The organism is Rhizobium sp. BK661 (genome assembly GCF_024808825.1).
Lineage (GTDB): Bacteria > Pseudomonadota > Alphaproteobacteria > Rhizobiales > Rhizobiaceae > Rhizobium.
On the sequence record NZ_JANTYT010000015.1, the window covers coordinates 57,672 to 113,744 of the forward strand.

Annotated in this window: 55 protein-coding genes, 4 pseudogenes and 1 riboswitch (1 of these 60 cut by a window edge); of the genes and pseudogenes, 40 read left to right on the top strand and 19 right to left on the bottom strand. The window is 60.9% G+C overall.

The features are described from left to right. Both FHX16_RS23725 and FHX16_RS23730 read right to left on the bottom strand, forming a co-directional pair. Positions 1 to 692, bottom strand: the 5' portion of a protein-coding gene (locus FHX16_RS23725) for a DUF3422 family protein (protein WP_183864514.1). 586 nt of this gene lie to the left of the window's left edge; the window shows 692 of its 1,278 coding nt (coding positions 1-692); its start codon is at positions 690 to 692; its stop codon lies beyond the left edge, outside the window. Positions 693 to 822: 130 nt separating this feature from the next. Then, positions 823 to 2,046 (bottom strand): NAD(P)/FAD-dependent oxidoreductase, encoded by a 1,224-nt coding sequence (locus tag FHX16_RS23730; RefSeq protein WP_183864513.1) that lies wholly within the window; start codon positions 2,044 to 2,046, stop codon positions 823 to 825. Positions 2,047 to 2,153: 107 nt separating this feature from the next. Here FHX16_RS23730 and FHX16_RS23735 point away from each other — a divergent pair, with 107 nt between their 5' ends. Next, a complete protein-coding gene (locus tag FHX16_RS23735) occupies positions 2,154 to 3,692 on the top strand; it encodes a sodium:proton antiporter (protein WP_183756447.1) in 1,539 nt (512 codons plus the stop codon). A 231-nt stretch (positions 3,693 to 3,923) separates the two neighbouring features. Beyond that, positions 3,924 to 4,562, top strand: a complete 639-nt coding sequence (locus FHX16_RS23740; protein ID WP_183756448.1) for a hypothetical protein — start codon at positions 3,924 to 3,926, stop codon at positions 4,560 to 4,562. Between the two features lie 77 nt (positions 4,563 to 4,639). Here the strand turns inward: FHX16_RS23740 and FHX16_RS23745 are convergent, their stop codons facing one another. The 7 genes from FHX16_RS23745 to FHX16_RS23775 form a co-directional block, all read right to left on the bottom strand. Further along, positions 4,640 to 5,077 (bottom strand): hypothetical protein, encoded by a 438-nt coding sequence (locus FHX16_RS23745; RefSeq protein WP_183756449.1) that lies wholly within the window; start codon positions 5,075 to 5,077, stop codon positions 4,640 to 4,642. 346 nt (positions 5,078 to 5,423) lie between these two features. Beyond that, entirely contained in the window at positions 5,424 to 5,789 is a 366-nt protein-coding gene (gene mnhG / locus FHX16_RS23750) for a monovalent cation/H(+) antiporter subunit G (protein WP_183756450.1), read from the bottom strand. After that, positions 5,786 to 6,067, bottom strand: coding sequence for a K+/H+ antiporter subunit F (locus FHX16_RS23755; protein ID WP_183756451.1), 282 nt, complete (start codon positions 6,065 to 6,067; stop codon positions 5,786 to 5,788). Before FHX16_RS23755 ends, mnhG begins: the two co-directional genes overlap by 4 nt. Beyond that, complete coding sequence (locus tag FHX16_RS23760; RefSeq protein ID WP_183756452.1) at positions 6,064 to 6,537, bottom strand: Na+/H+ antiporter subunit E; 474 nt, start codon at positions 6,535 to 6,537, stop codon at positions 6,064 to 6,066. Before FHX16_RS23760 ends, FHX16_RS23755 begins: the two co-directional genes overlap by 4 nt. Then, positions 6,537 to 8,171, bottom strand: a complete 1,635-nt coding sequence (locus FHX16_RS23765) for a monovalent cation/H+ antiporter subunit D (protein ID WP_259130684.1) — start codon at positions 8,169 to 8,171, stop codon at positions 6,537 to 6,539. The genes FHX16_RS23760 and FHX16_RS23765 overlap by 1 nt, the downstream gene beginning before the upstream one ends. After that, complete coding sequence (locus FHX16_RS23770; RefSeq protein ID WP_183756454.1) at positions 8,168 to 8,506, bottom strand: Na+/H+ antiporter subunit C; 339 nt, start codon at positions 8,504 to 8,506, stop codon at positions 8,168 to 8,170. Before FHX16_RS23770 ends, FHX16_RS23765 begins: the two co-directional genes overlap by 4 nt. After that, positions 8,506 to 11,427 (bottom strand): monovalent cation/H+ antiporter subunit A, encoded by a 2,922-nt coding sequence (locus FHX16_RS23775; protein ID WP_259130738.1) that lies wholly within the window; start codon positions 11,425 to 11,427, stop codon positions 8,506 to 8,508. Before FHX16_RS23775 ends, FHX16_RS23770 begins: the two co-directional genes overlap by 1 nt. Before the next feature lie 78 nt (positions 11,428 to 11,505). On the opposite strand from FHX16_RS23775, the gene FHX16_RS23780 reads away from it, so the two are divergent. Then, entirely contained in the window at positions 11,506 to 11,799 is a 294-nt protein-coding gene (locus tag FHX16_RS23780) for a helix-turn-helix transcriptional regulator (protein ID WP_183756566.1), read from the top strand. A gap of 736 nt (positions 11,800 to 12,535) precedes the next feature. On the opposite strand, the gene FHX16_RS23785 is transcribed toward FHX16_RS23780, so the two are convergent. Continuing rightward, positions 12,536 to 13,084 (bottom strand): RT0821/Lpp0805 family surface protein, encoded by a 549-nt coding sequence (locus FHX16_RS23785; protein ID WP_259130686.1) that lies wholly within the window; start codon positions 13,082 to 13,084, stop codon positions 12,536 to 12,538. Positions 13,085 to 13,166: 82 nt separating this feature from the next. Between FHX16_RS23785 and FHX16_RS23790 the strand changes: the two genes are divergently transcribed. Then, positions 13,167 to 13,403 (top strand): hypothetical protein, encoded by a 237-nt coding sequence (locus FHX16_RS23790; RefSeq protein WP_183756455.1) that lies wholly within the window; start codon positions 13,167 to 13,169, stop codon positions 13,401 to 13,403. Positions 13,404 to 13,439: 36 nt separating this feature from the next. On the opposite strand, the gene FHX16_RS23795 is transcribed toward FHX16_RS23790, so the two are convergent. Next, positions 13,440 to 14,303 (bottom strand): DMT family transporter, encoded by an 864-nt coding sequence (locus FHX16_RS23795; RefSeq protein WP_183756456.1) that lies wholly within the window; start codon positions 14,301 to 14,303, stop codon positions 13,440 to 13,442. Between the two features lie 86 nt (positions 14,304 to 14,389). On the opposite strand from FHX16_RS23795, the gene FHX16_RS23800 reads away from it, so the two are divergent. Next, positions 14,390 to 15,811: a PLP-dependent aminotransferase family protein gene (locus FHX16_RS23800; protein ID WP_183756457.1), complete on the top strand. Its 1,422-nt coding sequence runs from the start codon at positions 14,390 to 14,392 to the stop codon at positions 15,809 to 15,811. 22 nt (positions 15,812 to 15,833) lie between these two features. Here FHX16_RS23800 and FHX16_RS23805 read toward each other — a convergent pair whose 3' ends face one another. Continuing rightward, the gene (locus FHX16_RS23805) at positions 15,834 to 16,610 is read right to left on the bottom strand and encodes a DUF1194 domain-containing protein (RefSeq protein WP_183756458.1); all 777 of its coding nucleotides are present in this window, start codon (positions 16,608 to 16,610) and stop codon (positions 15,834 to 15,836) included. A 255-nt stretch (positions 16,611 to 16,865) separates the two neighbouring features. On the opposite strand from FHX16_RS23805, the gene FHX16_RS23810 reads away from it, so the two are divergent. After that, a complete protein-coding gene (locus tag FHX16_RS23810) occupies positions 16,866 to 17,822 on the top strand; it encodes a S1C family serine protease (protein ID WP_183756459.1) in 957 nt (318 codons plus the stop codon). Between the two features lie 115 nt (positions 17,823 to 17,937). Here the strand turns inward: FHX16_RS23810 and FHX16_RS23815 are convergent, their stop codons facing one another. Next, positions 17,938 to 19,146 carry an amidohydrolase family protein gene (locus FHX16_RS23815; RefSeq protein WP_183756460.1) on the bottom strand — a complete coding sequence of 403 codons (1,209 nt, stop codon included), beginning with the start codon at positions 19,144 to 19,146 and terminating at the stop codon, positions 17,938 to 17,940. 325 nt (positions 19,147 to 19,471) lie between these two features. Between FHX16_RS23815 and FHX16_RS23820 the strand changes: the two genes are divergently transcribed. Then, positions 19,472 to 19,681: a hypothetical protein gene (locus tag FHX16_RS23820; protein WP_183756461.1), complete on the top strand. Its 210-nt coding sequence runs from the start codon at positions 19,472 to 19,474 to the stop codon at positions 19,679 to 19,681. A 125-nt stretch (positions 19,682 to 19,806) separates the two neighbouring features. Here the strand turns inward: FHX16_RS23820 and FHX16_RS23825 are convergent. Continuing rightward, a pseudogene (locus FHX16_RS23825) lies at positions 19,807 to 20,197 on the bottom strand (GntR family transcriptional regulator); the annotation flags it as partial. Here FHX16_RS23825 and FHX16_RS23830 point away from each other — a divergent pair. Then, positions 20,190 to 20,351: pseudogene (locus FHX16_RS23830) on the top strand (DAK2 domain-containing protein); the annotation flags it as partial. The pseudogenes FHX16_RS23825 and FHX16_RS23830 sit on opposite strands and share 8 nt — an antisense overlap. A 101-nt stretch (positions 20,352 to 20,452) precedes the next feature. On the opposite strand, the gene FHX16_RS23835 reads toward FHX16_RS23830, so the two are convergent. Beyond that, positions 20,453 to 22,453 (bottom strand): ABC transporter ATP-binding protein/permease, encoded by a 2,001-nt coding sequence (locus tag FHX16_RS23835; RefSeq protein WP_259130691.1) that lies wholly within the window; start codon positions 22,451 to 22,453, stop codon positions 20,453 to 20,455. 729 nt (positions 22,454 to 23,182) lie between these two features. On the opposite strand from FHX16_RS23835, the gene FHX16_RS23840 reads away from it, so the two are divergent. Both FHX16_RS23840 and FHX16_RS23845 read left to right on the top strand, forming a co-directional pair. Then, positions 23,183 to 23,578 (top strand): DUF1236 domain-containing protein, encoded by a 396-nt coding sequence (locus FHX16_RS23840; RefSeq protein WP_259130692.1) that lies wholly within the window; start codon positions 23,183 to 23,185, stop codon positions 23,576 to 23,578. Positions 23,579 to 23,680: 102 nt separating this feature from the next. After that, positions 23,681 to 24,577, top strand: a complete 897-nt coding sequence (locus tag FHX16_RS23845) for a DUF1236 domain-containing protein (protein WP_259130695.1) — start codon at positions 23,681 to 23,683, stop codon at positions 24,575 to 24,577. A gap of 289 nt (positions 24,578 to 24,866) precedes the next feature. On the opposite strand, the gene FHX16_RS23850 is transcribed toward FHX16_RS23845, so the two are convergent. After that, positions 24,867 to 25,247: a hypothetical protein gene (locus FHX16_RS23850; RefSeq protein ID WP_259130696.1), complete on the bottom strand. Its 381-nt coding sequence runs from the start codon at positions 25,245 to 25,247 to the stop codon at positions 24,867 to 24,869. Here FHX16_RS23850 and FHX16_RS23855 point away from each other — a divergent pair. The 13 genes from FHX16_RS23855 (at position 25,156) to FHX16_RS23915 (ending at position 36,953) form a co-directional block, all read left to right on the top strand. After that, positions 25,156 to 25,683 (top strand): dihydroxyacetone kinase subunit L, encoded by a 528-nt coding sequence (locus FHX16_RS23855; RefSeq protein ID WP_259130741.1) that lies wholly within the window; start codon positions 25,156 to 25,158, stop codon positions 25,681 to 25,683. The two genes, FHX16_RS23850 and FHX16_RS23855, sit on opposite strands and share 92 nt — an antisense overlap. Before the next feature lie 6 nt (positions 25,684 to 25,689). Then, positions 25,690 to 25,836: riboswitch (FMN riboswitch) on the top strand. A gap of 116 nt (positions 25,837 to 25,952) precedes the next feature. Then, on the top strand, positions 25,953 to 26,429 hold the full coding sequence (locus tag FHX16_RS23860; protein WP_259130698.1) for a 6,7-dimethyl-8-ribityllumazine synthase: 477 nt from the start codon (positions 25,953 to 25,955) through the stop codon (positions 26,427 to 26,429). Positions 26,430 to 26,563: 134 nt separating this feature from the next. Beyond that, the gene (locus FHX16_RS23865; RefSeq protein ID WP_183756467.1) at positions 26,564 to 26,833 is read left to right on the top strand and encodes an acylphosphatase; all 270 of its coding nucleotides are present in this window, start codon (positions 26,564 to 26,566) and stop codon (positions 26,831 to 26,833) included. Positions 26,834 to 26,992: 159 nt separating this feature from the next. Further along, positions 26,993 to 27,640, top strand: a complete 648-nt coding sequence (locus tag FHX16_RS23870; protein WP_183756468.1) for a Rieske 2Fe-2S domain-containing protein — start codon at positions 26,993 to 26,995, stop codon at positions 27,638 to 27,640. Beyond that, entirely contained in the window at positions 27,640 to 28,485 is an 846-nt protein-coding gene (locus tag FHX16_RS23875) for an aromatic ring-hydroxylating dioxygenase subunit alpha (protein WP_183756469.1), read from the top strand. The genes FHX16_RS23870 and FHX16_RS23875 overlap by 1 nt, the downstream gene beginning before the upstream one ends. After that, positions 28,482 to 29,141 carry a glutathione S-transferase family protein gene (locus FHX16_RS23880; RefSeq protein ID WP_183756470.1) on the top strand — a complete coding sequence of 220 codons (660 nt, stop codon included), beginning with the start codon at positions 28,482 to 28,484 and terminating at the stop codon, positions 29,139 to 29,141. Before FHX16_RS23875 ends, FHX16_RS23880 begins: the two co-directional genes overlap by 4 nt. 1 nt (position 29,142) lies before the next feature. Continuing rightward, positions 29,143 to 30,522 (top strand): amidohydrolase, encoded by a 1,380-nt coding sequence (locus FHX16_RS23885; RefSeq protein WP_259130701.1) that lies wholly within the window; start codon positions 29,143 to 29,145, stop codon positions 30,520 to 30,522. Between the two features lie 23 nt (positions 30,523 to 30,545). Continuing rightward, positions 30,546 to 31,643, top strand: coding sequence for a BMP family ABC transporter substrate-binding protein (locus FHX16_RS23890; RefSeq protein ID WP_183756472.1), 1,098 nt, complete (start codon positions 30,546 to 30,548; stop codon positions 31,641 to 31,643). 3 nt (positions 31,644 to 31,646) lie between these two features. Further along, positions 31,647 to 33,167 carry an ABC transporter ATP-binding protein gene (locus FHX16_RS23895; protein ID WP_259130704.1) on the top strand — a complete coding sequence of 507 codons (1,521 nt, stop codon included), beginning with the start codon at positions 31,647 to 31,649 and terminating at the stop codon, positions 33,165 to 33,167. Next, positions 33,164 to 34,267 (top strand): ABC transporter permease, encoded by a 1,104-nt coding sequence (locus tag FHX16_RS23900; protein ID WP_183756474.1) that lies wholly within the window; start codon positions 33,164 to 33,166, stop codon positions 34,265 to 34,267. Before FHX16_RS23895 ends, FHX16_RS23900 begins: the two co-directional genes overlap by 4 nt. Continuing rightward, a complete protein-coding gene (locus FHX16_RS23905; RefSeq protein WP_183864503.1) occupies positions 34,264 to 35,175 on the top strand; it encodes an ABC transporter permease in 912 nt (303 codons plus the stop codon). The genes FHX16_RS23900 and FHX16_RS23905 overlap by 4 nt, the downstream gene beginning before the upstream one ends. A 785-nt stretch (positions 35,176 to 35,960) precedes the next feature. After that, positions 35,961 to 36,272 carry a helix-turn-helix transcriptional regulator gene (locus tag FHX16_RS23910; RefSeq protein WP_183756476.1) on the top strand — a complete coding sequence of 104 codons (312 nt, stop codon included), beginning with the start codon at positions 35,961 to 35,963 and terminating at the stop codon, positions 36,270 to 36,272. 318 nt (positions 36,273 to 36,590) lie between these two features. Beyond that, positions 36,591 to 36,953 (top strand): HNH endonuclease, encoded by a 363-nt coding sequence (locus FHX16_RS23915; protein ID WP_259130742.1) that lies wholly within the window; start codon positions 36,591 to 36,593, stop codon positions 36,951 to 36,953. Between the two features lie 68 nt (positions 36,954 to 37,021). Here the strand turns inward: FHX16_RS23915 and FHX16_RS23920 are convergent. Next, positions 37,022 to 37,351: pseudogene (locus FHX16_RS23920) on the bottom strand (sugar ABC transporter ATP-binding protein); the annotation flags it as partial. Positions 37,352 to 37,602: 251 nt separating this feature from the next. Here FHX16_RS23920 and FHX16_RS23925 point away from each other — a divergent pair. The 4 genes and pseudogenes from FHX16_RS23925 to FHX16_RS23940 all read left to right on the top strand — a co-directional run bounded on the left by FHX16_RS23925 (position 37,603) and on the right by FHX16_RS23940 (position 40,158). After that, a complete protein-coding gene (locus FHX16_RS23925) occupies positions 37,603 to 38,151 on the top strand; it encodes a transcriptional regulator (RefSeq protein WP_259130707.1) in 549 nt (182 codons plus the stop codon). 172 nt (positions 38,152 to 38,323) lie between these two features. Beyond that, positions 38,324 to 38,677: pseudogene (locus FHX16_RS23930) on the top strand (alpha-amylase family glycosyl hydrolase); the annotation flags it as partial. Positions 38,678 to 38,828: 151 nt separating this feature from the next. Continuing rightward, on the top strand, positions 38,829 to 39,389 hold the full coding sequence (locus FHX16_RS23935; RefSeq protein ID WP_183756477.1) for a threonine transporter RhtB: 561 nt from the start codon (positions 38,829 to 38,831) through the stop codon (positions 39,387 to 39,389). 139 nt (positions 39,390 to 39,528) lie between these two features. Then, the gene (locus FHX16_RS23940) at positions 39,529 to 40,158 is read left to right on the top strand and encodes an HAD-IA family hydrolase (RefSeq protein ID WP_183756569.1); all 630 of its coding nucleotides are present in this window, start codon (positions 39,529 to 39,531) and stop codon (positions 40,156 to 40,158) included. 147 nt (positions 40,159 to 40,305) lie between these two features. On the opposite strand, the gene FHX16_RS23945 is transcribed toward FHX16_RS23940, so the two are convergent. Further along, entirely contained in the window at positions 40,306 to 41,103 is a 798-nt protein-coding gene (locus tag FHX16_RS23945; RefSeq protein ID WP_259130708.1) for a GntR family transcriptional regulator, read from the bottom strand. A 158-nt stretch (positions 41,104 to 41,261) separates the two neighbouring features. Here FHX16_RS23945 and FHX16_RS23950 point away from each other — a divergent pair, with 158 nt between their 5' ends. The 5 genes from FHX16_RS23950 (at position 41,262) to FHX16_RS23970 (ending at position 46,072) form a co-directional block, all read left to right on the top strand. Then, positions 41,262 to 42,518, top strand: coding sequence for an ABC transporter substrate-binding protein (locus FHX16_RS23950; protein WP_183756478.1), 1,257 nt, complete (start codon positions 41,262 to 41,264; stop codon positions 42,516 to 42,518). A 108-nt stretch (positions 42,519 to 42,626) separates the two neighbouring features. Beyond that, complete coding sequence (locus FHX16_RS23955; protein WP_183864502.1) at positions 42,627 to 43,733, top strand: ABC transporter ATP-binding protein; 1,107 nt, start codon at positions 42,627 to 42,629, stop codon at positions 43,731 to 43,733. Further along, on the top strand, positions 43,730 to 44,620 hold the full coding sequence (locus tag FHX16_RS23960; protein ID WP_183756480.1) for a carbohydrate ABC transporter permease: 891 nt from the start codon (positions 43,730 to 43,732) through the stop codon (positions 44,618 to 44,620). Before FHX16_RS23955 ends, FHX16_RS23960 begins: the two co-directional genes overlap by 4 nt. Continuing rightward, positions 44,620 to 45,501 (top strand): carbohydrate ABC transporter permease, encoded by an 882-nt coding sequence (locus FHX16_RS23965; protein ID WP_210280962.1) that lies wholly within the window; start codon positions 44,620 to 44,622, stop codon positions 45,499 to 45,501. The genes FHX16_RS23960 and FHX16_RS23965 overlap by 1 nt, the downstream gene beginning before the upstream one ends. A 19-nt stretch (positions 45,502 to 45,520) precedes the next feature. After that, entirely contained in the window at positions 45,521 to 46,072 is a 552-nt protein-coding gene (locus tag FHX16_RS23970) for a GNAT family N-acetyltransferase (RefSeq protein WP_259130713.1), read from the top strand. A gap of 482 nt (positions 46,073 to 46,554) precedes the next feature. Here the strand turns inward: FHX16_RS23970 and FHX16_RS23975 are convergent, their stop codons facing one another. Next, positions 46,555 to 46,740 carry a hypothetical protein gene (locus FHX16_RS23975; RefSeq protein WP_183756482.1) on the bottom strand — a complete coding sequence of 62 codons (186 nt, stop codon included), beginning with the start codon at positions 46,738 to 46,740 and terminating at the stop codon, positions 46,555 to 46,557. 508 nt (positions 46,741 to 47,248) lie between these two features. Between FHX16_RS23975 and FHX16_RS23980 the strand changes: the two genes are divergently transcribed. The 8 genes from FHX16_RS23980 to FHX16_RS24015 all read left to right on the top strand — a co-directional run bounded on the left by FHX16_RS23980 (position 47,249) and on the right by FHX16_RS24015 (position 56,064). Continuing rightward, positions 47,249 to 48,016, top strand: coding sequence for a 3-hydroxyacyl-CoA dehydrogenase (locus FHX16_RS23980; protein WP_183864501.1), 768 nt, complete (start codon positions 47,249 to 47,251; stop codon positions 48,014 to 48,016). A 39-nt stretch (positions 48,017 to 48,055) separates the two neighbouring features. Then, positions 48,056 to 49,243: an acetyl-CoA C-acyltransferase gene (locus tag FHX16_RS23985; RefSeq protein WP_259130716.1), complete on the top strand. Its 1,188-nt coding sequence runs from the start codon at positions 48,056 to 48,058 to the stop codon at positions 49,241 to 49,243. Between the two features lie 21 nt (positions 49,244 to 49,264). Continuing rightward, the gene (locus FHX16_RS23990) at positions 49,265 to 50,392 is read left to right on the top strand and encodes an acyl-CoA dehydrogenase family protein (protein WP_259130718.1); all 1,128 of its coding nucleotides are present in this window, start codon (positions 49,265 to 49,267) and stop codon (positions 50,390 to 50,392) included. Between the two features lie 66 nt (positions 50,393 to 50,458). Then, a complete protein-coding gene (locus tag FHX16_RS23995; protein WP_183864499.1) occupies positions 50,459 to 51,691 on the top strand; it encodes a 3-methyl-2-oxobutanoate dehydrogenase (2-methylpropanoyl-transferring) subunit alpha in 1,233 nt (410 codons plus the stop codon). Position 51,692: 1 nt separating this feature from the next. Further along, entirely contained in the window at positions 51,693 to 52,706 is a 1,014-nt protein-coding gene (locus FHX16_RS24000; protein ID WP_183756488.1) for an alpha-ketoacid dehydrogenase subunit beta, read from the top strand. A gap of 3 nt (positions 52,707 to 52,709) precedes the next feature. Continuing rightward, positions 52,710 to 54,050, top strand: coding sequence for a dihydrolipoamide acetyltransferase family protein (locus FHX16_RS24005; RefSeq protein WP_259130721.1), 1,341 nt, complete (start codon positions 52,710 to 52,712; stop codon positions 54,048 to 54,050). A gap of 4 nt (positions 54,051 to 54,054) precedes the next feature. Then, a complete protein-coding gene (gene lpdA, locus FHX16_RS24010) occupies positions 54,055 to 55,446 on the top strand; it encodes a dihydrolipoyl dehydrogenase (protein ID WP_259130723.1) in 1,392 nt (463 codons plus the stop codon). A gap of 300 nt (positions 55,447 to 55,746) precedes the next feature. After that, positions 55,747 to 56,064 (top strand): hypothetical protein, encoded by a 318-nt coding sequence (locus FHX16_RS24015; RefSeq protein ID WP_259130725.1) that lies wholly within the window; start codon positions 55,747 to 55,749, stop codon positions 56,062 to 56,064. The last annotated feature ends 9 nt before the right edge of the window (positions 56,065 to 56,073 follow it).

The window sequence follows — 56,073 nt, forward strand, 5'->3', positions numbered from 1 at the left end:
ATGCGCTGGGTAATCGCCGTCAGGCCGGATTCGATCTGGCGAATTTCGGGCGAGAGCGATTGCGCCAGTGGCAGGCCCATCATCGCAAGGGTACGGTAGGTCTCGATATCGAGAAGGCGCTGGACAAGCGCGCCCCGGGCGCTGTCGGACATGCCGCGATCGATGACCAGAATTTTCGTCAGACCGTCTCCGTCCTGACGAAAATCGGTGAGGATCGCGGCCTGGCCATTCTTCAGTTCGCTCCGGCACAGGCTGGTCGGGTCGAAGACCGATTTTTCCTGCTCCGTCTCAGGCGTATCGGGCCGGATTTCCAGCCTGATACCGGAGATGAATGGCCCCGGTGGCGAAAAGCTTGCGCCGAAGGGATGCACGGCGATCGTCTGGCCAAACCTGTCCGGTGCTGGACAGTCCCAGAAATAGGTCGAAAATTCCGTATGCCGCTCCCAGCGGAGCGTCCCCGGCCCCCAGGTGATGGCATGATGGCTCGTTTCGCGGGCGGGTGGCGCAACCCCGCTTGACCGGGAAAGATCTGCAAGCGTCTCGTGATCGTTGTCACCGGCGCTTTCCGTCAGGAAAGCGAGCTGGAATATGACGCGCGACGCCGGCACGAGCGCATAGGGCCGCGCGTGAAGTTCCCCGAGCGAGCGTGCCCGAATGTCCGCAGGCGGAAAGCCAAAGCTTCCTTGCGTCATGCATCCATTCCCCGTGTCCATGATCCGTCCCCTTGGCCCCGAGCCGCCGGCATGCAATCAGCTCGCCCGGCCCCTGTCCAGCGGCATTGGACGCAGCGACCGTTTGCCACACCGGGACGGCACCCGAGGCTCAGGCAAGCCGCTCGATCACCTCATCGGCTGCCCTCTCGCCGCTCTGCCAGGCTCCATGTGCGGTGGAAAAGTCAAAGGGGTGGGTCGCCTCGCCAGCGAAGAATAACCTCTCGGCCACAGGCCTCGCCAGGGTCAGGCGGGCGCTCGCCTCACCCGGCAATGCATGGCTGTAGGAGCCCCCCACCCAGTCGGTCCGGCACCATGATGTTGCTGCAAGCGGCCGCACATGGCGACGGATATGGGCGCCGAGCTGCGCCGACAACTCCTCGATCGCAAACGCAAAGGCCTCGAGCAGCCCGGCACGCTCGATGGCGACAGCGCCCGTGCCACCGAAGAAGCCCTCGATCACCGGTCGACCAAGCGGCCGGATATAGTAACTGCCGGTTTCGCTTGCATGTGGATTGCCGAGGAGATGGGACTCGGGGTCAAGCCCGTGGTCGCCGTGCAGTTCGAAGAACAGCTTGTCGGCAAGGCCGAGGGGGAGTTTGCCTGCGGCATGGAGATGGTCGTCTACATCCGCGTCGAAGGCGATTGCACCCCTGGACAGGATGTTCGTCGAGGCGGTGACAACAGCCGTGCGCGCACTGACAGCGCCATGATCGGTGTCCAGGCGGACGCCCTGACCGGTCAAGGCGATGCGACGAACCGGCACGGACAGCCTGAGTGCCACCTCCGGAAGGCTTGATGCAATCAGGCTGCCGTATCCCTTACGCACCCGCCAGTTGGAATCGGTCGACGCCTTGTCGTAGGCAAGGAAATCGACGACCGACAGTCGGTCGAGGGCAGCGCCATTCATGTAGCCGCTCACCGACTGGCAATAATTGTTCCATTCGCCCTCTGGCGGCAAAAGGTCCGAGGCCCGGTCACTTGCCGGCGGAGCGCTCTCCATGCGTTGCTGCAGGGTCGACCAGGCGGTCGCGGCGGCCTGTTGCTCCTCGGCAGAAAAGCCGAGATCATGCCATTGTCTTTGCCAGGCCGTGGGGCCTGCTTCGATCTCGAAGCCTTTGGCCTGCGCGAGTTTGACCAAGGGATTACGCTCGGCCGAGTGCAGCCAGCCGCATCCCATGTCGAGCGGCATCTGAGCCAGTTCGATGGTCCAGGCGCGGCCGCCGACGCGGTCGCTCGCTTCGATGAGCATCACCGAACGCCCGGCCTTAGCCAACCGGCGCGCCGCCGCAATGCCCGCAGCGCCAGCACCCACAATCGCAACGTCGTAATCCATCTTCGCGCTCCGCGCCGCTGCACTATTATGTCGGCAGTCGGAGCTTCGAGCATTACAGGGAATTTACGACCGCTTCAACGCGCGCGAAAGCCTGCTACTATTCAACGATGACGTTCTTTGAAACCCTCGTCGCCCTGCTTGCGGTCGCGATCTTGCTTTTGCAGGTAACGCGGCGAATGCAGCTGCCTTATCCCGGCATTCTCGCTGCCGCCGGCGTCGCTGTCGCGATGCTGCCAGGCGCCCCGGTCATTCCGATCGACCCGCCGACGGCGCTTGCCCTGTTCATCGCGCCTGTCCTCGTCGACGCAGCTTATGATTTTCCGCTTGGCGCAGCCAGGCGGATGGCGTTGCCGCTGTTCGTCTATGCCGTGGTCGCCGTACTGGTCACCACAGGTGTCGTGGTCTCGATCAGCGCATGGACTGTCGGGCTGCCGCTTGCCGTGGCCGTCACGCTTGGGGCAATCGTCGCTCCGCCTGATGCCGCCGCCGCGACTGCCGTCCTGTCCAATCTGCCGGTCTCGCGGCGGGTGGACGCCCTGCTCAAGGGCGAGAGCCTCTTCAATGACGCCACCGCCCTTCTGCTGTTCAGCGCGGCCCTGACCGTCCAGGCTCGCGGTGGCATCGATTTGAGCACCGTGGTGCGACTTGGCCTTGCGGCTCCAGGCGGAATAGCCTTCGGCATTTTGTTCGGTTATCTCGTCTCCGGGTTAAGACCTGTCACAGACAATACTGTCGGCGGCACGCTGCTTCAGTTCGTGTATGCCTTCGCAACCTGGCTGATCGCCGAAAGGCTGCATCTGTCAGCCGTGCTGGCGACTGTATCGTCGGCGATGACCATTGCAGTCCTCACCACGGTCAATGATTCACCACGCATGCGCGTTCATTCCTTCGCCGTCTGGACAACCGTTGTCTTCCTTTTGAACGTCGTCGCATTCCTGCTGATGGGTTTGCAGGCGCGTCGCATCGTGGAGGCGATGTCGGCTGCCGAACTCGCCCGGGCACTCCGGTTTGCGGCGATCGTCGTCGCCGGGGTGATTGGCGCGCGGCTTTCGGTCGCCTTCCTCTTTCACGCCATCGTAGGATTTCGTCATCGACGCGGACACAGTCTTGCACCCTTCGCATCCGGCGAAACCCTTCTTGTCGGATGGTCTGGCATGCGCGGTCTCGTGACCCTTGCCACGGCCTTTGCGCTGCCAGCCGATTTTCCCGAACGAAACCTCGTCGTGCTGACAGCCTTTTCGGTCGTGCTGGCGACGCTCATCATCCAGGGCGCGACCCTGGCTCCGATGATCAGGCTTATGAAGCTCGGACGACAGGAAGAGGCACGCGAGGAGCTTTTCTTGGCGCGAAAGTCATTGGCCGAGGCTGCGCTCGTCCGGCTTTCGACCGAGAGTGGCGCGGAGGTAGAAGCGCTGCGCCAGGCATATCGTGAACATTGCGAGCGGGATGCCAACCCGGGCAAGTCCGAGGTCGATCGACGGCAATTCCTGTCGCGGCTTGCAGTGCTTGCGCAACGCGAGCGGCTGGAGGAACTGCGCGACACGGATCGAATTGGGCCAGGGCAATATCTCGAGCTGCAGGAGGACCTGGACTGGAAGCAGCTCGCCACCGGCTCCGACGAAGAGCGGCGGATCTCCGAAAGCTAAGGGCGCATCCGAGCGTCCTCCAGCCTCCACAGCCGTCTGCAGCCGCTTGGAAAACGATACACCCACAATGTTGTGATGGAACCATCTGGCTGCTGCGGCCTTAGTGGTTCACAATCCCTGCGCGGAGCCAAAGGCTGTGGAAATTGTGATGCCCGCCCATGCTTTGAGCGTGGGTCTGCTTCGCGTCGGGCGCTGGCGTGCTATGGCCCGATCTTGCTCGGGAGTGATTCGATGGCCTTGATCGATATTCTGACGTCCGTGGTCCTCGCTGCTGCCTCGACCGTTACCGCCTCCATTTCGCCAACTGAATCGGCGCCACCGGCTTTCAGGCCGTTTGGTGTTGCGCAGGATTCGCTGCCATCGGCATTGGGCTGCAAGCCGATCTACGGAGACGGCGCCGATACGACGGGTCAGTATACATGCTCCAGCCTGCCGGGTGGGAGCGACCTCTATGACCAGTACGTGCTCGCCTATGTTCAAGGCATGGGGATATGCAATGTCGTTGCCGTGTCGCGCTATATCAATGACGACCAGCGCGGCACCACTACGCGACAGGTCTACAAGGAGGCCGCGTCACTGCTCGCGTCCGAGTTTGGTCCGGCCGACGAAAAGGTTGATCACGCTGCCAGGTCCAAATACGGCAAGGACGGAATGTTCCGGGACGCCGTGGTGGCGCAGGAACGGCAGGTCTTTGAGCAATGGGATAATCTCAGCGCAAAGTACAAGAATGCACAGTCGGCGAGCGTCACCATATCAGGCAGCGATGAACTTGGCCTGGCGGTTTACAGCATTTTCCGCTTTGCCCATAACGATCAATGCCTCAGCACCCTGCAGGAGCAGACAGGTTTGTCCGGCGACCAGGGTGATTGACCCCGTCACGTCGGGCCGGCCGTCGTTCAGACGGACGGCAAGCCGGGCAGATTCTTTCCTGTGCCCTGTCGACACCCTCAGGACATGAACAGGGCCCGTAGCCGCGCAAACAGGGTCGGCTTTTCCGTGCCGAGGATTCCGCGGACATAGTGGGCCGCCGTTGCAGCGCTGACCGTTGCGCCGAAATGGCAATAGCACAGAACGTTATGCAATTCGCCGTCGGTCAGACCGAAGAAGGTCTTGGCCTCGCCATAGGTATCCCCTTCAAGGCCAGAAGTACGCAGGATCGGATCCTCGAACGCGACCGAAATCGGCGAATTGTCGCTACGCAGGCGCGACAGGATTGACGTGGGCTGATGCTCGGTCTGATAGAGCGTTGCCAGCCGCCGATGCGGGCTTGCCTCAAGGAGCTCAACCCAGCGCGTGAGACGTTCGTTGCGAGACATTAACCGTTGCGGAAACGCCTGGTCGATCCCCGCAATTGCCTGCAGTTGTTCCAATGTTTGATGTTTCATGGTGGGCTCCATCCGGCTGAAAGTTGCGCGGCCCCGTCGAGGCACTCTTCGCCCCTTTTTATGGAGCTAGGGGACAACGAGGTCCAATCAAGATCGCCCCGCAAGGATTTGTTGGTGCAGCTGAAGAGTTGATCGTGCGCAGCCCGGCCGCCGCTGCGATCAGCTGGATGCGGCACGCGGCAAGGGTCGATGCTCTCCCTTCGGAAGATGCACATCGGGCGATCGGGATGTCCGTGCCTGTGTTGGAACTGCCATGCCGCCCACGTCGCTTTTATCGCGAGATCTCTGCCCGCCATAGAGGCGAAAGAGCCTGACGAGTGGCTGTAGGGCGGCCGACCAGAGAGTTTCAAACCTCGGCTTCGCCTGTCTGCTTGCCGGGAACCTCCGGATTCCTCTCCGTCCGGTCACGGTGGAGAGCGGCGCGCGCGAGCAGCATGAAGGTCACCGGCGTCGTCACGGTGACAAAGATTCCGATGAGGATTTCGTGAATGACCAATCGTTCGGAGCCGACCGAAAAGAAGATCATCGAGCCGAGCATGATACCGCCTATCCCCCAGCTCGTGCCGAGTGTCGGCGCATGGATGCGCTCATAGAAGGTCGGCAGTCGCAGAAATCCGATTGCTCCGATCAGCGCAAGGGTCGCACCAAGCAGCAGGAAGACCGCAACCGCTATGGCGACCGGAAGGGGAAGATCTGTCGCTTCATAGATCATTCAATCACCTCCCCGCGCATCAGGAACTTGGCGAGGGCAACGGTTGCAACGAAGCCAAGCATGCCGATGACAAGTGCTGCCTCGAAGTAGACCACGCGGCCGGTGCCGACACCGAAGGTAACCAAGAGAAGCATTGCATTGATGTAGAACGTATCGAGGGCGATGATGCGGTCCTGGGCACGGGGTCCGATGAACATTCTGATCGAGGCAATCGCCATCGCCGCAACCAGCATCAGCTGCGCAATCGAAACCGCGGTAAACACAATGATGGCACTCATGCGAATATCTCCATAAGCATTTTCTCGTACCGGTTCTTGATCGTGTTGCGCCACACCGCTTCGTTCTGGATGTCGAGGACATGCAGGAGAACCGTGTTGTCATTGGAGTCGTATTCAAGCCATGCAGACCCTGGCGTGCTTGTCAGGATGATCGCAAGCAACGCCAGGGCAAAGGGGTTGCGAACTTCCAGTTCGATGCTGAGAAAGCCGGGATCGTGCCGCCGGCCGCGTCGCAGGATGATCCATGAGACCGAAAGATTGGACTCCGCGATATCGACAACAACCCGGAAGAACAGTTTCGGAAGAAGATACCATTTCGCCAGGGCCGGTCGCTCGGTGCGCAACGATGCCATGGCCCAGGAGGCAAAGACGGCAACGAGGATGCCAAGCACGAGCTGACCGAGGCTGAACCCGTTGAGCAGCAACCACATCAGCACCAGAAAAAGGGTGAGAATCGGATACGGAAGCACTATCTGCCCTCCTCATCGCCGTCGGTGGCTGCATCCCGGTAGGCAGGAAGTCTCACCGCATCTCTTACCGCATCGATATAGAGGCCCGGCCTGCTCAGGCTGCGGATGGTGGCATCCATGTACTGCATCGCGGGACCGGCCTGGACCGTGAGCGCAAGCGTGAGTGCAAGCAGGAACAAGACGGGCACGACCTCGATGACCAGCACGCGCGGAACCGTTCCCTCAAGCGAACTCCAGAAGGTGCGAATTCCGGCCCGGGTCATGGAAATCAGCGCTGCGACACCGGAGAGGATCACAAGAACGGCCAGGGCCCAGACCGCCGCTGTCGGCGGCACGCCGATCGCCCCTGCTCCCATCATCGTCGAAAGCATCGCGAATTTAGCGACAAATCCCGACAGCGGAGGCAGGCCGGAAAGCAGCACGGCACATGCGGCAAAGCAGATCCCGAGGATCGTCATGGTGCCGGGCATCGTGACACCTTCGCTTTCCGCGGCTTCGTCGTCCTCGGCATCCCCATAGGCTTCCATGGTCACCGCAAGCACGTTGGCGCCAGCGTCCTGGCCGCGTTCGACAAGCTCTATCAGCATGAAAAAGGCGCTGATCGACAGCGTCGAGCTAACGAGGTAAAGCAGCGCGCCTGAGGAAATCGCACCGTCGTTGATCCCGATGACCATCAGAAGCGTTCCCGACGACACCAGCACGAAAAATCCCGCCAGGCGCCCGAGTGCCTGCGAGGCAAGCACGCCAATGGTCCCGAAGATGAGGGTCGCCATCCCGCCATAAAGCAGCACGACAGTTCCGAAGCGGGCCGACGGCCCTACACTGAACAGCAACATCGTCAGGCGCAGGATGACATAGATGCCGAGCTTGCTCATAATGGCGAAAATTCCGGCAACCGGTGCGGAGGCGGCACTATAGGCGGTGGGCAGCCAGAAGCAGAGCGGCCACATGCCGGCCTTGATCAGGAACACGATCCCGAGAATTCCGGCACCGGCTTCCATCAGCATGCGGCGATCCGGTTCGATCTCGGGAATGCGGGCAGCAAGATCTGCCATGTTTAATGTCCCCGCCGTGCCGTAGATGAGGCTGACACCGATCAGAAAGAGCAGCGCCGCAACCAGGTTGACGGCGATGTAGTGCATCCCCGCCTTGACCCTGAGCGGCCCCGAGCCATGCAGCAGGAGACCATAGGATGCAGCCAGCATGACCTCGAAAAATACAAACAGATTGAAGAGGTCACCTGTGAGGAAGGCACCGTTGACCCCCATCAGCAGGAGTTGGAACATGCTGTGGAAGTGGGCGCCCACCGCATGCCAGCGGGCAAGTGAAAAGACCAGCGCCGAAACCGCCAGAAGCGCGGTCAGGAGCAGCATCAGCGCAGACAGTGCATCCAGCACCAGCACGATGCCAAAGGGGGCCGCCCAATTGCCGACGAGGTAGACCCCTTCGAAGTCGCCTTGCCCGATTTCGGTCCGGAACAAGACAAGGGCAACGAGGATCAGAAAGAGCGTTGAGCCGAGGCTGATCATCGCCTTGGTCGTGCGGCGACGCTCATCGACCAGAAGCAGGATTGCACTTGCGACCAGCGGAAGCAGGATCGGCGCGACGATGAGGTGATGCATCAAGCCGGTCATCGCGGCTCGTTCCTCCCGTCGACATGATCATTTCCGCTCAGACCCCGCGAGGCAAGCAGCACGACGAGAAACAGCGCGGTCGTTGCAAAGCCAATGACAATGGCCGTGAGGACGAGCGCCTGCGGTACCGGGTCGGCAAGGGCGGCTGCCGCAACGTCATCCCCGAGGATGGGCGGGACATTGGCCTTCACACCGCCCACTCCGAAGATGAACAGGTTCACGGCATAGGACAGCAGCGACAGTCCGACGATCACCTGGTAGGTGCGAGGGCGCAGAATGAGCCAGATCCCGCAGCTGGTCATCACGCCGATCGCAATGGACAGGACAAGTTCCATTACCTCGCCTCCGATTTGGCAGCGTCGATGGCGCGCAGGCGGTTGATGCGGATGGACTGGTGGGCGAGTGCGACGAGAATGAGCACCGTCGAGCCAACGACCAGGCTGAAGACGCCGAGGTCGAACAAAAGCGCCGAGGCGGCGGGGATCTTGCCGATCAGCGGCAGGTCGATATACCGCGAATGCGAGGTCAGGAACGGATAGCCGAGAACCCAGGCGCCCGCACCGGTCAGAACAGCCGTCAAAAGCCCTGCGCCCATCCAGCGCAATGGCAGGATGCGAATACGGTCCTCAGCCCAGCGCGTTCCGCCCGCAAGATACTGCAGCAGGAAGGCGATCGAGAGGGTCAGGCCGGCCGAGAAGCCGCCACCTGGAAGATCATGACCACGCATGAAGATGTAGACGGAAAGGGTAATGATGACAGGAAACATCCACTGCATGATGACGGAGGGGATCAAGAGGTAGTCCCGGACAGTATCCCCGGCCGACCGCTCCGGCCGCTCCTCGTCGAACCGGTTCTGGATTTGCTGCTGCTCCGGCATGTCCATACTGTCGGCAGCGGGGCGGAAGCGGCGCAGCAAGGCATAGACCGTGAGCGCCACGACGCCGAGGACGGCAATTTCGCCGAGCGTGTCGAAACCGCGAAAATCGACGAGAATGACATTGACGACGTTGCGACCTCCTCCTTCGGAATAGGCGTTTTCAAGGAAGTAGTTTGCGATCGCGTCGGGGACTGGCATGGTCATGACAGCATAGGCCATGAACGACATTGCGATCCCGCAGACAACGGCGAGAGCGAAATCCCGAAAGCGGCGGAAGCGGGCGCGCAGCGTCATCGCCTCGCCAATTCCCTCCGTGCGCTTCGGCAACCACCGCAGACCAAGGAGAATGAGGACGGTGGTGACGATCTCGACAAGAAGCTGGGTAATCGCAAGATCGGGCGCCGAAAGCCACACGAACGTCGTGCAGACGATCAGACCGACACCGCCGAGCATGATCAACGCCGCCAGCCGATGGTATTTGGCAAGATAGGCCGTACCGATCGCCAGGCAGATGCCAATTGTCCAGAGGATGGCAAACACCGGGTCAACGCCGGAATTCTGAAAGGGGCGGCTTTCGAAACCCCTGAGATAAAGAGGCACGAGACCGGCGGCAAAGCCCATGATCACGACCCAACGGAGCTGGGGCTGCAGCTTGCGCGTCCCGAGACGCTGCTCGGCAATGCGGGCCCAGTGCCATGAGACCTCGACCAGGGCACGCTCGAAAATGCGCTGGCCCTTGAGGCGTCGCAGCAAGGGGGGGCCGTCCTCGCAGCGCGCGAAATAGTCCTTCAGCGTCAGAAAGATCGCCGTCCCGCCGACAAGCGCAATCAGGCTCATGATCAGTGGCAGGTTGACGCCATGCCAGATGGCCAAGCTGTAATCCGGAGTATCGCTGCCAAGCACGCCGATCACCGCAGCCCTGAGAAACGGTCCGATCGACAGCGCCGGAATGATGCCGACAATCAGGCAAAGGACGACCAGCAGTTCGATCGGAAAGCGCATGAAGCGCGGCGGCTCGTGGGGATGCTTGACCGGCAGGTCGACCGGAGGAGGACCAAAGAAGACGCTGTGAATGAAGCGGAGCGAATAGGCGACGCTGAATGCGGATGCGACGGTGGCGACATAGGGCAGGATGCGATCGAGGATCGAGTCCGCATGCGTCTCGACCGCCTCGGCAAAGAACATTTCCTTGGAGAGAAATCCGTTGAGCAGCGGAACGCCGGCCATGGCCGCGCTCGCAACGATGGCAAGGGTCGCGGTATAGGGCATGAAACGAAACAGACCGCTCAGCCTTCGCATGTCACGCGTGCCGGTCTCGTGGTCGATGATGCCGGCTGCCATGAAGAGAGAGGCCTTGAAAGTCGCGTGGTTCAGCATGTGGAAGATCGCAGCGACCGTGGCCAGCGGGCTCGAAAGGCTGAGCAAGGTGGTGATCAGCCCGAGATGGCTAATGGTCGAATAGGCGAGCAGTCCTTTCATGTCCTGCTGGAACATCGCGAAGTAAGCCCCGAGCAGAAGTGTTATCATGCCGGCGGCACCGACGATCCAGAACCACTCAAAGGTCCCCGACAATGCCGGCCAGAAGCGCGCAAGTAAAAAGACCCCTGCCTTAACCATGGTGGCCGAGTGCAGGAACGCGGATACCGGCGTTGGCGCCGCCATGGCGTTCGGTAGCCAGAAGTGGAAGGGGAATTGCGCGCTCTTGGTCAGCGCCCCGAGCAGAACGAAGATGAGCGCTGGCACGTAGAGCGCATGGGCGCGGATGAGGTCACCCGAATCCAGGATTTTGTCGAGGTCGTAGCTTCCAACGATATGCCCAAGAAGAAGCAGGCCGATCAGCAGGCAGAAGCCACCGATACCCGTCACCGTGAGCGCCATGCGGGCACCGTCGCGGGCGGCCGCACTGTTGTGCCAGTAGCTAATCAAGAGGAACGAGAAGATGCTCGTCATTTCCCAGAATACCGACAGCAGGATGACGTTTCCCGAGATGATGATGCCGAGCATTGCGCCCATGAAAGCGAGCAGGAACGAGAAGAATCGCGGAACCGGGTCTGCCTCAGACATGTAGTAGCGTGCGTAGACGACGACGAGCAGCCCGATTGCGGTCACGAGCATGGAAAATATCCATGCGAAACCATCCATGCGCAGCGAGAAGTCGAGACCAAGCTGGGGCAACCAGGCAGCGCTGTACCTGACAACCCCGCCATCCGACACGGCCGGATAGAGGCTGGCGGTTAGAAGAAGTGCGGCAAGTGTCGCCAGCCCCGCAAGGCCGGCCGGAAGGCGGCGGGATGTGGTGTTCAGCAGACATACGGACAGGAGACTTCCTGCGAAGGGCAGGACGAGCAGGATAACGAGTAGATATGGTCCGCCTGTTATCCCAACACCATGATCCTTTTCGTTTCCGCCCGGTCGACCGCGGACAACCCGCTGCAGCGTCTAGCAAAGCAAGTGAAACTGCTATATATGTTAGATAATAACCAATATGGGCAGGTTTGCACAATGGGTCAAGCTATCAATGCCAAGATTTTGACGCCGGCACTCTGTCGCGCGGCGCGCGGGCTCCTAGACTGGACCCAGAGCGAACTCGCTGACCGATCTGGCGTATCAAGGAGCACCGTGCGTGACTACGAAGGCAACCGACATGACGTCCATCGGGCAACGGAGGCGCAACTGCGCCTTGCCTTCGAAAGCGGCGGCGTTTCCTTCGTCAGCCTTGACGATGATACCGTCGCAGTTTGCGCCAGGTAAGGCTTGTGCTGGCAACGGTCTCCGCGAGGCTGCGGGCAGGCCCGTCAGCCTCCTCGGAAAGGAAGCGGGGCTATAGCGCCTCAGACCGAGGCGCAAACGGCGTTGTTGTTTTTGTTGGAGAACTCCGCCTGCGCCTCAAACGCAAGCGGAATGGACTTCACAATCCGGCGGAACCGGCTCCCAAAACCTCACACCGATCCGGAATCACGGCCAGTTCTCGACACCCTCGATTTTTGCCGCAACGCCCGAAGTTCGACTGAGTACATCGCTGGTCACACGGAGGCGATTGTCGTTCTTTCCCAACCCACCCAGATACTGATGCCCGGCCAAAGACAAGACATGATGTGGAGAGCTACTGTTCTTGTGGGCCAATTCGAGGATGCCAGCAATGGCGGTTGCGTAAACCCTATTGGCTTTTGATTCGCTGTCCTTGTGGGTTTCGAGGGCATCTCCGCTTTCATACCATTCGTAAAACTCGGCCAGACCTTTTGTGATCTTTGCAAGCTCTTCGTGGCGTTGCCATGCTTGGAGCCCTTTTCAGGTCAGGGTATTGCGGCCTTGGTAGATTTTCTCGATGTCGTCCGACCGCGATTGATTAAACTATATGATCGGGTCTCTACCCAAATTGGCTTTGATTGGATCGTCATTGCCAAAAGATCCCGTGTCCCCGGGATCGGTTGGAAACCTGCCGCTTCTGGCCGTCATCCACCCATGAGGCCGACGCGAGCACTGGCTTTCAATTTGCCGGGCTGACCTTCCAACCCGCATTGGCAGAATGGCATGCGACACCCTTGATTCGTGATTCGCCCTGCAGGGAGCGCTGCGTTGTCACGAAATTTCTGCATTCTCCATCCAACCCTGGTGCAACGGTGATTTCCTCTATCACGCCAGTGCTCCCGGTCGACGGATTGGCCCAGGCAAGCGGTTCGACGCCGACGGCCGACTCCCCGACTCTCTCGGCAATGATCGAGGTGTCGGCCTGCCTGATTTGCGGCGTGGATTGTGTTGTCAAAGATGTGTCGAGAGGTTCCACGCTCGTGCAGCCCGCAAACGACAGGACAATCAGGCCCAATGGCAGCCAACGCATTCGTATCGAAGTCATCATGCTGCATCCAGTTTTAATCAATCTGATCGTCGCAGCAAGACCTTTCAACCCTATTAAGCAAGCCTGTGCTAAATTGATGTGGGCGTCTCCGTTCCTCCTGCGCATCACCGCGCGGGAAACTTTCGTTTTATGGAGGGCGACGCAGCCGCATTGTCGCAGGAAGGACACCATATGTCGCATATGAGGGTTCGTTAAAATTAAAAGAACCTAATCTCGTCAGCAACGAAATAAAGCGCGCTCGAATCGCGCATGGGACGCAACAATGAAACCCTCTGAATACAAGGCGGCGCTCGCTGTAGTCGGATTGACAGCGGGGACCGTCCAGCAGCTTTTCCAGATTGACTACATCACGTGCCGTCGCTGGGCGAGCGGCGAAGTACCCGTTCCGCGGGCCGTGGAACTCAGCCTGCTGCTCATGGCATCAAGGGGCATGACCTGTTCGCAGGCAATGATTCTCGTCGGACACGACCCGGCCGCAGTAGAACGGGACGCGGCCTAGGCCTGTCTTTTCCTGAGTGCTGGCAATGGCCAGCGGTCAACGCGCGAACCTGCGGGCGGCGCCGACGCAGGCGACCACGGCCGCCGTCACCGCAAACATCGCCCAGGTGACGGTTTCATTGAGCAATGTAGCCGCCAGGATCAGGCCGAAAAACGGCTGCAGCAATTGCAACTGGCCGACGCCGGCGATACCGCCAAGAGCAAGGCCTCGGTACCAGAAAATGAAGCCGATCAGCATGCTGAACAGCGACACATAGGCGAGACCAGCCATCGCTGGCGCCTGGATTCCGGAAAAGCTCGACGGCATCGACAACAGCGAAAGAGCGGCCATGACGGGCAATGACAGGACGAGCGCCCAGGAAATCACCTGCCATCCTCCCAGTCGCCGGGACAGTGTTGCACCTTCGGCGTAGCCAAGGCCGCAAAGCGCGATCGCAGCAAGCATCAGTCCGTCGCCGACCGGTGCTGCGGTCAGTCCTTGCAGAATGGCGAAGGTACAGACAAGCGCGCTTCCCGTGACCGCAAACAGCCAGAATTGAGGTTTGGGGCGCTCGCCGCCACGGATGACGCCAAAGGCGGCCGTCGCAAGTGGCAGCAGGCCGACGAACACGATGGAATGCGCTGATGTGATGTGCTGCAATGCAAGCGCGGTCAGAAGCGGGAAGCCGACGACAACCCCTGCCGCCACAATCAGCAGTGATGGGATGTCACGCCTTTCAGGACGTTTCTCGGAAAAGCAGATCAGCAGCAAAAGTGCGAGGACGCCGGCGATCGCTGCCCGTGTTGCGGTCAGGAATATCGGATCGAATTGCGCCACCGCCAGCCGCGTGGCAGGCAGCGATCCGCTGAAGATCACGACACCGATAAAGCCGCTGAGCCATCCGGATGTTGAACGTTCCATGGAAATACCTCGTCTCAGGGCCGCCTTGATCGCGCCAAACCGCTGACAATACCAGCGACAGTCTGATACAGTTTGACAAAACTGTTATGCTAGAGGCAGCCATACAGATGGAAGAAGCCGGCCAACACACCCTCACCCGCGTCGAGACCGTCATGGCAACCATCCGCCATAGGATAGCCGGGCGAAGCCTGACAGCCGGGGCAAGACTGCCCTCGGTCAGGGCGATGGCGGCAATATCTGGCGTTTCCACATCGACAGTTGTCGACGCCTATGAGCGCCTGGTCGGGGAAGGCGTCATTGTCTCCAGGCCCGGGTCCGGGTTCTTTGTTGCCCCACAGGCCGCGCCATTCTCGCTGTCGGCTGCCGGTCCCAAACTCGATCGCGCCGTCGACCCGTTCTGGGTATCGCGACAATCACTGGAGGCAAGAGAGAGCGACCCGAAACCAGGCTGCGGCTGGCTGCCCTCGTCCTGGCTTCCCAATCAAGCGATCCGCAAGGGTTTGCGCGCGCTGTCGCGCAGCGACGACACGGCTCTTTCCGACTATGGCTCCCCTCTTGGCCTGGAGCCGCTGCGACAGCTCATTGCAAGGCGCATGGCGGACCGCGGAATGGAAGCATCGCCCGACCAGATCATGCTGACGGAGTCCGGAACCCAGGCGATCGATCTTCTGTGCCGGTTCTTTCTCGAGCCCGGCGATACCGTGCTCGTCGACGACCCATGCTATTTCAACTTCCAGGCGCTGTTGCGGGCCCATCGTGCAACCATGGTCAGCGTCCCCTATACGTCGTCGGGGCCTGACATCGATCTTTTCGCGCAGGTCTTGGCTGAGCATCGCCCCCGCCTCTACATCACCAACTCGGCGATTCATAATCCGACCGGCGCCACGCTTTCACCTGTTGTCGCCCACAGGGTCCTGAAGCTTGCCGACCAGTTCGACCTGACCATTATCGAGGACGATATCTTCGCGGATTTCGAGCACACCGTTGCGCCCCGGCTCGCCGCATTCGACGGCCTTGACCGGGTGGTCCATATCGGCAGTTTCTCAAAGACCCTTTCGGCCTCGGCTCGGTGCGGATTCATCGCGGCAAGGAAGGAGTGGATCGAGAGCGTCATCGACCTCAAGATCGCAACCTCGTTCGGCGGCGGACGGCTTTCTGCCGAGCTCGTCTACAAGGTGCTGAGCGACGGCAGCTACCGCAAGCACGTCGAAGCCCTGCGCACACGCCTCTCGAAGTCGACGCTCGACGTCAGCAGACGGCTGAAGCCGCTCGGCATCCTTCCCTTTGTCGAACCCCAGGCAGGAATGTTTCTCTGGTGTCGACTTCCGGGGAATGTCGACGCTGCAAAGGTCGCTCGCGCCGCGCTGGACAGAAGTGTGGTTCTGGCGCCGGGAAACGCCTTCAGCCTCTCCCAGTCTGCGACGCAATACATGCGCTTCAATGTCTCCCAGTCTCTTGACGACAGGGTCTACGAGGTTCTGCGCGAGGCGTTGAACCATTGTCCGTGAAGCAATCCAGTCATCTGGGCGTTCAGCGATCGAACATGTCTTGCCATTGCCGCTCGCCGATCATGCAATCCGTCTTCGCCTGGTCGGCAATCCTGTGTGAGAAGGGAAGAGGAACAAAGCCACTCACCTCGAGGACAAGTTTTCGTCGCACTGCGGTCGCGAAGTCCTCGATCTTGTAGACCGGCAGGACGAAGGAACCTGGCCCGCCGATCACACAGTCCGCGTAATATTTGTCGAGGCCGCCTGGCGCGCCGGAGGGACGCAGCATCAGTGCAAGCCCGTTGATGACGATTCCGGCCTCGACGGCCTTGTCGCGGGTTGGCTCAACGCGATTGCCGGAATTGTTTGTGCCATCACCCGAGACGTCGACCACCTGCCTCCGACCGTTATAAGGGCTCGAAACGATCATGGCCGCGCCCTGCGCTATGGCTGTCGAGATCGATGTCCGGCGCTGCGTCGTGATCGGCCGCTCTTCTAGCCTTGCAGCAAAGTCGATGGCGTCCTGTTCCGTGGCAATCAGTTGCCAGTCGATGACCGAATCCGGAACCACATAGCCCGCCCATTCGAAATAGCTGATCGCGATGCGGCCGTTGAGCCCGCCGGTCACTGCCTCGATGAACTCGCGGTGTTTCAGCGCCTCGACGTAGCCCTCACGCTGGATGCGAACCTCTTCCTGGTCCATGGACCGGGACGTGTCGACCGCGAGCACGAGCTTGACGTCGACCTCGCCTCCTGCCGGCAGTGCGGCGGCCGGCGTCGGACCTGACAAACTCATGAGCACTGCAAGTGTTGCAAGCATCAGGCCTCCGTTCGATCGTCCCGCTGCGAGAAATGTAGCACATTGTCGCCGTCGCCCTGCCGCTCGAAAGTCAACTTTCGGTGAAGCTCACCGGTCAGCGACCAAGTTTCGGGCCGACGGCCCTGCCCACTTGATTTGGGATCTGAGCCACCTCATCTGATCATCGTTGTTCAACCTGTCGAACCGACAGCCCCTCGCTTTCCGCAGCCGCTGCCGTTCCTCACTTCGACGCTTCCTGCGTCCGAGGAGTCTTTCATGGGATTCATTGATCGCGACATCCAGCCGTCTGACGCGGGGCTGCTGGATGCCTATTCGCAATCGGTATCGAACGCGGTCGATCTGGTTGGCCCCGCCGTCAGCCGCATCGAACGTGTGAGTGGCCGCGCCGGACACGGATCCGGCTTTGCAATTTCACCTGATGGTCTTGTCGTCACCAACAACCATGTCGTCGAAGACAGCCGGACCGTCCGCATCAAGACACCGGAGGGGTTCGCGATCGAAGGGAAGGTCCTTGGCCGCGACCCCGACAGTGATCTGGCGCTCATTCGTGCCAACGACTGGTCTGGGGCTTTTGCCAGACTGGGCGATTCCAAATCGTTGAAGCGCGGCCATATCGCAATCGCGATCGGCAATCCGCTCGGCTTCGAATGGACCGTGACGGCTGGCATCGTTTCAGCGCTCGGGCGTTCGATGCGAGGGGCAAGCGGTCGCCTGATGGACGATATCATCCAGACGGATGCAGCGCTTAACCCCGGCAACTCCGGCGGGCCGCTCGTATCGTCGGCAGGCGAGGTTATCGGCGTCAATACAGCGGTGATCCAGGGCGCACAGAGCATCGCATTTTCCGTCGCTTCCAACACCGCCAAGCATGTTGTGTCGGAACTGCTCCGCTTCGGACATGTGAGACGCGCCTATATCGGCATTGCAGCCGACACCGTCGAACTGCATCGCCGCATTGCGCTTCAGGCCGGCCTTGCGCAGACGACAGCCGTGCGCCTGCGCCGGGTCGAAACGGACAGCCCTGCAGCCCGCGCAGGGCTGCACGAAGGAGACTACCTGCTGGCGATCGACGGCCAGCCGACATCGGGTGTCGATGACGTCGTCAGGCTCCTGGACGGCGACAGGATCGACACGGATATCGAGGTTCTGATCTTCTCGCTGGCGGGCAGGATCGAGCGCCTCACGCTTCGTCCAGCCCATCGCCCGACATAGTTCCGCGGCGCTTCGATGATCCTCTCATGCCGCCCTCGACACTCAGGCGTCCTGGCAGCCGGAGGCGACAGCTTCCTGATGTTGAACGGCGCTCTCGACTGGAGCGTCCGTTCAATCAGCGGCGATTGATGATCGCACCGTTCTCGGCGACGAGCCTGCCGGCCTTGAACACGCGGCGACCTTTCGGAACAGAAACGACAGCTTCGGGGACGTGGCTCGCCGCAAGTGTCACGAAATCCGCCCTCGCCCCGACCTCGATGCCGTAGCCTTCGACATTGAGGGCCTTGGCACCGCCTGAGGTGACGACATCGAACGCAGCATCGAGCTCTGCATCCGTGTAGAAACCCGAACGGTAGCCAATGATCTCTGCGCGCCTCAACATGTCGCCATCGCCGTAAGGCCACCAGGAATCGCGAATGTTGTCGCTGCCGCTGAAAACCACGACCCCTTCGCTCCTCAGGAGCGCAACCGGCGGAAAGTTATGGCTGCCGGGCGCATTGGTCATGATCGATACACCGCTCCTCGCAAGCAGGCCCGCACTCTTGCCGGCAGCCTCGGGGGAAAGGTCACCAAGTCCGTAGGCGTGACTGATGGCAACCCGTCCCTGCATGCCGAGCGCAGTCGTGCGCGCGCAGATTTCTTCGATTGTGAAGGAACCAAGCGTTCCCGGGTCGTGGAGGTGAATGTCGACGTCAACGCCGCGCCTCTCCGCAATCCCGAAGACGACATCGAGATGCCCCTTGATGTCCCGGTCGAAACTCAATGGATCGAGGCCGCCGACGAGATCGGCGCCTAGAACGATGGCCTCGTCCAGCAGCTCCGCCGTTCCCGGACTTTTCAGAATGCCGCCCTGAGGAAAGGCGACGAGTTGAATGTCGATCAGGTCAAGGTATTCCTCCCGAACCTTCAGGATGGTCTCCAGGGATTTCAGCCCCACCGATGCGTCAACCATCACGTGACTGCGCATCAGCAGCGCGCCATTTGCTATGCAGAGATCGAGCTGCTTTCGTGCCCGTTCGTCCATGGGTGCGGCGATTGCCATGTTCTGCGCCTGGAAGGCCACGCGCTCATGGACGTCGAAGCCGTTGGAACAAGGCTTGTGCGCAATCCAGGCATCGCCGTAGAAGCTGGTGTCGAGATGGATGTGGCCCTCGACGAAGCCGGGGACAAGAAGCTCTGCAGCGATATCGATGACGCATCCCGCTTCGGCGTCGCTGCCCTTGTCTGCAATCGATCTGATCCGCCCATCTGCGACCGCAATATCGTAGGTGCCGCCGTCAGAAAGTCTGGCATTCTTAAAAAGCATGTCGATCGTGTCAGTCATATCTTTGTCTTTGAAGCGCCCAGCATCGCAACAGCCGAAGGGAACAAGTCCCCAGCGGCCGCCAAGCGATCGCACTGATCAGGAGAACGGTACCTTCTTGTAGCGGCCGCGCGAAAATATGTCTACAACTTGCGCGCAAAACTGCATGCGATTTTAGTATGCAATTTCTGTCGCAGGTTGCCACACGTTGTTTCCCGCCCGGGACAATCGGGCCGGAAAGGCGCACTTGTCAGTGCAAGGCGCTCACCAAATGGTTACAACAGGTCTTATAGCGTGACGGAACCAGTGCGGAGCCGGCCCTGTTTCCAATGGGAAAGGAGCCGACATGACTGAAGACGTGCATGGAATGTATACGCTCGCCGCACTGCAGAAGCAGTATTGCCTGAACAGGGGAGAAGCCCGGCGATTGATCGAAAGCTTTGGCAACCGCCAACAGGAGATGGACAGGCTTCTTGCCGCGAGAGGACGAACACAACGCCATCGCGTGCGCGAAATTCGGACGCCTGTCTCAAAGGCGCCCTTCGGAATAGGCTAACCTACCCATCATCCAGATGTGAGTTGAAACATGCTCGTGAGAGCTCGGCCGATCCGGCACTGCTCATTCGACAGGCCATGGCCGGCGCCGGTTGCACCGAAACGCGCCGGCTCGTCCGTGGTGACCTAGATCGCGCTTCGAACCCGCTCCCAGGCATTGCCAAGATGCGGCCGAGAACTTCCGAGAGCCGGCTCTCGTCCCTTGCCTCGAGCGCAAAAATCATTTCCTCGTGCTCGGCAACCGCCGCAGCCCATTTCTCGTCGCCTTCGTGACGGATGAAACGGATCCGCTTGAGCCGCGTCTGCAGCATCTGGTGAACTCCGCTCAGTGTCGAGTTCGCGGCCAGCCTGACGATCCCGCTATGGATCTCCTGGTTAAGCTTGTAATATTGCAGGCGATCCCCACCCGGCAGCGCGCAACCATCTCATCGTGCAGACGGCGCATCTGGCTGATGTCGGCATCGCTTGCCAACAGGCATGCAAGCCTGCCCGCGAGCTCCTCGAGATTGCGAAGCACCGCAGAAGCGACGGCAAGCCTCACACCAAGGCTTGGTCGTGCACGGCCACTCGCCGAAAAGAGCATCGGTCATCCTGATGCCGGGGCAATATCGCTTGCCATGATCGCCGCCTGCGCGGCCATGGTTCTCGCGGCTGCCGATGAGCCTGCCTGACCGGGTCCGGTTCAACGGCATCCGTTAAATGGACAGCGGCGCGACAACAGCGCGGCGGTCATGGAACCTCCCGAGCCGCTTGCTGCAGCGGAGGCGCTCGTTCAGTCGACGTCCGGCGAGGAAGCCGCGCCGAGGTTTGTGCTGCTTTTCGACAGGGCCTGCTGGTTCTTCATGAGGCGCAACAGAAGGCTGCGCTTTCTCTTGTGCGGGACGAGATCCTCGTCGCTGACAAGTCGTGCCCCGCCCTCGCGGCGCTCCAGTGTGATCTTCCGGCTATGGAAGGCTTCCAGTTCGGCGCGATGCGCGACGCTAACGATCGTGACCTTCGGCAATTCCTGGATCATCGTCTCCATCATCCTGTCCTGGCTCTTCTCATCGAGTGCTGATGTCGCTTCATCGAGCACGACAAGATCGGGCTTGTGGAGCAGCAGACGGGCAAAGGCGAGGCGTTGCTTTTCGCCACCCGACAACGTCTGGTCCCATGGCGCCTCCTCCTCGATCTTGTCATTCAGATAGTCGAGTCCAACCTTGTCGAGGGCCTCCTTGATCATTTCGAGGGACCAGCTGTCGGCTGCACCAGGATAGGCGACAGCACGCCGGAGCGTCCCGGACGGGATATAGGGCCGCTGCGGCAACATGAACAGTCGCCGACCAGGCCGGAAATTGACGCTCCCTCCACCCCATGGCCAAAGACCCGCAATGGCCCGCACCAGCGTGCTCTTGCCCGAACCGGACTCGCCGGCGACAAGGACCCGCTCGCCGGGAACGACTTCGACCTGTGTTTCCTTGACCACCGCGGTGCCGTCATTGAGCGAGACGGACAGGTCGTTCAGGCTGAGGATCGCCTCGCCCTCGACGTCACCATGCTTGATGCGTCCGAGGGCATCGCTCTGCTCCGCGCGCTCGAGCCCGTCGAGCGACACCATCAGCGACGCAATGCGCCGTGCGCAGGCGTTCCAATCGGCAAGGCGGGGATAGTTGTCGACCAGCCATCCAAACGCGCTTTGAACAATGGCGAAAGCGGAAGCCGCCTGCATCACCTGCCCAAGTGTCATGCTGCCCTCGAGAAACTTTGGAGCGCAAAGCAGGACAGGCACAACGGGCGCAAACAGCATCGATCCCTGTGACACAATCGTCGTGCGCCGGTGCTGGCCTGCAAGCAATGCCCATTGCCTCAGCACGTTGGTAAACGTCTTGTCGAGGTCGCTACGCTCCTCTTCCTCACCACCGAGCAGTGCAATGCTCTCTCCGTTTTCCCGCACGTGCGTCAGCGTATAGCGGAATTCGGCTTCCGCCTGATTCTTGACCTCGGACACGTGGACGAAGTTGCGGCCGATCACCACCATCGAGCTTGATGTGATCGCAGCGTAGATGACAGCGGTAATGACGAGAAAGCCGGGAATCGTGACCGTCGAGCCTGCGACTGTCACATGCAGCGCTCCGCCGATCGTCCAGAGCACGACAATGAAGGTCGAAGCCGCCAGGAATGCCGACATGACGCCGGCGATGAAGTCGACCGGCGACTCCGTGGCGATCCGCAGATCCTCCGCAATACGCGCTTCGGGATTCTTGTGGTCTCCGCCGATGAGGTTCAACTGGTAGTAACGCCCGTTTGCGAGCCAACGGGCAAGCACCGCATTCGTGAGCCACGAACGCCAGCGCCGCTGGATCATCATGCGAAGAGAAACTTGCGCCGCGACAACCACCACGCTTCCAAACACGAGTGGCAGGAACACGCCGCTTAGAAAATATACGGTCGTAGCATTACGCTGCTCTATGGCGTCGAAAATTCGACGGTTCCATACATTGATCCCGTACTGGAAGCCGACGTTTATCACGATCAGTCCCAGTAACCCGATCGTGCATACCCAGGCGAGCCTGCCTCCATGAGGACCCCAGTAACCACGGGCGCTTATCCAGAAACGCTTCAGCAGATACTTCTTGCGCACCTGCTCTATCTCTTCCGGCGTCAACTCCGGATCGGGCTCGATGGCAATTGGCGGCGGCGGGGGTTCGACAGCGGGCGTCGCCTGCTGAGACGTATGAGCCTCATCTTGCCCAGCGCCGTTGGCAGGACCTCGATGGAATTCAATGTCTGTCATGGGCGGCGCACCAAAGGCATGGCAACGAAGAGGTGGACAGGCCGTCGTTCAGGTCCGATCGAACGCTGACGTCCGATTTCACATCCTGCTGTTTCCATCCGGCTGGTCCTCCGATCAAGTCTTTAAGGCGCGCAGAAACTGGCGAAGAAAATCACGACCAAATCTCTGATGCTCGGCTACTCCAACGGCTGGCACTCGCCCGGTCGCCCCATCACCGATCGACAAGGAAGCGACCTGTCGGCAGACAAGGCGAAATTAAAAAGCCAATGCATCGTCGCCGGAATTAATTTCCCTGCGGTGCGGGCTGAACTCGCTGGCTTCCGTCGACGTCTTCGTTCGATCCCGCACCGAGTCAGTGATCCCGCGTCTTCATGCGGAGAGTAGTCTTTGCCGCAGGTCATGGCCCAATCCCTTCACATCGCTGTAAGACGGAAACATCCGACCGATCATAAAGTTCTGATCTCGGACTTTGGTCCGATGATTTTGATTGGCTCTAGGGCATCCCGGTCAAAGCGCAGACAGGTTCGCTTCAGGAGCCGACTGGTTCAACCCGGATGGGCATCTTTCAGCAGCAGAACCGAACGTGTCGAGAGCACTCGCGAGCCAGCATGTACGGGACTTAAGTCTAAGGCCCCTCCGACTGAAGTCCCAAGTTTGGAACAGTGCCATGATTTGTAGGTTGTGACCCCGCAGTGGCAAAAACCCGCCACAACAAAAGGAGGAAACTCTATGAATAACAAAGCAGTAGGAATCGTGGCCGGGGTTCTCCTGGCATCGACGTGCGCCTTTGCGCAGTCGTCGACGGTTACCGGTGCAGCCGGTGGTGCCGCGACGGGAGCCGTCGTCGGTGGTCCCGTGGGTGCGGCCGTCGGTGGCGTCGTCGGTGGCGTCGCAGGTACCCTTCTCGATCCACCGCCTCAGAAGGTGGTGACCTATGTCCAGCAGGCTCCTGCCCCGACAGAACGCATCGTCGTCAAGGAAAAGATTGTCGTCGGACAGCCCTTGCCGAAGACCGTTGTCGTTACTCCGGTTCCTGATCAACCGAAGTACGCATACGCGATCGTCAACGACGGGCGTGTGATCGTCGAACCTTCCTCCCGGAAGGTCATCCAGGTCATCCAGTGACAACGGGCGGCTGCAGCCGCCATTTTCCAGCAATGAGGGTACGCGTGACGCGCATGAGGATGCGCAGTGCATAGCGTTCCCCGATCTTTAGGAGATCAAATCGTGAAGAACAACAATCTCGCCATAATCATCGCAACGTTGTCGCTCAGCGTCTCGCCGTTTGCCACCCTGCCGGCCAAGGCCCAGCAGGATACGCAGACCCAGAGCCAATCAGGTACAGGCGCGCAGACAGGCACGAAGACCGACACGCAGCCCGGTTCCCAGTCGGGTTCGGAGTCGGGTACAAAGTCCGACCAGTCGCAGTCCGATTCAAGCACCTCGGGCACCGATTGTTCTTCGCCTGACGCCTCGGGCGCCTGCTCAAAGAAGAGTATGTCGTCCGAACAGAAAACAGGCTCAGGGTCGGAAACCCAGAAGAGCGCCAAGCAGCCGTCGAGCGACGGCTCGACCAGCGGAACCGCGTCGGGCAAGACATCGACTGAGACCAAGTCGAAGACTGGATCGCAGGACGCCACAGGCAGCACGACGACGCAGCAGAAGCCCGAGTCCGACACCAGCGGCTCGGGGACCTCAGGCTCGAAGAGCAGCACGCAGTCCAAGTCGTCTGACGGAACCGACAAGAGCAACACTACCCAGAGCGGTGATGCCACCAAGCAGTCAAGCGACCAGAACTCGACGACGACCAACACCACCAACAACAACAGCACGACGAGCAACCAGACTACGAACAACAAGACGAACGTCAACGTGACTGTCGAGCAGCAGACGGAAATTCGCCAGGTCGTGAAGGAGGTTCATGTCCAGCCGGTAAGAGAGCCCGACTTCACGGTTTCGGTCGGCACCAGGATTCCAAAGAAGGTCCATCTTGAACCGCTGCCGCCGCGGGTTGTGAAGATCGTACCGGAGTATGAAGGCTACCGCTTCTTCCTCCTTGCGGATGGCCGGATCATCATTGTAGATCCCGATACTCTCGCGATCGTCTATATCCTCACGGCATAGCAGGCAGCTCCCGGCGGCGGCTTGGAGCGCCGCCGGGGCCGCTGGGCCTTTCCCATCATCGTCATTCTGCTGGGCCATGGCGGCCATCCTTTGCGGCCTTGTCCTGACATCAGGCAACACGATAACGACACGCGTCTGGATTCCAGCGAGCACGCCCCAGGCGAATGAGACCGGCTAGATATATCCGGGCTTTGATAAACGACGCCGCAGGCGTTGCAAGTAAGCGGCCCGAAAGAGACAATAGCCCTGTTCGAACCCGAAGCAGGTCCGTCCCCATTCGGATTGCCATTCACGCGACATATCCCCTGACTTCGTTCCCTATGCTCGCGACGACCTGTCTGCTTTCGTAGGGCTTGGCGAAATATCGACAGCCGGAAGGAAGCTCCGGGAGAGCAAGGCTCGGATCGGCAGACATGATCATGACTTTGACCCGAGGTCGCAGCGACTTTGCCAACGTGCCAGTGCCGATCCGTCCAGCCCCTGCTTGAAGTGGATGTCGGTGATGATAGCTTCGATAAAGGGGTCGCGGGGCAAGCACGGCAAGCGCGTCAGCCGCGTCCCGCGCTTCGCTGACAACCATTCGTGCGTCCTCGAGCTCGTCCCTCAGCATCCGGCGGATAAGGGGTTCGTCTTCGACGACGAGCAAGCCTGTCCTGTCCGACGACGACATGGTCGATGCCATCGAGGCAATGGGACAGGGGATCCAGGACAGGGGCAAGGCTGAACCGGGCGACAAGACGATGATCGATGCCTGGCTGCCGGCAACAGCGGCAGCGAGATCCGCTCGCCTTCAAGGCAGCCCCCTTGGCCAATGTCTGAGCGCTGCGCTCGAGGCCGCAACAAGGGGCGCGGAAGCGACAAAAGACATGGTTGCCGCCAAGGGGCGCTCCTCGCGGCTTGGAGACCGGGTCATCGGCCACATGGATCCAGGTGCCGCCTCCGCCGTCGTCCTGATCGAGGCAATCAAGCGCACCTTCGAGAACCTGATCTCCGGGACGGGCCGGCGGCCGATTTCGCCAGAAACCGGCTGCCTCGCCCGTAAACGGGCAGTTTTGCGACAATGTCCGGCGGACGGGGACTTGCATCGCCAGTGGCAGCCGGACTAAGGTCGTTGCCGTTCTCAGGGCGGGGTGCAATTCCCCACCGGCGGTATCAGGCCCAGGCCTGGAGCCCGCGAGCGCTTCCGGTGTTGCCGGAAGGTCAGCAGATCCGGTGCGATGCCGGAGCCGACGGTACAGTCCGGATGGAAGAGGACATGGCAGGCGCGTCTTTCGCAGCGAAAGAAGTGCGTCCTGTCTGTTCGCTCAAGGGATCAGGCCCTCCGGGGCTTTGTCGTCACAGCCGGGCCACCGGCATACCCTTGAAAGGCATTTCAATGCTTCAGACCGTGGTTTCAAAGCAAAAACGCATCGCAGTCGTCCGTGCCCGCTGGCATGCCAATATTGTCGACAAGGCGGTTCAATCCTTCGCCGACGAATGGACGGCCATCGGACGGTGCAGCTCCGACATCGAGGTCATCGATGTGCCGGGCGCCCTCGAAATTCCGCTCCATGCCCAGTCACTGATCGCCACCGGCCGATACGACGCCGTCGTTGCCTGCGCCTTCGTCGTTGACGGCGGGATCTATCGACACGATTTCGTTGCCGCAACCGTCCTTGACGGCATGATGCGCGTTCAGCTCGATACCGGCACTCCCGTCATCTCGGTGGTGCTGACCCCGCATCACTTCCAGGAAACAGACGTCCATGTCGGCTTTTTCGAGCAGCATTTCGTGACGAAAGGAAAGGAAGCTGCCGCCGCCTGCGCCGCCATCCTCGACGCGAGGACGCGTCTGGGGGCCACCGTCATCTAAACCGCCGTCCGGGCCAGTCGACGGCCAGTTACGGCCGTCGTTTCCACGAAACAGCATTGTCCACAGACACGATATCGCGCTTTCACTGGCTCGATTAGACGCTATGCTCTGATCAAACACAGCGCGAGACGTTCATGGCAGAACAAACACAGGCTCAACCGAAGGAACGAATAACAATCCTCGGAGACCTCGAGGCCCCCTCCTTCGTCCCCTGGATCAGGCGTCACGCTGAAAAACTCGGCCTGTCGCAATCCATATCCCACAGCAGTGCCGATCGGATCGAACTCGATGTTGCCGGCCCCGAAGAGTTGATCGACATGATGGAAATGGGATGCTCGCTCGGCCCCATCGATGTCTGGGTGGAAACCATCGTTCGAACGCCGGTTGGCAAGGATCCAAACTAGCCCGGGAACGCCGCCTCGATTTTCCAGTGCACGTTATTTGATCAGCGTTGCCAATGCGAAAAGATTATGCAAACGTGCTTTCCGCCCGTTGCAAGTCTGAAATGACCAGCCACACTTGAAGTACGGCAAGACATTGATAATATAAAGAAAGTTCAAACCATGCCAGCCGAAATGACGGGCTTCTGGGCGCCAGTTGCGCTATCAGGGGATCTACCGCCAGCAACGGTCATCCCCGCACGCACAACAGCCGGCTCGATCGCTCTCTGGAGGTCACAGTCGGGTCGCGTCGCGGCCTCGGCTGACCGGTGTCCCCATCGTGGCATGCGCCTGTCGCATGGCTTTGTCCGCGGCGAGGCCTTGTCCTGCATTTATCACGGCTGGAGCTACTCACAGGCAGGAAATTGTCTTCGCATTCCAGCCCATCCCGGCCTCTCGCCGCCGGAGACAATCCGCGTCGCAACCCAAAAGGTCGAGGAGGCAGACGGCCTGCTCTGGGTGGCTGTCGGAGACCCCGCCCATCAACCGCCCGCACTCGCCGGCCTTGTTCCGCTGCGGTCGCTGACGGTGGAAGCAGACATTGGCGCCATCGAGCGCGCCGCCGGCGCGACCCTGGACGCGCGCGGCGTGCTGGAAACCGTGGAGAATTCGCAGGCAGTCCGCCTGCTGCTCGTCGAATTGCAACCGCACCGCACGCTCGTTCATGTTCTCGTCGATGACGGCGCGACGCCCGCCGAACGCATCATGGCGTCCAGGGCAGCCGAAAGCCTGCGCAGACGCGCTGAAAGCCTGCAGGGAGGGATCGCATAATGGCAGGGAATGCGATGCTCAACGAGTGGTATCCCGTTGGCCTGTTCAGCCACCTCGCCATGGGCGTCTACAAGACGGCCCTGATGGGGGAAAAGATCGCGGTCTCGGCCGACGCGAACGGAGACGCTGTTGTAATAACCTCCGCAGGTCGGATCCTTCCCGTCCTCGTGCGTTTCGGACATGTCTGGTCATCGCTTGGAGAACCTACCAAGGACCTCTTTTCCATTCCCGAGGCTGATCAGCCCGGCCGCCGGTTTGTCGAAGTCGGTGTCGTTCGCGTCCGCTGTTCGCCCCTGCGCGCGGTCGAGAACTTTCTCGACATCGCGCATTTTCCTTTCGTTCACACCGACATTCTCGGCGCCGAGCCACACACGGAGGTCCAGAACTACAAGGTGGAAATTCGAGACGTCGAGGACGAGGTCTGGGCAACCCAGGTCAAGTTCTACCAGCCGCAGGCGGCGAAGTCCGCAAGCGGCGGTATCACCACGGAATACATGTATCGCGTCCCGTCACCGACCTGCTCGGTGCTCTACAAGACCTGCCCACCCCGGCCAACCGAATGGGATGTCATTACCCTCTTCGTCCAGCCGCTGGCCGAGGATCTTTGCGATGTCTGGCCGTGGATGGCGCTCTTTGACGACGAGACCTCGATGACGGACCTCATCCATTTCCAGCAGACTATCTTTCTGCAGGATCGGTCGATCCTCGAAAACCAGATCCCGCACCTGTTACCGCTCGATCCCGGGATGGAGATCCCCACCCGCGCTGACATGACGTCCGTGGCTTACCGGCGCTGGCTCAAACGTCACAATTACACCTATGGTGCACAGCTGGTGGCGCAATGAAACTCTACGATTACATCCTTTCCCCGAGCTGCTACAAAGTGCGCCTGATGGCTGCCCTGACGGGCATTCCTCTTAAGATCAGGCCCGTGGACTTCCATCCGGGCGGCGAGCATCGGAAAGCAGAGCTCCTGGGGCTGAACCCGGCCGGTTCGATCCCGATCCTGGAGGATGGCGATCTTGTCTTGACCGAATCCTCGGCGATGCTCGTCTATCTCTCGATGAAAACCGCGCCCGAGTGGCTGGGTGACGGCACGGCCGAACAGGCAGCCCGCGTGCAGCAGTGGCTTTCCTTCTCACATCGATTGACCGCCAATCTCGGTGGGGCTCGCTTGCATGAGATGCTGCACAGGCCAGGTGACATCGCCGCTCTCCAGGCGCACGGGATCGCGGCGTTGCGCGAACTTGAGGCCGGCCTGGTCGAACAGGGACTGCGGGGCAAGTCGTTCCTCGCATGCGACCGGCCGACGATCGCCGACATAGCCTGCTTCCCCTATGTCGCGCTCGCCCCCGATGGCGGCGTCCTGCTTGATCCCTACCCAGCTATCCGTCTCTGGTCGCGCGCCATTCGCGCGCTCGACGGTTTCATCGAGATGCCAGGCATTCATCGGCTGCATGAGTTGAAGCCCGACCCATCGATCGAGGCGGGTGAGGAATGACATGGCCGGCTATCTCCTGAAAAACTGCGCCGCTGTCGTCGTCGACGACGGCAAGGGGCCGACCGCCCGTCGCAATGTCGATGTCCTGACGGATGGTCCCGTCATGCGGGCGATCGGTGACAATCTGGCTGAGCTTGAGCTTCCGGCGAATACGATAACCAGGGACGCCAGCGGCTGGTTCGTCTATCCCGGGCTCGTCAACACGCACCATCATTTCTTCCAGACTTTCGTACGCAACCGGGCCGACCTCGACTGGACGAAACTGTCTGTCATCGAATGGCTTGATCTGATCTATCCGGTCTTCTCGCGGCTCAACGAGGATTGCTTCTATCACTCCTCTGTCACCGCCATGGCCGAACTGATCAAGCATGGCTGCACGACGGCGTTTGATCACCAGTACTGTTTCCCGAGACATGCCGGCAAACGGCTGATCGACCGGCAGTTCGAGGCTGCCGAGGTGCTTGGCATGCGCTTTCACGCCGGGCGTGGCGGCAACACCTTGCCGAAATCGGAAGGGTCGACCATCCCGGACGCCATGCTGGAAACGACGGACGAATTCATCGCCGATTGCGCCCGCCTGATCGACACCTATCACGACGACAGTCCGTTCAGCATGCGACAAGTGGTGGTTGCCCCCTGTCAGCCCGTCAACAGCTATCGCGAGACCTTTGTGGAGTCGGTAGCGCTGGCACGCGATCGCGGAGTGCGGATGCACACCCACGTCGGAGAAGGAGAGAGCCCGGTCATTGCGGCGCGCCACGGAATGCGGACCGTCGATTATTGCGCGGAACTCGGATTTGCCGGCCCCGATGCCTTCTATGCCCATTGCTGGGAACTCAGCCATGACGAACTGGCGAAGATGGCGGCAGATGGCACCGGCGTTTCCCATTGCCCGGAACCGGTCTATCTGGTCGGGGCAGAGGTGACAGACATACCGGCCATGCAGGCCTTAGGCCTGCGTATCGGGATCGGCTGCGATGGCGCTGCTTCGAACGACAATTCGAACCTAATGCATTGCGTGCACTCGGCCTACATGCTGCAATGCCTGGCGGCTTCAGGGCGAAAACACCCCGTCCCGGTTCCGGTCGACTTCCTCGGCTATGCCACGACCGGTGGCGCGGCGCTGCTTGGTCGAGCGGACATCGGCAGGCTGGCGCCCGGGATGGCCGCCGACCTGTTTGCCATCGATACGCGACGCATGGACTACGTCGGCACACGTCATGATCCGCTGAGCCTGATTGCCAAGGTCGGCATCGGCATGGCGACCGACATGACGATGATCAACGGCCAGATCGTTTGGGAGAACGGCGAGTTCATCGGCCTTGACGAAAAGCGGCTGTTTGCCGAAGCCGAAGCCGCGCTCGCGACCGTCAATTTCTAAAGCATGCAAAAAGGGGAACCAAAATGACCAACATCACCCGCAGAACTCTGATGCAGGGCGTTGCCGCCGCAAGCCTTGCCGGCACCTTCGGCGCACGAGCAACCCTCGCAGCCGACGGCCCGCTCGGCATCACCCTCGTCGTTCCCTCGCCGATCGGCGATGTCGGCTGGGGCCGCGCGCTCCAGGACGGGCTCGAACCGGTCAAAGCCGCCCATGGCGACAAGGTCAAGGTCACCGTGCTCGAAAACATCGCGGAAGGTCCGGATGCCGACCGCATCATGACGAAGTCGGTGGCCGACGGGAACAACTTCCTCATCGCCGGCTCCTTCGGCTACCAGAATGGTGCGCTGCAGATCGCGCGTCGCAATCCGAAGGTCAGCGTGCTTCATGCTTCCGGCTTCCAGGTGGCGCCGAACTTCTCGCCCTTCGCTGCCAAGAACTTCGAAGGCACCTACGTGCTCGGCATGGCGGCCGCCGCACTCTCGAAGACGGGCAAGCTCGGCTCCGTCTCCGCCTTCGCCATTCCGGAACTGATTGCCTCCGTCAACGCCTTCACCCTCGGCGCACAGGCAGTCAACCCGAAGGCAGAGGTTACGGTCGTCTGGGTGAACTCCTGGTTCGACCCGGCCAAGGAGCAGGAAGCAGCCAAGGCGCTCGTCGCCCAGGACTGCGACGTGATCTTCTCCAATGCCCAGGACACGCCGTCGGTGGTTTCGGCCTGCGAAGCGGCAGGTGTCTATTCGCTGAACCTCAATTCCTCGATGAAGAAATATGCGCCGAAGTTTTACCTCGGCTGTGCCGCCACCGACTGGTCGCCGTTCTTCAAGGCGTCCGTCGACGCCCACCTAGCGGGGACCTTCAAGGGTGCCAACGCCTTCCTCGGCATGAAGGAAAAGGTGGTTCACATTGCCGATGCAAGCCCGGACATCCCAGCCGACGTGGCGGCGAAAATGAAGGAAGTCGAGGCCAAGTTCGCCGACGGGAGCGGCTCGCCCTTTGCCGGTCCGGTCACCAAGGCGGATGGCAGCCAGGCCGCGGCTGCAGCCGCGACGCTTTCGGACGCGGAAATCATTGCCATGGATTGGCACGTCAAGGGCGTCACCACGCCTCTGCCGAAGTAAGCCATGCCTGCACCCCTTCTGTCACTCCGCGGCATCTCCAAGAGCTACGGCCAGACCAAAGCCAACCAGGGCATTGATCTGGACGTGGCTGCGCGGTCCATCCATGCGATCCTCGGCGAGAACGGGGCGGGCAAGTCGACGCTGATGAAGCTCATCTACGGCGTCGAGCAGCCGGACGACGGAACCGTCGCCTGGGAAGGCGAGGTCCTCGACCTCGCCTCTCCCGCCGAGGCGCGCCGTCGCGGCATTGGCATGGTCTTCCAGCATTTTTCGCTGTTCGAGACACTGACGGTCATTGAAAACATCCATCTGGTGGTACCTGGACGCAAGAGCGAGTTGACCGAGCGCGCCCGCAAACTCGGCCGCGATTTCGGCCTCGAAGTCGACCCTCTCGCCCACGTGCACGCGCTTTCCGTCGGGGAGCGCCAGCGGGTCGAGATCATTCGCTGCCTGATGACCAACCCGAAGCTCCTGATCCTCGACGAGCCCACCTCCGTGCTGCCGCCCCAGCTCGTCGAGACGCTGTTCGATACCTTGCGCCGGTTGCGGGATGGCGGCGTTTCGATCCTGTTCATTTCGCACAAGCTGGAGGAGATCCGGGCAATCTGCGATCACGCGACGATCCTGCGCGGCGGCAAGGTGACCGGCAACGTGGATCCGCGCGAGCACGATGCCCATGACCTCGCCCGCATGATGATCGGTCACGACATGCCGGAGCCGATGCCGGCGGTTCCCCACGCCGGTGGCGAAAAGCGGCTCCAGATCAATAACCTCAGCCACCGTCCCGACGACCCGTTTGCTGTTTCCCTTTCCAGTATCAGCCTGGCGGTGAGCGCTGGCGAAATTCTCGGCATAGCTGGGGTCTCGGGAAACGGACAGGCCGAGCTCGCCAGGCTGATATCGGGCGAAACAATGCTGCCTCGCGACCAGGCGAACCATATCCTCATGATGGGCAGGGACGTCGGCAGGCTCGATGCGGCCGCACGCCGGAAGCTCGGCTTCGCCTTCGTGCCGGAGGACCGGCTCGGGCGCGGCGCCGTACCGGAAATGCCCCTCACCCTTAACAGCCTCCTGACTGCGCATCCCCTCGATCTTCTGCAGCATGGCCTCGTCGACAGAGCCAAAGCCATTGCCTTTACCGAGGACTGCATGCGCCAGCATGACGTTCGCGCCTCCGGTCCGGAGGCGGAGGCTGGTTCTCTGTCCGGCGGCAACTTGCAAAAATTCATCGTCGGACGCGAAATGATGCTGTCGCCGAAGCTGCTGTTCGTCGCCCAACCGACATGGGGCGTCGATGTCGGAGCAGCCTCTGCCATACGCCGCCGGCTTATTACCCTGCGCAACGAAGGGATGGCCATCCTCGTCATTTCAGAGGAACTCGAGGAGCTTTTCGAGCTCTGCGATTCCATCCAGGTGCTCTATCACGGCACGCTGAGCCGGCCACTCGTCACCCGCGATACCCGGCCGGAAGAGATCGGTCGCTACATGATGGGGGCACAATCCTCCGAGAAGGCTTTCGCATGAGCGCATCCTCCACCCTCCATTTCCTCCCGAGCCTCGTGCGCAGGGAGCGCGCCTCTCTCACGGCAACCCTGCTTGCCCCGGCAATCGCGCTCGTGGTGGCCACGCTTCTCAATCTCGCACTTTATGTCCTGATGGGCCGTGACCCGACAGCCGTCGTCTATGCGATGCTGCTCGAACCGTTCCTGTCCTGGTCGTCGTTTTCCGAAGTACTCCTGAAGATGGGGCCGCTTCTTCTCATTGCCCAGGGTCTTGCGATCGGCTTTCGCGCGAAGGTCTTCAACATCGGCGCCGAGGGCCAGTTCATTCTCGGCGCGATCTTCGCTTCGGCAATTCCGATCTGGTATCCAAACGCTACCGGCCAATGGATCTGGCCGGCGATGCTACTGCTCGGCGCCGTCGGCGGCGCGCTCTGGGCGTCACTGACCGCCGTCTGGCGTGTCCGGTTCAACGCCAACGAAATCCTCGTATCGCTGATGCTGAGCCTCGTGGCAGCGCAACTCCTCTACTACCTGCTGCTAGGCCCATGGAAGGACCCGAACGGTTTCAACTTCCCGCAGTCGGTGATGTTCCAGTACGATGCCATGGTGCCGCTTCTCATTCCCGGCACCCGCGTCAATGTCTCGCTTGTGATCACGCTTGTGCTGTCCGCCCTTGCCTGGATCTTCATGCAGCGCAGCTTTACCGGCTTCAAGCTCCAGGTGGGGGGGCTTGCCCCTCGCGCTGCCGGCTATGCCGGCTTCAGTGAAAGCGGGGCGATCTGGCTCTCGCTGCTGATCGGCGGTTTTGCCGCGGGCCTTGCCGGCGCTGCCGAGGTCGCGGGGCCGCTCGGACAGTTGCAGCGCTCGATCTCGACCGGCTACGGTTATGCCGCCATCATCGTCGCCTATCTCGGAGGTCTGCATCCGCTCGGCATCATCGTTTCCTCGCTGATCATGGCAGCTCTTTACATCGGCGGGGACAATGCGATGGTCTCGGCCAATCTGCCGATCGCTGCTGTCCGCGTCTTCCAGGGCAGTCTCCTGCTCGCCTACCTCATAGCCATCGCCTTCGTGCGGTACCGCATCGACTGGCCTCGCGCCGTTCACCGGAGCCAATCATGAACGCCCTCCAGTTCATCCTTGCCGGCACGCTCGCGGCCGCGACGCCGTTTCTTCTCGCCGCTCTCGGTGAACTCGTCGTCGAACGCGCCGGCGTGCTCAACCTGGGTATCGAGGGTCTGATGGCCTTCGGCGCGGTGCTCGCCTTCGTGATCGTCTACCATGGGGGCGGACATTTTCTCGGCTTCGTCGCCGCTGGCGTCGGCGGTGCGCTGCTGTCGCTGGTCTTTGCCTTTGTCGCACTTGGATTCCGGGCAAACCAGGTCGCGGCCGGGCTCGCCATTGGTATCCTTGGCCAAGGGCTTTCGGCGCTGTTCGGTAAGCCCTATGAAGCGCTTACGGTTCCTGGGATCTCCAAGATCGCCATTCCCTTTCTCTCCCAGATCCCTGTCGTTGGCGGGCTCTTCAAACAGGACATCGTCGTCTGGCTTTCACTCGTAGCAACACTCGCGATCTGGGCGATGTTTTCCTACAGCAAGACCGGCCTGGTCGTGCGTGCCGTCGGTGAGAACCCGAAGGCAGCGCACGCCATCGGCTATCCCGTCATTGCCGTTCGCGTTGCGGCCGTCGCCTTCGGCGGGACCATGGCAGGCTTTGCCGGCGCCTATGCCGCAGTCGTCTACACTCCGCTCTGGGCCGACGGAATGATCGCAGGTCGCGGATGGATTGCGATCGCACTTGTTGTTTTCGGAACCTGGCTTACCGGCCGGATCTTCCTTGGCGCCTGCCTGTTTGGAGCGGTCTCCCTGATGGGACTTGCCGCACAGGCAACAGGCGTGAACATTCCATCGCAGTTGCTGGCAAGTCTGCCTTACCTCGTCACTATCCTTGTCCTCGGCATCATTTCGTCAGACCGGCGTCTTCTAAAGCTGAATGGGGTAGCATCGCTCGGCGAGCCCTTCGAACGCTGAACACCGGTCCAGGGGCGATCGTGGATTCGCCTACCAACCCGGAATGAGAGCAAGCCGGTCACAGCCAATCAGATCTACCACAGGGGCATAAATATTGGTCGCACGGCGTCATCTCGACCGACAGAAACCGCCAGGCGACAGAGGCTGCGGATGGCAGCATCGGTCGTCAGGTCAGCGGATCGCGGTAATCTTTTTTTGACCAATGAATAGTACTAGAACCTTGCGCGACCAGTTCAGCGTACGCGCCCACGGTTATCGAATGAAAGCCAATATCGTTTTAGTCAGAATTTGGTCAGCGGCTGCCATATTGATGGTACTCGTGGCTATCAATCCATTCGGCCGTCACGCGCTCGACGCAGCGACAACGGCATCCTTCCCAGCCGAACGATAGGCTCAGACAGCCGGTGCTGGAGAACACCCGCGTTGTCAACCTTATAGGACAAAGGCAAATCGGCAAGACGACGCCGGTCCGTGATGTGTTCACGCACGGCCTATTCGTAACATTGGACGACCACAACGCTCTTCACGCATTCCGGCAAATTGAGTAGTCGGCCGGAAAAGCTCCTTCCGAATTTCCGCCAATGCTCAGGCCGAACTTTACAAAACTCGCGCCCAATCCGCCGGCCTCATAGAGTTGATCGCTACAGTCCCGGGTTCCGGTTCGGACCCGGTCGAAGGTCTATTAACCTAAAGTAGCCCAATCAAATTCAATCATGGTTATGGCTATTTTGTCATCTTACGTTTAAGTAAGCGATCGATTTTGTGAATGTAGGTGAACTCCTGAAATGCGCATGGATACAGAATTCGAGGAAGAGGCTAGACTTCTTTCGCTCCTGGCAAATGAAAAAAGACTGCTGATTGCCAGCCTTCTCCTGGACAATGAATTGAACGTCGGCGACTTGGCGAAACGCGTCGGCCTTTCGCAATCGGCTCTCTCCCAGCATCTCGCCCGTCTTCGTGAGGGGAATGTCGTGAAAACCCGTCGCGACGCCCAGACGATCTATTATTCGACCGACCACTACGGCGTTCGAAAGATTCTCTCGACGCTCAACGAGATCACTGGACGTTCGACGCAGGCCTTGAAGGCCGCCAGCTGACGTTCGCCAACCATCGGCCGATCGGCGCTTATCGTTGCGGCGACCATCGGGTTGCCTCCCTGCGGACGACTGTCATGCCATCAGTGCCGCGCCCCTTCACCGCGCCTGTCATGGCTTCCAGGGGAATGCCGCGGCTTCGAAAGCTGGTGCGATAGCCCATGCCTTGCAAGCCGCGCCCGGGGCTTCAGACCGGGCAGCGCGGCCGGTGTGAGGGCACCAATCTGGTTCCATTTCTCAGCGACTATCCTTCAGACTGGCAGCACGACAACCGACGACGAGCTTCGCCTCGTGGGACATTGGGAAGACACGCGCCGCCTTGTGCTTGCGCGGGATGGATACAAGTGCGTTTCGTGCTTGACGAAGCTGCGATCGCGTGATGCTGACTTTCATCACCTCCTGCAGCGATCGATGGGCGGCTCCTATGAACTGTCGAGCCTGGTCGTGCTCTGCAACGGCTGCCATGCAGCACATCACCCGAACCTCGCCGGACGGCTGGCAAGACGGGCAATCGAGCGCTGGGCAATGCGTCTTGCCCGCTGGCTCGACCGGGATGCGCGATCGCTCGAAGCCGACATGAATTTCGGCCCGGTGCTGCGCCTGTTCGGTGTCTCCCATTTCCCGAAAGGGACAGCTCCCGATCATCCTTGCTGCGCTCGCCGGCAAGTCCATCCTTGGCGTTAGTCCGACTGGCTCCGGCAAGTCCTCTGCTTTCAGGTGCCTGCCCTGCTGCGCCGGGGCTTCACCATCTCTTTCGCAGCAGGCTCTCCATTGAAGAAGTTCATCTTCTGTGCCCCGTTGAACCCGGCGACGAAAGGCGTTGCAGGCTTGTTGTAGAGCGTCATGGGCTGCCAACCCGTTCGATTTCCCGCCATTCAGGACAACGATCTTGTCTGCCATGGTCAATGCCTCGACCTGATCTTGGGCGACGTAGATCATCGTCGCGCCGAGTTTCGCGTGCAGTTCGTTCGAGGTGCAGCGCAGTGGTGCATCGAGATTCGATAGCGGCTCCTCGAAAAGAAGACCTGCGGATTGCGAATGATGGCGCGGCCGATCGCGACGCGCTGGCGCTGACTTCCAGAGCGCCTTGGGCTTGTCTGGCCAGCAGGCCGGTCTGCACTGCGACGAGCGGCTCGTCCCGAACCTCGAGCTATCCGATGTAATGGCTGCCAACGGCGGCCGGATATGATACCGATGCGGCAAGGCGCCGCCTCGTCACTGGCCCAAGTCGTCACTGGCCAAGTCGTCACTGGCCAATTCGTCACTGGCTCGACGCGCGCCCCCGAGCCTGGCCAATGACCTGGTGGGAGGCAGCAGCACCGGTGATATCCCCTTGATCGTATTCCTGGATTTCGAAGCATCGTCACTCGCCAAGCAGAGCTTCCCGATCGAGGTTGCCTGGGTGTTTCAGGACGGTCGCTCCCGTTCCTTCCTGATACGCCCCGCACCCGACTGGACCGATTGGTCCACCGAGGCGCAAGCGATCCACGGCATTTCGCGAGAACTCATCGATAGCGACGGCATCGCCGCGGATGAGGTGGCGCAGGGCATGATGAAAGAGCTTTCAGGGCACGACCTCTATGCCAGCGCTCCCTCATGGGACGGAAAATGGCTGAGCGTCCTCCTGCGCGCCGGCGGCCTGCCACGCCACGCTCTGAGGATCGGCAAATCCAGGGACGCATTTCTCGCCGCTGCGCGCGATCTCATGGCACCTGCAGCGGACGAAGCCGCGCTCGCAAACCTTGTCGAGGGCGCCATTGCCACCATCAGGTCCGGCAATGCGCCAACCCACCGCGCCCTGCCCGACGCAATGCTCGACCTTCAATGCTGGCACCTGGTTCGCAATGAAGCGGCAAGGCGCACGGGCAAGAGCCTCACATAGAGGGGGCGTCACGCTCTGCGGCCCTTTCCTTCCGTTGCGCAACGGCGTCACCGTCACGATGCCCGGGGGCTCGGTCTCTGCGTACCGGATCGGGCCTTCACCTCCTGGCCAGGGAACCTTTCGCGGGCTCGCACGCCTGCCTCCGGGGTGCGTCTTTCAAGGGAGCATGATCTTGATCAATGACCTCTGGTACAAGAACGCCGTCATCTATTGTCTTTCCGTCGGGACATTCATGGATGGTGAACGGCGACGGCGTAGGTGATTTTCAGGGCCTTGAGCGACGTCTCGACTATCTCGCCGGACTCGGCGTCACCGCCATATGGCTGAGCCCTTCCAGACGTCCCCCGGACGCAACGACCGTTACGACGTTTCCGACTACTACAACGTCGATCGTCGATACGGCACGCTTGGCGATTTCGTCGAATTCACCCATGGCGCAAAACAGCGCGGCATACGCGTCCTGATCGATCTTGTCGTCAATCACACCTCTGACCAGCATCCGTGGTTCAGGGACGCATGCTCGGACAAGGCGCACATCTCCGGTTTATGGAGATATAAGATAGATACATTATAACTAGTTATAAGCCAATATTCTCATCAGGGTCGTCACAGTTGATTCCGATCAAGACTGTTGACGCGGTCGTGCCAGAAGGATGCCAGATAGGAAGGTTTGTGACATGGATCTTTTAACATTCGGGCTTGGCGTCTTTGGCCTTCTCGTTCTACCCGGCCCGACAAATGCCGTGCTTGCCCTGGCCACCTCCGCCCTCACACCAGGACGATGCCTCACGCTTGTGGGTGCGGTGGTTGTCGCCTATCAAATCATGGTCCTGCTGGTCTCCGGCTTTGCCAGTCCAATCTTTCATTCACATCCCGAAATCGCCCAGGCCGTGAAGTTTCTTGCGGCGACCTGGGTTCTCGCCCTGGCATTGAAACTGTGGGCACCTTCTCAAGGTGGGAAGGCAGCAACCGTTGGCCCGCGCGAACTCTTCGTCACGACGCTCCTCAATCCGAAGGCCATCATCATCGGGCTGGCCATGGTGCCGTCAGTGGGGGCAGATGCCGTCCCGACTATGCTGGTTTTGTTGGCAACCACGGCGGCGACCTCCGCTCTGTGGCTTGCCTTCGGACGGGCGATCATCGGCCGGAGGCAGGAAATGCCGCTGTTTGCCCGGCGCTGCGGCTCCGCGGTTCTTCTCGTTTTCTGCGTCATGCTGACGCTCAGCGGTCTCACGTGATCTCCACGATGATCGTCAGTCCGATCCTTGCGGCCTTCTGCGACACAGGCCACATATGAGGCCGTATCCGTAAAGCCAGGAGATCACCGTGCCGTCCGCCTTTCCCGATCCAAACCAGTATGCCGCGTTCCTCTTCGACATGGACGGCACCATCCTGAGCTCGACCGCGTCAGCGGAACGGGTCTGGGGAGCCTGGGCAGAGCGCCACGGACTTGATCCCGTCCGCTTCCTGCCGACCATGCACGGAAAACGGGGTATCGACACGATCCGTCAGCTCGGCCTTCCCGGTATCGATCCTGTCGCAGAATCCGACAAGATCACGAAGGCCGAAATCGACGACGTCGACGGTGTTGTCGCCATTCCCGGCGCTGCGGAGTTCCTCGCCGCGCTGCCGCCCGAGCGCTGGGCAATCGTAACCTCCTCGACCAAGCCTCTGGCCCTACGCCGGCTTGGCGCAGCAGGGCTGCCCGTTCCCCGCTTCATGGTCACCGGAGACGACGTTACCATCGGCAAGCCGAATCCCCAGTGCTACATCCTTGGCGCCGAGGTCCTCGGCGTTCGTTCAGCCGACTGTCTCGTCTTCGAGGATGTCGAGGCCGGCGTGCAGGCGGGCGAAGCGGCGGGAGCAAGCGTCCTGGTGATAACAGCCGCCGGTCACAAGCAAGATCTCGGCAATCGCCCATCAATCGAAAACTACACGACCATTTCTCCCGAAATCGCTGGGGACGGTCTGATGTCAATTGTCCCTAGGCGACAGATCATCGGGTAGCCGTCCCGGGGCCAAGGAGCGAGGGCCGAGGAGCGATCGAGGTCGCCGGGATGACAATTCAGAGCCGCGCGGTTTTGTGCCGTTCATCGCGTCTCTCACTCTTATGAAACGGCGGTACAGGCCGCGGCCCTCCGCCATGCGACAACATCAACCGTAGTGCTTGAAGTCGCCGGTGGCCGACTGCAGCAATGTCAGCGGGTAACGTTCGGGGTGGTGGATCAGGGATGTCATGTTTATCGGCCGGTCACGCTCATCAAAGGCGATCTGGTCGACTGTCAGCACCGCCCCCGGCTGTGGAAGTTGAAGGAGTTCTGCTTCCACCGCACTCGCGAGCCGCGCGCTGAGCGTTGTCTGGCCCCGGCGCGGCTGAATCTTGTAGAGCTCTCGCAATTCAGAATAGAGCGACCGATTTGCAATCGTCCAGTCAAGACCGGTCAGGCCGGGGGCCCTCGACGCCGCGATCCAGTCCGTCTGCAGGACGACCGGAATTTTATCGAGCAGACGCAAGCGCGACAGGACGATGACGTCCGATCCAGGCGGCAGCATCAACGGCCGGGTGACATCCAGCGATGCCTTGACGACGGCGATGTCGAGCAGCCGTTGCCCGGGCGTGCGACCACTTGCAAGGGCGGTGCTGGTGAAGCTTTTGAGGACTTCGAGCTCGAAACCTGCACCGTTGTCGACAACGTAGAGACCCTTGCCAGCCTGGCTTTGCACGACACCTTGGCGGATCAGTTCGCGCACGGCATGTCGTATGGTGATACGGCTGACATCGTAGAGCGAAACCAGCTCGCGCTCGGAAGGCAACTTGCCGCGCAATGGCACCTTCCCCTCGCGGATCGACGACAGCAGCGCCTCATAAACCTGTTGATGGAGCGGACGGGGAGCAGTCCTGTCGATGGTCGCCTCACCGGCCTTGCTTGTCGCTCTCTGTCCTGTCGTCACGCTCCGCTCCCGGATCGGTGCTTGCTAGGCGGTGTCACATCTTTGCTCGCAGTAAGTGCAAGAGTCCAGTTGACATGACTGGTCATAACCAGTCCTATTAGGATCAGGAACCACAGAGTTCCACACAGTTCAAGTGTGATAAAGACAAGGAACAGCTCATGTTGAAGAAATGCCTCGCTGCGGCTGCAGCCGTTGCCGGCCTCTGGGCCAGCACCGCACATGCGGAAACCATTTCGGCCTTCTGTTCACCGACGGAATTCGAGCTTTGCACCAAGGTTGCCGACGCCTGGAAGGCGAAGACCGGAAACGAGGCGAAGATCAACAAGATGCCGGCGCTGCTCGATGATGCGATCCCGCTTTACCAGCAGTTGCTGGCCGCAAAATCGAAGGATGTCGACGTCCTATTTCTCGACGTGATCTGGCTTGGCATGTTCAAGGCCAACCTTCTCGATCTGAAGACGATGATCCCCCAGGCCGACCAGGACAAGCATTTCGCCTCGACGCTGAATGCGGCAAAGCTTGACGGCAACCTTGTCGCGATGCCCGCCTACATGGATGTGGGCCTGATGTTCTATCGCAAGGACCTCCTTGAAAAATATGGCAAGCAGCCGCCGAAGACCTGGGACGAACTTGCCAGCACGGCGAAGGAAATCCAGGACAAGGAGCGTGCTGACGGCCACGACAAGATGTGGGGCTATGCCTGGCAGGCAAAAAGCTATGAGGGCCTGACCTGCGATGCGATCGAGGTGATTGCCTCCAATGGCGGCGGCACCATCATCTCGGATGACGGAAAGGTGACGATCAACAATGCCGACGCCGCCGAGGCGATCAAGAAGGCAAAGGGATGGATTGGTTCGATCAGTCCGGAAGGCGTCCTGAACTACGATGAGGAGGCGTCACGGGCGGTCTTCGAAGCCGGCGACGCAGTATTCCATCGCAACTGGCCCTATGTCTGGGGAACCTCCCACAAGGAGGGCAGCGCGATCATCGACAAGGTCGGGGTCATGCCACTGCCTGTCGGCAAGGAGGGGCAGAAATCCAGCGGTTGCCTTGGTCCGATGTACTATGGCGTTTCCAAGTACAGTGCAAAGCCTGAGGTCGCTGCAGACTTTGTGAACTTCATCACCGGCACCGACATGCAGAAGATGCGTGCCGTCGACGCAACCCTCAATCCATCCATCCAGTCGCTTTACAGCGATCCCGAGGTTCTGGAAAAGATCCCGTTCCTGAAGGACAACCAGCAGGCCTTCGCAGACAGTGCGGTGCGGCCATCAGGCTATACGGGCACCAGCTACAACCGAGTCTCCCAGGCCTTCTATCGCTCCGTGCACGACATGCTGTCGGGTTCCACCGATCCCAAGGACGGTTTCGCTTCACTCGGCAAACGCCTCGAGAAGCTCAAGGAAAGCCGCTAATCGGCAAAAGACGCGGGGGGCGTCGCAGGGCGACCGTGGCGCTGACCCCCGCGTCCTTTTTTCGCCGGCAGCAAGCCGGCCCTGCCCCTGTGCAAGCCAAGGTGAACAATGGCATCGGTTTCGATGGAATCCGTTTCGAAGAGTTTCGGAACACATAAGGTCATTCAGGATGTGAACCTTGCGATTAAGGACGGAGAATTCGTCGTCTTTGTCGGTCCCTCGGGATGCGGCAAGTCAACGCTGCTTCGCATCGTCGCCGGCCTGATCTCCGCATCGTCAGGAACAGTCAGAATCGGCGGCGACGACGTCACCGACGTCCCCGCCGCCAAGCGAGGCGTTGCCTTCGTCTTCCAGTCCTATGCGCTCTATCCGCACATGACGGTTGCCCGCAATATCGGATTTGCGCTGGAAACAATGGGGATCAAGCGCGATGCGATCGCGCGCAAGGTAGAAACCGTCGCCCGCATGCTGAAGGTCGACCACCTGTTGCAGCGGCGACCGCGTGAACTGTCCGGAGGCCAGCGACAGCGCGTCGCCATTGGGCGGGCGCTGGTCAGGCAACCGGACATCTTCCTGTTCGATGAACCGCTGTCCAATCTGGATGCCGATCTCAGGATGGAAATGCGGATGGAAATCGCAAGGCTCCACGAGGACCTTCGCACCACGATGATCTATGTCACCCACGACCAGTCGGAGGCCATGACCCTCGCCGATCGGATCGTCGTTCTCAACCACGGCCGCGTAGAGCAGATCGGTACGCCCTCTGAGCTCTACCATCGCCCGGACAATCGCTTCGTCGCAGGCTTTATCGGCAGCCCGCGGATGAACTTCCTTCCCGTGAAGGCAGGAGCGGACGATCGCGGCGAGGGCGTGCTCGGCCCGGGCGGCCTGTGGCTCCCACGGGTTGCCAACCTTGCGGCACCGGCGGAAATCGGTGTCAGGCCGGAGGCCTTGCGCATTGTCCCGGCCGGTACCGGCCGCTTCGACTGCGTGCTCGAGCGCGTCGAGGATCTCGGCCACGAGCATTTCGCCTATTGCAGGATCGCTGGCGGCCCGATCTGGGTGATCCGGCTTGCAGCCTCCCCCGAACAGTCGTTAATCGGCAAGGACGTTGCGCTCTCCTTCGAGGATCACTCCATCTTCTTCTTTGCCGCCGACGGTGAGCGGATCGCGGTTCCGTCTGACGAGACGGATGCAAGGAGGGCGATCCGATGAGTGCCCGCCTTGCCCGCCGCGACCATCGCGCCGCCTGGTTCTTCCTGCTGCCGGTCATCGCAGCGATGCTCGTCGTGGCCGTGTGGCCGCTCGGGCGCACCTTCTTCTTTGCGTTCACCGACGCCTATCTCGACGACCCGGGCGTTTACACCATGGTGGGCCTTGCCAATTTCCTCGAGGTCTTCAACGATCCGAGCTGGTGGCTTGCCGTCAGGAACACCTTGGTATTCACCGTCATATCGGTATCGATCGAGACCGTCCTTGGGCTCGCAATCGCGCTCCTGATCAACGATGCAATTCCCGGCCGCGGCCTTGCCCGCGCGGCGATCCTGGTGCCGTGGGCCATTCCGGTGGTGGTCGCGACAAAGATCTGGGAATGGATGCTCAACGACCAGTTCGGGGTGATCAACAAGGTGCTGATCGAACTCGGCCTCATCGATCACGGGGTTGCCTGGACCGCGAGCGGCTCGCTGATCATGGGTGTCGTTATCTTCATCGACGTGTGGATGACGACGCCGTTCATGGTCCTTCTCATCCTTGCTGGCCTGCAGATGCTGTCTCACGAAATCTTCGAGGCGGCGGCCGTGGACGGGATCCCGGCATGGAAACGGTTCTGGTCGATCACTCTTCCCATGCTGCGGCCCGCAATCGGCGTCGCAGTCCTGTTTCGCTCGCTTGATGCGCTGCGCATGTTCGACCTGTCCTATGTGCTCGCCGGCAGCAACGAAAAGGTCATGACCGTCTCGATCTACGCTCGCGACCGCCTGATCAGCTTCCAGGAACTCGGCATCGGTTCCGCGGCCTCGACATGGGTCTTCCTGCTGGTCGCCCTCGTTGCCATCATTTTGATCGGCGCATTGCGCCTCGACAAAGCAGCGGGGCATTGATGATGGCCGACCTGACCCTTTCCCGCCCGCTGCGCAGGTCCAGTGCCCATTACCGGCTGCGGCGCCGCGCGTTTCGGACCCTGCAAGTCTGCGCACTGGGCCTGGTGCTCGTCTATACGCTGTTTCCCTATTACTGGGCTTTCGTTTCATCGACGAAGCAGGGGGCAGCCCTCTATCGATCGGTTCTGCTGCCCGCGCTTGATTTCACCTATTACCGGCAATTGATCGACAATCCCGTGTTCATGGGATCGCTTCTGAACTCCGCCTATGTGGCCGTATCCACCACCTGCCTGTCTCTTTTCATCGGCATCAGCGCCGCCTACGCACTTGGCCGGATCGATTTCCCGCAGCGCCGTGCGGTGCTGATGGTGATCCTGATGATTTCGATCTTTCCGCAGGTCGTGGTGCTGTCGGGCATGTTCGAGCTCATCAACTGGCTCGGCCTCTTTAACCGTCCAAGCGCCCTCGTTCTCACCTATCTCCTGTCGACGGTCCCCTTCACAACCTGGATATTGACGACCTTCATACGGGAGTTTCCGCGGGAGCTGGAGGAGGCCGCGATCGTCGATGGGTGCTCGCATCTGCGCATCCTCGTGAAGATCCTCCTTCCCCTGATGGGGCCGTCCCTTGCGAGCACCGGAATCCTTGCCTTCATCCTTGCCTGGAACGAATTCCTGTTTGCCCTCACCTTTACCCTGACGGATGAAAACCGCACCGTGCCCGTCGCCATCGGGCTGATCGCAGGCACAAACCGCTATGAATATCCCTTCGGCCAGATCATGGCCGCGTCGGTGACGGTGACCCTGCCGCTGATCGCCGTCGTGCTGGTTTTCCAGCGACGGATCGTGGCCGGACTGACCTCCGGTGCCGTCAAGGGTTAGTCATCAGAAGGACCCCATCATGGACATGCTCGTCAAACTCTACGATCTCAAGCCGGATGCGTCGGTGGGCGCCATGATGGAGCGCCACGGCATTACCATCCGCCGCCTGCTTCCGCCGGAGTTGAAGACACTCACAGACTGGATCACGCCGCGCTTTGGAGCCGGCTGGTCCAGCGAGGCGACAGCCGCGGCAATGCGGCAGCCGCCCACATGCTTCATCGCGATAAAGGATGGCACGTTGATCGGCTTTGCCTGCCACGAGGCGACTGCGAAGGGCTTCTTCGGACCAACCGGTGTGGATACCAAAGCGCGCAGTCAAGGGGTCGGCCGGGCGCTGCTCCTGACAACGTTGCTCGACATGTCCGCACAGGGATATGCCTATGGCATCATCGGTGGCGCAGGCCCGATGGACTTCTATCGCCAGAGCGTCGGTGCAATCCCGATCGAAGGGTCTGTTCCCGGGATCTACCGGGGAATGCTCAGTGAGGCGGAGCCGGACGACATATCGGCGTCACATGAACCGGTGCCACCTGATGACCTAGCGTCGACGATGTCGGATCAGACAGGGTAGTGGAACTGGAACGTTCCCATCCCGTCGGGCCACCTCAGCATGGCGGCGAGGTCCCCGGATCTATCAGGATACGATGAGCTGCCCGTTGCCTCCATTTGGCATCCCATCGGGCTGATACATCAGGTGACCCCACCGGCCATTCCTGAAACCCGATAGATACATGGCGCCGCAAGTTGTTTCGTCCAGTGCAGGTCTTGTCCCTAATGCATTGTTTCGCACGCCAAATTCGGGTCAACCAAGGCCGTGACAGCCTCTCTCAATCGTTCAGCTCGTCCCAGAACTTACGCCCAATCCTGACGGCTTTAACGCAATCAGTTCAACGTTGAAGTCTACGACACAGCGAATAAAAATGTCGCCAGATGTTCTGCTTATCGCGTCCGATGATGCAGACGACCAATGTGAACGTTAATGGAAGTCATCTCTCATGCCTGAGAGACGATTGTGCGCCCGGACCATGCCTTCTCCGTGGGCAACGGCCGCCCCTACTGGATCGTCTCGTCGCCCTCGATCTCGACAACGATTCCCTTCCGAAGCGCCTCGTCCCTTGCCGCCTGAAGAGCCTGTTGGATATGGAAGACCACCAGATCGAAGTCCGGCCCCTCGAAGGAGGCAAGTTCCCGAGCAACGCTCAGCGCAAACACAAGTTGGACAGTGTTCGTTTCGATCACGACCGCAGCTCCCCAGCAAGTGCAAAGCCTACCGTCCTCCCGGTTTTGCTGCAACGCTAAACTTTGGGAGGATCGCCAGAACTCCAACCATATGGCGCTACTCAAACACATCAGTGTGAAAGCTGTCGGAACTCTTGAAAAATGGCTGCACATTTCATCAAAGCCGCGTAATGCCGCCGGCCAGGTCCTGTGCTTCACGGCGATAGACAATCATCCGGCACGGCGGCAAATGCCCCATTGTCGGCGGTTTTGATGCCTTTTCCGGCACGCCGCAACGTACTTTCGCCGAAGCCCGGAAAAACCTTCGCTTTCCAGCTCCGCAACCATGAAAAACGCAGGAAAGTTGCGTCACTTTCCTTGGCATGCCGGAGCTTTTTTTGGCAGTCTGCTGTTGCAAGCAGCAATCGCGAAAATGGCGACAGCCTGCAGGCATAGCTGCAGTCGATTGCCGCCCAGGGGAGCGGGTTGGGCGATCGAAAAAAGACCAGCGACGCATGGGAGGACAGTCATGCAGATCCGTGGAGGAACATTCATCGTCAGCGGCGGCAGCTCCGGTCTTGGCGCAGCCACTGCCCGGTTGCTGATCGAAACCGGAGCGCGCGTTGTCATCGCCGACCTCAACCAGGCAGCCGGCGAGGCCATCGCCTCGGAGTTCGGGTCGGATGCACGCTTCGTCAAAGCCGATGTCACGCGCGCCGATGATGCTTCAGCTGTCATTGCCACCGCGACCGACGTGTTTGGCAGCCTGCACGGGCTTGTCAATTGCGCCGGCGTCGCACCGGCCGAGAAGATCATCGGCCGTGACGGACCGCATGATCTCGAGAGCTTTGTGCGTACCGTCTCGATCAACCTCGTCGGCACCTTCAACATGACCCGCCTTGCGGCTCTGGCGCTTCAGCTTCAGCAGCCGGACGAGGAAGGGGAGCGCGGCGTCATCGTCAATACCGCCTCGATTGCGGCTTTCGATGGTCAGGTTGGTCAGGCCGCATACGCTGCCTCCAAGGGCGGCATCGCCTCCATGACGCTGCCCGTTGCGCGTGAACTTGCCCGACACGGCATTCGTGTTGTCTCCATCGCGCCGGGGATCTTTGAGACCCCGATGATGGCCGGCATGCCCCAAGAGGTGCAAGAAGCGCTCGGCAAGAGTGTGCCCTTCCCCCAGCGTCTTGGCCGGCCAGCTGAATTTGCGGCGCTCGTGCGCCATATCCTCGAGAACAGGATGCTCAACGGCGAGGTCATTCGCCTCGACGGCGCCTTGCGCATGAGCGCGCGCTGACCGCGCGCACTGACCCATTGACAAAAGGGAGGAAGAAGGATGGCTCTAGAGGATCCGATTGTGATTGTCGCAGCAGCCCGAACGCCGATTGGCGGTTTCCAGGGAGCGCTGAAGGAGGCAACGGCACCAAAGCTCGGAGCTGCCGCGATCGGGGCCGCCCTCCAACGCGCCAGCCTCGCGCCGGAGGCGGTCGACGAAGTCATCTTCGGCTGCGTTTTGCCGGCCGGCCAGGGCCAGGCACCGGCGAGACAAGCCGCAATTGCGGCTGGTCTGCCATTTTCCACCGGCGCAAGCACCATCAACAAGATGTGCGGATCCGGCATGAAGGCCGTCATGCTCACCCATGATCTCCTGGCGGCCGGAAGTGCTGCCATCGGCGTCGCGGGCGGCATGGAGAGCATGACCAACGCGCCCTATCTTCTCGATCGTGCCCGCGGCGGCTACAGGCTCGGCCATGGCCGCGTGACCGACCATATGTTCCTCGACGGGCTGGAGGATGCCTACGACAAGGGACGTCTCATGGGAACCTTCGCAGAGGACTGCGCAGAAGCCTACCAGTTCACGCGCGAGGCGCAGGATCGGTATGCCGTGATGTCCCTGACCCGCGCGCAGCGGGCCATCGACGACGGCAGCTTTGCCGCGGAAATCGCACCGGTGACCGTCTCCTCGGGGAAGGGTGAAACGTCGGTCGACCAGGATGAACAGCCGGGCAAGGCGAAGATCGACAAGATACCCTTGCTGAAGCCTGCCTTCCGCGATGGCGGAACGGTAACGGCGGCAAATTCGAGCTCGATTTCCGATGGTGCGGCCGCTCTCGTGTTGATGCGCCGCTCCGAGGCCGAGCGCCGAAACCTGCAGCCGCGTGCGACGATCAGCGGCCACGCTACTCACTCCCAGACACCAGCGCTTTTTGCAACCGCTCCAATCGGAGCGTTGCAGAAGCTGTCGGACCGAACCGGCTGGCCGCTCGATACAGTCGACCTGTTCGAGATCAATGAAGCATTCGCCGTTGTCGCCATGGCCGCCATGCGTGACCTGAACCTGCCTGACGAAAAGGTGAATGTACACGGCGGAGCCTGCGCGCTTGGTCATCCGATCGGAGCGTCCGGTGCGCGTATCCTCGTCACCCTGCTTGCCGCGCTTGAGCGCTATGATCGAAAGCGCGGGATGGCCGCTCTGTGCATCGGGGGTGGCGAGGCGACCGCGGTTGCGATCGAGCGCGCCTAGAAAGGCGGGAGGAAAGGCACGATGATCCTGAACGAATTGCAGCAGCAAATCCGTGATCTCGCCAGAGACTTTGCCCGCGAGCGGCTTGCTCCGGGTGCAGCCGACCGCGATCGCGAGCACAGGTTTCCTCGCGAAGAGCTTGCAGAGATGGGCGGACTTGGCCTCCTCGGCATGCTGGTACCAGAGAATTACGGCGGATCGGAAACCGGCACCCTTGCCTATGCGGCGGCGCTTGAGGAAATCGCCGCAGGCGACGGGCCCTGCTCCACCATCATGAGCGTGCACAGCTCCGTTGCCTGTGTACCGATCCTGAAATTCGGCACCGAGGAGCAGAAACAGCGCTTTCTTCCGAAGCTTGCGAGTGGCGAATGGATCGGGGGTTTTGCGCTGACGGAACCGCAGGCCGGCTCAGACGCGTCCAATCTCCGCACAAGGGCGCGTCGTGATGGCAATGATTACATCCTCGATGGCGCCAAGCAGTTCATCACCTCCGGCAAGAATGGCCAGATGATCATCGTCTTTGCCGTCACCGACGCTTCCGCCGGAAAGAAGGGCATCACCGCCTTCATCGTCCCGACCGACACACAAGGATATGAGGTTGTCCGGGTCGAGGAAAAACTGGGGCTGCATTCGACGGACACCTGCCAGATTGCCTTCAATGACATGCGCATCCCCGCCGACCTGAGGCTGGGTGACGAGGGTGAGGGATACAGAATCGCGTTGGCGAACCTCGAGGGTGGGCGCATCGGCATTGGTGCCCAGGCCGTTGGCATGGCCTGCGCAGCCTTCGAGGCAGCCAGGGATTATGCGCGCGCGCGAACGTCGTTCGGCAAACCGATCATCGAACACCAGGCGGTCGCCTTTCGTCTTGCCGACATGGCGACCGAGATCGAAGCTGCCCGCCAGCTCGTCTTCCACGCAGCGGCGCTGCGCGACAGCGGTCTGCCCTGCCTGTCGGAGGCGTCGATGGCCAAGCTTTTTGCATCCGAAATGGCAGAGCGGGTCTGCTCGGCCGCGATCCAGGTCCATGGCGGCTATGGCTACATGGCCGATTATCCGGTGGAGCGGATCTATCGGGATGTCCGCATCTGCCAGATTTACGAAGGAACCAGCGACGTGCAGCGAATGGTGATCGCGCGCAACCTGTAAGACATGATCGTGCGATGCCCCGCGTAAAGGGAGGAGCAGCCATCGCAAACGGGAGGGAAATTGACGATGACGGATACCGCTCAACTGAGCTTGCATGTGCCCGAACCCGCCGTCCGGCCGGGCGGACAACCGGATTTTTCCAATGTGAAGATTGCAAAGGCTGGCGCAGTGCCGCGCCCCGCCGTTGACGTTGCCTCAGAGGATATTCGCGACCTTGCCTATTCCATCATTCGTGTCCTGAACCGTGATGGAGAGGCCGTCGGCCCCTGGGCCGGCCTGTTGTCAAATGAGGATTTGCTGACCGGCCTTCGCAACATGATGAAGCTGCGCGCCTTCGATGCCAGGATGCTGATGGCGCAGCGACAGGGAAAGACGTCCTTCTACATGCAGCATCTTGGTGAGGAGGCCGTCAGTTGTGCCTTCCGCAAGGCGCTGCGCAAGGGCGACATGAATTTTCCGACCTATCGCCAGGCCGGCCTCCTGATCGCTGACGACTACCCCATGGTCGAGATGATGAACCAGATCTTCTCGAACGAGAGCGACCCGCTGCGGGGCCGCCAATTACCGATCATGTATTCGTCGAAGGAGCATGGCTTCTTCACCATCTCGGGCAACCTTGCCACGCAATATGTCCAGGCCGTCGGCTGGGCCATGGCATCGGCGATCAAGAATGACACCAGGATCGCCGCCGCATGGATCGGCGACGGCTCGACAGCCGAATCCGATTTTCATTCCGCCCTCGTCTTCGCCTCGACCTACAAGGCGCCCGTTATCCTCAACATCGTCAACAACCAGTGGGCCATCTCGACGTTTCAGGGGATTGCGCGCGGAGGGTCCGGGACGTTTGCGGCGCGTGGGCTCGGCTTCGGCATTCCGGCATTGCGGGTCGACGGCAACGATTATCTCGCCGTCTATGCCGTCGCCTGCTGGGCCGCGGAACGCGCCAGGCGCAATCTCGGGCCGACCTTGATCGAATACGTAACCTATCGTGTAGGCGCTCACTCGACTTCCGACGATCCAAGCGCCTATCGGCCAAAAACGGAATCCGAGGCCTGGCCACTCGGCGACCCCGTGCTGCGTCTGAAAAAGCACCTGATTGTCACGGGCGCTTGGTCGGAAGAGCGCCATGTCCAGATGGAAGCCGAAATCATGGACGAGGTCATCGAGGCGCAGAAGCAGGCCGAGCAGCATGGCACCCTCCATGCCGGAGGCAGGCCGTCCGTGCGTGATATCTTCGAGGGCGTCTATGCGGAGATGCCGCCACACATTCGTCGGCAGCGGCAGAAGGCAGGTTTCTGACATGGCCAGGATGACGATGATTGAAGCGGTGCGCAGCGCCATGGATGTTTCGATGTCGCGCGATGATGATGTCGTCGTGTTTGGCGAGGACGTTGGTTATTTCGGCGGCGTCTTCCGATGCACGCAAGGCCTTCAGGCAAAATACGGCAAGACACGCTGCTTCGATGCGCCAATCAGCGAGTCCGGTATCGTCGGTACGGCGATCGGCATGGCAGCCTATGGACTGAAACCCTGCGTAGAGATCCAGTTCGCCGATTACATGTACCCGGCCTACGACCAGATTACCCAGGAAGCAGCCCGCATCCGGTATCGCTCGAATGGTGATTTCACCTGTCCGATCGTGCTTCGCATGCCAACGGGTGGCGGCATCTTCGGTGGGCAGACGCACAGCCAGAGCCCGGAAGCGCTGTTCACCCACGTCTGCGGGCTGAAGGTGGTCGTGCCGTCAAACCCCTATGATGCAAAAGGGCTTCTCATTGCCTCGATCGAGGATCCGGATCCTGTCATGTTCCTCGAACCGAAGCGGCTCTACAACGGCCCCTTCGATGGCCATCATGAGCGTCCCGTGACGCCCTGGTCGAAGCATGAGCTCGGCGAAGTGCCAGAGGGCCACTACGCAATTCCGATCGGCAAGGCGGCTGTGCGCCGCGAGGGGTCGGCTGTGACGGTCATCGCTTACGGCACAATGGTGCATGTCGCGCTCGCCGCTGCCGAGGATACAGGCATCAATGCTGAAGTCATCGACCTGCGCAGCCTGCTGCCGCTCGACCTCGAGACGATCGTGCGATCGGTCAACAAGACGGGGCGCTGCGTGGTCGTGCATGAGGCCACGCTGACATCAGGATTCGGCGGTGAAATCGCCTCTCTCGTGCAGGAGCATTGTTTCTATCACCTGGAAGCCCCCGTCGTGCGCGTGGCGGGCTGGGACACGCCCTACCCGCATGCACAGGAATGGGACTACTTCCCGGGCCCCGGTCGCGTCGGGCGAGCCCTTGCCGAAGTCATGGAGGCCTGAGGAATGGGCGAGTTCATCATCAAGATGCCTGACGTCGGTGAAGGTGTCGCCGAGGCAGAGCTTGTCGAATGGCATGTGAAGGCGGGCGACCCGGTCCGCGAGGACATGGTGATCGCGGCAGTCATGACCGACAAGGCGACGGTGGAAATCCCGTCACCTGTCACGGGAACGGTCGTCTGGCTCGGCGCCGAGGTCGGCGACAAGATCGCCGTCAAGGCCCCCCTCGTCCGCATCGAGACCGACGACGGGACAGCAAGGCCGGTCGAGGCGCAGGCTCCCGATGTTGCTCCCGTCAGCCCGGGGCAGCCAATGGATGGTGGCGTCGAGGCGAAGCGTGCTTCTCCCGCACGCGCTGATCAGGCACGCGTTGACGGGGGGCGGCCCGAGCAGGTGCAGAAAGACCAGGCCCAGTCCGACAAAACTGAAGTCGACAAGACCTTGAGAGACGGGGCCCGGCTGAACAATTCGGATATCGAGAAACCGATCGCATCGCCTTCCGTCAGACGCGTCGCGCGCGATAGCGGCGTGGACCTTCGCCTGGTCAAGGGGACCGGCCCCGCAGGCCGGATCCTGCACGAGGATGTCGAGCAGTTTCTTGCCCGTGGCGAGACCGCGCCGCAGGCGCCTGCGATGGCAAGGAAGACGTTGACCGAGGAGGTCAAGCTCACCGGGCTCAGACGCCGCATCGCCGAAAAGATGACGCTGTCGACGTCGCGCATTCCCCACATCACCTATGTCGAGGAAGTCGACATGACGGCGCTCGAGGAATTGCGCAACACCATGAACCGCGACCGCAAGCCGGAGCACCCTAAGCTAACCGTCCTGCCGTTCCTGATGCGGGCGATTGTTAAGGCCGTCGCCGAGCAACCGAGCGTCAACGCAACCTTCGATGACGACAAGGGCATCCTGACCCGGCATGGCGCCGTCCACATCGGCATCGCCGCCCAGACCCCAGCCGGACTAGTTGTCCCGGTCGTAAAGCACGCAGAGGCTCGCAGCATCTTTGACTGCGCGATTGAAATGGGCAGGCTCGCCGAGGCCGCACGCACGGGCACGGCCACCCGCGACGAACTCTTCGGCTCGACCATTACGATCAGCTCCCTCGGTGCGCTCGGCGGTATCGTGTCAACGCCCGTGATCAATCATCCAGAGGTGGCGATCGTCGGTGTCAACAAGATCGCCATCCGTCCGCATTGGGATGGCACCCAGTTCGTGCCGCGCAAGATGATGAATCTCTCCTCCAGTTTTGATCACCGGATCATCGACGGCTGGGATGCAGCCACCTTTGTCCAGCGCGTTCGGCTCCTGCTCGAAACCCCGGCACTCATCTTCATCGAAGGCTAGGTCCATGAAAGAGATCACCTGCAAACTCCTTGTCATCGGTGCTGGCCCCGGAGGTTATGTCTGCGCCATTCGCGCCGGACAGCTCGGCGTCGATACTGTCATCGTCGAGGCAGACAAGCCCGGGGGTACTTGCCTCAACGTCGGCTGTATCCCTTCGAAGGCCCTGATCCACGCCGCCGAGGAGTTTTCGGCGACGGCACACATGCTTGAAGGCAGGAACGCGATGGGCATTCGCGTCGAAGCGGCGTCGATCGATCTCGCAAGGACCATGAGCTGGAAGGACGGCATTGTCGGCCGCCTGAACGCCGGCGTGACCGCGTTGTTGCAAAAGGCACGGGTCAAGATCGTTCATGGTCGGGCCGCCTTCCGCGATGGCAAGACGGTCGAGGTCGAGACAGAGATCGGCCTCCAGGTGATCCGTGCCGAGACGGTGGTCATTGCCACGGGATCCGAGCCTGTCGAGCTCGCAGCTCTGCCTTTCGGTGGCAGGATCATTTCCTCGACGGAGGCCCTTTCCCTTCGCGAGCTGCCGAAGAACCTGGTGGTCGTGGGAGGCGGTTATATCGGCCTCGAACTAGGCACGGCCTTTGCCAAGCTGGGATCGGCGGTTACCGTCGTCGAAGCCACGCCGCAGATCCTGCCGCAGTATGATGCAGACCTGGTGCGGCCGATTGCACGGCGGCTTGGTGAGCTCGGTATCCGGCTGTTGACGAGTGCGAAGGCCACGGGTCTCGATGGCGATGCGCTGTCGATCGAAACGTCGGACGGCGGGAGCGAACGCCTCCCGGTTGATCGTGTGCTCGTCACAGCAGGTCGTCGACCGAGGACAGCGGGATCGGGTATCGATGAACTCGACCTCGATCGGAGCGGCACTTATCTGCGCATCGATGATCGTTGTCGCACCTCGATGCGTGGCGTCTATGCAATTGGTGATGTCACCGGAGAACCGATGCTTGCGCACCGCGCAATGGCGCAGGGCGAAATGGTCGCCGAAATCGTCGCCGGGCGAAAGCGTGCGTGGGACAAACGTTGCATTCCCGCCATCTGCTTCACGGATCCGGAAATCGTCACCGCCGGCCTGTCACCGGATGAGGCACGCGCACAGGGATTTGCCATCCGCGTCGGACAATTTCCGTTCAGCGCAAATGGCCGCGCAATGACGATGCTGGCAGAAGACGGCTTCGTGCGTGTGGTCGCGCGAGCCAATACCGGTCTTGTCCTTGGCGTTCAGGCTGTCGGTGCCGGCGTTTCCGAACTCTCGGCAAGCTTTGCGCTCGCAATCGAGATGGGAGCACGGCTGGAGGATATCGCAGGCACGATCCATGCGCATCCGACGCGCAGCGAAGCATTTCAGGAAGCGGCATTGAAGGCGCTGGGGCACGCCCTGCACATCTGAGGACGGCGGCGTCCTGCCTCATCTCCATCCCTGTTTGGCGATGCCGGATTATCTGATAGCTAGCGCGTTGATCACAATCGGAGCGTTGAGAATGACAGCCGCATTTTACCGGGACTACGTCGTTGACCTGAAGGACAGGATCGACCGGTTGCACGAGGATGCGGGGCGCTATCAGACCTTCGCGTTGACGATGGAACTTCTCGCCCAGAGGAACCTCGTCACCTACACGGAAAAAAGGCGAAGGGGCAGACGGAGGGCCTGTGCTATCGGCGCGATTTCACGACCGGTCGCGCCGTGCAGATGCAACCCCAAAACGCTTACGGGCTGTTCAGCGGGTTCTTCGGCCTCGGCCAGTTCCTGGCCTTTTCCGGGCAGGTGCAACAGCAGAATGCCGGGCAGTTGGCCGAATTTCTGACCGGTGGCTGGCAGTATCCGACCTGCGCGGTGCATCTCGTCTATCGCCAGAAGGGCGCACCAAGGACGGAATCGACGAAGATGCATTTCGTCGGGCTGAACAGCGATGAGGATGCCGTGGCCTACCAGCAGGAAACCGAGCGGGCTCAGGTGCTCGCGCAACGTCGGCCTTTATCGTCAGACAGATTTTTTGAATGGAAATAGGTCCGCGTG

Coding starts and splice junctions, on each gene's coding strand:
- FHX16_RS23995 (WP_183864499.1), top strand. CDS start 50,459: ATGACGGATACCGCTCAACTGAGCTTGCATGTGCCCGAACCCGCCGTC.
- FHX16_RS23960 (WP_183756480.1), top strand. CDS start 43,730: ATGAGTGCCCGCCTTGCCCGCCGCGACCATCGCGCCGCCTGGTTCTTC.
- FHX16_RS23730 (WP_183864513.1), bottom strand. CDS start 2,046: ATGGATTACGACGTTGCGATTGTGGGTGCTGGCGCTGCGGGCATTGCG.
- FHX16_RS23875 (WP_183756469.1), top strand. CDS start 27,640: ATGGCAGGGAATGCGATGCTCAACGAGTGGTATCCCGTTGGCCTGTTC.
- FHX16_RS23795 (WP_183756456.1), bottom strand. CDS start 14,303: ATGGAACGTTCAACATCCGGATGGCTCAGCGGCTTTATCGGTGTCGTG.
- FHX16_RS23985 (WP_259130716.1), top strand. CDS start 48,056: ATGGCTCTAGAGGATCCGATTGTGATTGTCGCAGCAGCCCGAACGCCG.
- FHX16_RS23815 (WP_183756460.1), bottom strand. CDS start 19,146: ATGACTGACACGATCGACATGCTTTTTAAGAATGCCAGACTTTCTGAC.
- FHX16_RS23990 (WP_259130718.1), top strand. CDS start 49,265: ATGATCCTGAACGAATTGCAGCAGCAAATCCGTGATCTCGCCAGAGAC.
- FHX16_RS23865 (WP_183756467.1), top strand. CDS start 26,564: ATGGCAGAACAAACACAGGCTCAACCGAAGGAACGAATAACAATCCTC.
- FHX16_RS24005 (WP_259130721.1), top strand. CDS start 52,710: ATGGGCGAGTTCATCATCAAGATGCCTGACGTCGGTGAAGGTGTCGCC.
- FHX16_RS23790 (WP_183756455.1), top strand. CDS start 13,167: ATGAAACCCTCTGAATACAAGGCGGCGCTCGCTGTAGTCGGATTGACA.
- FHX16_RS23770 (WP_183756454.1), bottom strand. CDS start 8,506: ATGGAACTTGTCCTGTCCATTGCGATCGGCGTGATGACCAGCTGCGGG.
- FHX16_RS23800 (WP_183756457.1), top strand. CDS start 14,390: ATGCTAGAGGCAGCCATACAGATGGAAGAAGCCGGCCAACACACCCTC.
- FHX16_RS23745 (WP_183756449.1), bottom strand. CDS start 5,077: ATGAAACATCAAACATTGGAACAACTGCAGGCAATTGCGGGGATCGAC.
- FHX16_RS23765 (WP_259130684.1), bottom strand. CDS start 8,171: ATGACCGGCTTGATGCATCACCTCATCGTCGCGCCGATCCTGCTTCCG.
- FHX16_RS23805 (WP_183756458.1), bottom strand. CDS start 16,610: ATGCTTGCAACACTTGCAGTGCTCATGAGTTTGTCAGGTCCGACGCCG.
- FHX16_RS24015 (WP_259130725.1), top strand. CDS start 55,747: ATGCAACCCCAAAACGCTTACGGGCTGTTCAGCGGGTTCTTCGGCCTC.
- FHX16_RS23890 (WP_183756472.1), top strand. CDS start 30,546: ATGACCAACATCACCCGCAGAACTCTGATGCAGGGCGTTGCCGCCGCA.
- FHX16_RS23870 (WP_183756468.1), top strand. CDS start 26,993: ATGCCAGCCGAAATGACGGGCTTCTGGGCGCCAGTTGCGCTATCAGGG.
- FHX16_RS23900 (WP_183756474.1), top strand. CDS start 33,164: ATGAGCGCATCCTCCACCCTCCATTTCCTCCCGAGCCTCGTGCGCAGG.
- FHX16_RS23895 (WP_259130704.1), top strand. CDS start 31,647: ATGCCTGCACCCCTTCTGTCACTCCGCGGCATCTCCAAGAGCTACGGC.
- mnhG (WP_183756450.1), bottom strand. CDS start 5,789: ATGATCTATGAAGCGACAGATCTTCCCCTTCCGGTCGCCATAGCGGTT.
- FHX16_RS23740 (WP_183756448.1), top strand. CDS start 3,924: ATGGCCTTGATCGATATTCTGACGTCCGTGGTCCTCGCTGCTGCCTCG.
- FHX16_RS23735 (WP_183756447.1), top strand. CDS start 2,154: ATGACGTTCTTTGAAACCCTCGTCGCCCTGCTTGCGGTCGCGATCTTG.
- FHX16_RS23970 (WP_259130713.1), top strand. CDS start 45,521: ATGGACATGCTCGTCAAACTCTACGATCTCAAGCCGGATGCGTCGGTG.
- FHX16_RS23785 (WP_259130686.1), bottom strand. CDS start 13,084: ATGCGACATATGGTGTCCTTCCTGCGACAATGCGGCTGCGTCGCCCTC.
- FHX16_RS23980 (WP_183864501.1), top strand. CDS start 47,249: ATGCAGATCCGTGGAGGAACATTCATCGTCAGCGGCGGCAGCTCCGGT.
- FHX16_RS23905 (WP_183864503.1), top strand. CDS start 34,264: ATGAACGCCCTCCAGTTCATCCTTGCCGGCACGCTCGCGGCCGCGACG.
- FHX16_RS23955 (WP_183864502.1), top strand. CDS start 42,627: ATGGCATCGGTTTCGATGGAATCCGTTTCGAAGAGTTTCGGAACACAT.
- FHX16_RS23840 (WP_259130692.1), top strand. CDS start 23,183: ATGAATAACAAAGCAGTAGGAATCGTGGCCGGGGTTCTCCTGGCATCG.
- FHX16_RS23965 (WP_210280962.1), top strand. CDS start 44,620: ATGATGGCCGACCTGACCCTTTCCCGCCCGCTGCGCAGGTCCAGTGCC.
- FHX16_RS24000 (WP_183756488.1), top strand. CDS start 51,693: ATGGCCAGGATGACGATGATTGAAGCGGTGCGCAGCGCCATGGATGTT.
- FHX16_RS23950 (WP_183756478.1), top strand. CDS start 41,262: ATGTTGAAGAAATGCCTCGCTGCGGCTGCAGCCGTTGCCGGCCTCTGG.
- FHX16_RS23880 (WP_183756470.1), top strand. CDS start 28,482: ATGAAACTCTACGATTACATCCTTTCCCCGAGCTGCTACAAAGTGCGC.
- FHX16_RS23860 (WP_259130698.1), top strand. CDS start 25,953: ATGCTTCAGACCGTGGTTTCAAAGCAAAAACGCATCGCAGTCGTCCGT.
- FHX16_RS23810 (WP_183756459.1), top strand. CDS start 16,866: ATGGGATTCATTGATCGCGACATCCAGCCGTCTGACGCGGGGCTGCTG.
- lpdA (WP_259130723.1), top strand. CDS start 54,055: ATGAAAGAGATCACCTGCAAACTCCTTGTCATCGGTGCTGGCCCCGGA.
- FHX16_RS23940 (WP_183756569.1), top strand. CDS start 39,529: ATGGACGGCACCATCCTGAGCTCGACCGCGTCAGCGGAACGGGTCTGG.
- FHX16_RS23755 (WP_183756451.1), bottom strand. CDS start 6,067: ATGAGTGCCATCATTGTGTTTACCGCGGTTTCGATTGCGCAGCTGATG.
- FHX16_RS23820 (WP_183756461.1), top strand. CDS start 19,472: ATGACTGAAGACGTGCATGGAATGTATACGCTCGCCGCACTGCAGAAG.
- FHX16_RS23835 (WP_259130691.1), bottom strand. CDS start 22,453: ATGACAGACATTGAATTCCATCGAGGTCCTGCCAACGGCGCTGGGCAA.
- FHX16_RS23885 (WP_259130701.1), top strand. CDS start 29,143: ATGGCCGGCTATCTCCTGAAAAACTGCGCCGCTGTCGTCGTCGACGAC.
- FHX16_RS23850 (WP_259130696.1), bottom strand. CDS start 25,247: ATGTCGTCGTCGGACAGGACAGGCTTGCTCGTCGTCGAAGACGAACCC.
- FHX16_RS23935 (WP_183756477.1), top strand. CDS start 38,829: ATGGATCTTTTAACATTCGGGCTTGGCGTCTTTGGCCTTCTCGTTCTA.
- FHX16_RS23910 (WP_183756476.1), top strand. CDS start 35,961: ATGCGCATGGATACAGAATTCGAGGAAGAGGCTAGACTTCTTTCGCTC.